The sequence below is a fragment of the Candidatus Alistipes pullistercoris genome (assembly GCF_027665465.1).
Classification (GTDB): domain Bacteria; phylum Bacteroidota; class Bacteroidia; order Bacteroidales; family Rikenellaceae; genus Alistipes_A; species Alistipes_A hominis.
In genome coordinates, this window is the sequence record NZ_JAQDED010000004.1 from 242,539 (window position 1) to 291,512 (window position 48,974).

At 55.2% G+C, this 48,974-nt stretch carries 32 protein-coding genes, 2 pseudogenes and 1 riboswitch; of the genes and pseudogenes, 8 read left to right on the forward strand and 26 right to left on the reverse strand.

Features of this window, described 5'->3' with window-relative positions; all coding sequences use genetic code 11:
* Nucleotides 1–262 precede the first annotated feature (262 nt).
* Nucleotides 263–607, forward strand: coding sequence for an MGMT family protein (locus PGR91_RS08005; protein ID WP_228385786.1), 345 nt, complete (start codon nt 263–265; stop codon nt 605–607).
* A 144-nt stretch (nt 608–751) separates the two neighbouring features.
* Here the strand turns inward: PGR91_RS08005 and PGR91_RS08010 are convergent, their stop codons facing one another.
* From PGR91_RS08010 to PGR91_RS08070, 12 genes and pseudogenes are all read right to left on the reverse strand, one after another.
* Nucleotides 752–3,451 (reverse strand): alpha-L-rhamnosidase, encoded by a 2,700-nt coding sequence (locus PGR91_RS08010; protein WP_101572790.1) that lies wholly within the window; start codon nt 3,449–3,451, stop codon nt 752–754.
* A gap of 36 nt (nt 3,452–3,487) precedes the next feature.
* Complete coding sequence (locus PGR91_RS08015; protein ID WP_118656198.1) at nt 3,488–4,459, reverse strand: sugar phosphate isomerase/epimerase family protein; 972 nt, start codon at nt 4,457–4,459, stop codon at nt 3,488–3,490.
* A gap of 215 nt (nt 4,460–4,674) precedes the next feature.
* Nucleotides 4,675–5,973: a sensor histidine kinase gene (locus PGR91_RS08020; RefSeq protein ID WP_055204973.1), complete on the reverse strand. Its 1,299-nt coding sequence runs from the start codon at nt 5,971–5,973 to the stop codon at nt 4,675–4,677.
* Nucleotides 5,974–5,983: 10 nt separating this feature from the next.
* Nucleotides 5,984–7,342 (reverse strand): sigma-54-dependent transcriptional regulator, encoded by a 1,359-nt coding sequence (locus PGR91_RS08025; RefSeq protein ID WP_118656200.1) that lies wholly within the window; start codon nt 7,340–7,342, stop codon nt 5,984–5,986.
* Between the two features lie 85 nt (nt 7,343–7,427).
* Nucleotides 7,428–8,909, reverse strand: coding sequence for a TolC family protein (locus PGR91_RS08030; protein WP_055204977.1), 1,482 nt, complete (start codon nt 8,907–8,909; stop codon nt 7,428–7,430).
* A 124-nt stretch (nt 8,910–9,033) separates the two neighbouring features.
* Entirely contained in the window at nt 9,034–10,293 is a 1,260-nt protein-coding gene (locus tag PGR91_RS08035; protein WP_182424233.1) for an FtsX-like permease family protein, read from the reverse strand.
* The gene (locus PGR91_RS08040; RefSeq protein WP_101572784.1) at nt 10,290–11,561 is read right to left on the reverse strand and encodes an ABC transporter permease; all 1,272 of its coding nucleotides are present in this window, start codon (nt 11,559–11,561) and stop codon (nt 10,290–10,292) included. Before PGR91_RS08040 ends, PGR91_RS08035 begins: the two co-directional genes overlap by 4 nt.
* 17 nt (nt 11,562–11,578) lie before the next feature.
* Entirely contained in the window at nt 11,579–12,247 is a 669-nt protein-coding gene (locus PGR91_RS08045; RefSeq protein ID WP_081032600.1) for an ABC transporter ATP-binding protein, read from the reverse strand.
* A 21-nt stretch (nt 12,248–12,268) separates the two neighbouring features.
* Nucleotides 12,269–13,483 carry an efflux RND transporter periplasmic adaptor subunit gene (locus tag PGR91_RS08050; RefSeq protein ID WP_259336721.1) on the reverse strand — a complete coding sequence of 405 codons (1,215 nt, stop codon included), beginning with the start codon at nt 13,481–13,483 and terminating at the stop codon, nt 12,269–12,271.
* Nucleotides 13,484–13,839: 356 nt separating this feature from the next.
* Nucleotides 13,840–14,916, reverse strand: coding sequence for an MBL fold metallo-hydrolase (locus PGR91_RS08055; RefSeq protein WP_118656206.1), 1,077 nt, complete (start codon nt 14,914–14,916; stop codon nt 13,840–13,842).
* 34 nt (nt 14,917–14,950) lie between these two features.
* The gene (locus tag PGR91_RS08060; protein WP_118656208.1) at nt 14,951–15,652 is read right to left on the reverse strand and encodes a hypothetical protein; all 702 of its coding nucleotides are present in this window, start codon (nt 15,650–15,652) and stop codon (nt 14,951–14,953) included.
* A 49-nt stretch (nt 15,653–15,701) separates the two neighbouring features.
* Nucleotides 15,702–18,730 (reverse strand): annotated as a pseudogene (locus PGR91_RS08070) (response regulator).
* A 1,485-nt stretch (nt 18,731–20,215) separates the two neighbouring features.
* On the opposite strand from PGR91_RS08070, the gene PGR91_RS08075 reads away from it, so the two are divergent.
* The 7 genes from PGR91_RS08075 to PGR91_RS08105 all read left to right on the forward strand — a co-directional run bounded on the left by PGR91_RS08075 (nt 20,216) and on the right by PGR91_RS08105 (nt 32,261).
* Nucleotides 20,216–21,616, forward strand: a complete 1,401-nt coding sequence (locus PGR91_RS08075) for an MGH1-like glycoside hydrolase domain-containing protein (protein ID WP_118656210.1) — start codon at nt 20,216–20,218, stop codon at nt 21,614–21,616.
* Nucleotides 21,617–21,968: 352 nt separating this feature from the next.
* Nucleotides 21,969–22,715: an NUDIX hydrolase gene (locus tag PGR91_RS08080; RefSeq protein ID WP_101572774.1), complete on the forward strand. Its 747-nt coding sequence runs from the start codon at nt 21,969–21,971 to the stop codon at nt 22,713–22,715.
* 56 nt (nt 22,716–22,771) lie between these two features.
* Entirely contained in the window at nt 22,772–25,243 is a 2,472-nt protein-coding gene (locus PGR91_RS08085; RefSeq protein ID WP_055205156.1) for a glycosyl hydrolase family 95 catalytic domain-containing protein, read from the forward strand.
* A gap of 13 nt (nt 25,244–25,256) precedes the next feature.
* Entirely contained in the window at nt 25,257–26,762 is a 1,506-nt protein-coding gene (locus PGR91_RS08090; protein WP_055205157.1) for a xylulokinase, read from the forward strand.
* 38 nt (nt 26,763–26,800) lie between these two features.
* Nucleotides 26,801–28,114, forward strand: coding sequence for a xylose isomerase (gene xylA / locus PGR91_RS08095; RefSeq protein WP_216645973.1), 1,314 nt, complete (start codon nt 26,801–26,803; stop codon nt 28,112–28,114).
* Between the two features lie 73 nt (nt 28,115–28,187).
* Complete coding sequence (gene xylE / locus PGR91_RS08100; RefSeq protein WP_055205005.1) at nt 28,188–29,594, forward strand: D-xylose transporter XylE; 1,407 nt, start codon at nt 28,188–28,190, stop codon at nt 29,592–29,594.
* Nucleotides 29,595–29,699: 105 nt separating this feature from the next.
* Complete coding sequence (locus PGR91_RS08105; RefSeq protein ID WP_118656212.1) at nt 29,700–32,261, forward strand: beta-glucosidase; 2,562 nt, start codon at nt 29,700–29,702, stop codon at nt 32,259–32,261.
* Between the two features lie 113 nt (nt 32,262–32,374).
* Here PGR91_RS08105 and PGR91_RS08110 read toward each other — a convergent pair whose 3' ends face one another.
* From PGR91_RS08110 to PGR91_RS08175, 14 genes and pseudogenes are all read right to left on the reverse strand, one after another.
* The gene (locus PGR91_RS08110; protein WP_118656214.1) at nt 32,375–35,644 is read right to left on the reverse strand and encodes a glycosyl hydrolase; all 3,270 of its coding nucleotides are present in this window, start codon (nt 35,642–35,644) and stop codon (nt 32,375–32,377) included.
* A 178-nt stretch (nt 35,645–35,822) separates the two neighbouring features.
* A pseudogene (locus PGR91_RS08115) lies at nt 35,823–36,206 on the reverse strand (YncE family protein); the annotation flags it as partial.
* A gap of 112 nt (nt 36,207–36,318) precedes the next feature.
* Nucleotides 36,319–37,065, reverse strand: a complete 747-nt coding sequence (locus PGR91_RS08120) for a carbonic anhydrase family protein (RefSeq protein WP_118656216.1) — start codon at nt 37,063–37,065, stop codon at nt 36,319–36,321.
* A gap of 14 nt (nt 37,066–37,079) precedes the next feature.
* On the reverse strand, nt 37,080–38,612 hold the full coding sequence (locus tag PGR91_RS08125; protein ID WP_118656218.1) for an acyl-CoA carboxylase subunit beta: 1,533 nt from the start codon (nt 38,610–38,612) through the stop codon (nt 37,080–37,082).
* Nucleotides 38,605–39,132, reverse strand: coding sequence for an acetyl-CoA carboxylase biotin carboxyl carrier protein subunit (locus tag PGR91_RS08130; RefSeq protein ID WP_118656220.1), 528 nt, complete (start codon nt 39,130–39,132; stop codon nt 38,605–38,607). Before PGR91_RS08130 ends, PGR91_RS08125 begins: the two co-directional genes overlap by 8 nt.
* Before the next feature lie 10 nt (nt 39,133–39,142).
* Nucleotides 39,143–40,681: an acetyl-CoA carboxylase biotin carboxylase subunit gene (gene accC, locus PGR91_RS08135; protein WP_118656222.1), complete on the reverse strand. Its 1,539-nt coding sequence runs from the start codon at nt 40,679–40,681 to the stop codon at nt 39,143–39,145.
* Nucleotides 40,678–40,911: a cysteine-rich CWC family protein gene (locus PGR91_RS08140; RefSeq protein ID WP_153498267.1), complete on the reverse strand. Its 234-nt coding sequence runs from the start codon at nt 40,909–40,911 to the stop codon at nt 40,678–40,680. The genes accC and PGR91_RS08140 overlap by 4 nt, the downstream gene beginning before the upstream one ends.
* Nucleotides 40,912–41,010: 99 nt before the next feature.
* Nucleotides 41,011–41,219, reverse strand: a riboswitch (cobalamin riboswitch).
* Between the two features lie 581 nt (nt 41,220–41,800).
* Nucleotides 41,801–43,555, reverse strand: a complete 1,755-nt coding sequence (locus PGR91_RS08145; RefSeq protein WP_118656224.1) for an O-antigen ligase family protein — start codon at nt 43,553–43,555, stop codon at nt 41,801–41,803.
* A gap of 89 nt (nt 43,556–43,644) precedes the next feature.
* Nucleotides 43,645–44,409 (reverse strand): hypothetical protein, encoded by a 765-nt coding sequence (locus PGR91_RS08150; RefSeq protein ID WP_147387385.1) that lies wholly within the window; start codon nt 44,407–44,409, stop codon nt 43,645–43,647.
* Nucleotides 44,406–45,269 carry a hypothetical protein gene (locus PGR91_RS08155; protein ID WP_118459193.1) on the reverse strand — a complete coding sequence of 288 codons (864 nt, stop codon included), beginning with the start codon at nt 45,267–45,269 and terminating at the stop codon, nt 44,406–44,408. The genes PGR91_RS08150 and PGR91_RS08155 overlap by 4 nt, the downstream gene beginning before the upstream one ends.
* A gap of 208 nt (nt 45,270–45,477) precedes the next feature.
* A complete protein-coding gene (locus tag PGR91_RS08160) occupies nt 45,478–46,269 on the reverse strand; it encodes a hypothetical protein (RefSeq protein ID WP_118459015.1) in 792 nt (263 codons plus the stop codon).
* Complete coding sequence (locus PGR91_RS08165; protein ID WP_118656230.1) at nt 46,263–47,111, reverse strand: hypothetical protein; 849 nt, start codon at nt 47,109–47,111, stop codon at nt 46,263–46,265. Before PGR91_RS08165 ends, PGR91_RS08160 begins: the two co-directional genes overlap by 7 nt.
* A 209-nt stretch (nt 47,112–47,320) precedes the next feature.
* Nucleotides 47,321–48,151: a hypothetical protein gene (locus PGR91_RS08170; RefSeq protein WP_147387052.1), complete on the reverse strand. Its 831-nt coding sequence runs from the start codon at nt 48,149–48,151 to the stop codon at nt 47,321–47,323.
* Nucleotides 48,152–48,183: 32 nt separating this feature from the next.
* On the reverse strand, nt 48,184–48,974 hold a 791-nt coding region (locus PGR91_RS08175; RefSeq protein WP_270399320.1), incomplete at its 5' end, for a hypothetical protein.

Genomic DNA, 48,974 nt, shown 5'->3' on the forward strand with positions numbered 1-48,974 from the left:
GACCGGTCTTCCGTCCCGACCTTCGTTCGCGTATGCCGTTCGCTGCGGGATGTGCGAATCGGGGTATATCGGAGCATTCCATCGGAAAAATGTTTGTATATTACCGTTCGGATGTGTATTTTTATGACGATTGATCTGATTTTGGAAAGTCATCGAGCGGTGTGCGTATCCGCCGCCCGGCGGTTTTCGGGAAATGTCGGTTCGGAGCGGTTCGCCGGAATTTTGAGGCGGCGAATCGCCGTCGATTGAACGATACGGAAAAATGATGCAGCAATCCGATTTCAGCGAGTTGAGGCAGGCGGTCTGTCAGATCGTCGCTGCGGTTCCCCGGGGACGGGCCACTTCCTACGGGGCCGTTGCGCGCGCTTTGGGCCGTCCCGGCTGGGCGCGGCTGGTCGGGCGTATCCTGGGAAGTTGCGGCGAAGCCCGCATTCCGGCCCACCGGGTCGTCGACAGCCAGGGACGGCTTTCGGGCAGTCATGCTTTCGGCAGCCCGTCCCGGATGCGGGAACTGCTCGAATCGGAGGGCGTGCAGGTCGCCGGCGACCGGATCGTCGGTTGGAGGAAGGTTTTCTGGGACCCCTGTAAAGAGATCGAAATGCCTTAAATGTCCGGTAACAGGTGCAATCTGCTTTGCCGGTCGCCCGGTGCGTAAAAAGTCCGGATCCCCGTTTTACCTTCAAGGTATACGGGAATCCGGAATCTTTCGGTCCGGCCGTTCGCCGTTTTCCGGCGCGATCTCCGGCCCGGCCTATTTTTTCAGCGTTGACCGGAAACGATAGTCCCCCGATCCCACTTCGAAGACGCCGCAGCCGTCCTGTTCTCCGAGGAACCGTACCGATGGCGCTTTCGCCGCGTTTTTACCGCTCTCGGTGATGCTTCCTACGCGCGAAGAGGGCACGTACACCGTAGCGACCGAATTGGCCGGAATCGTTACGTTCAGCGACAACACCCCGTTCTTTTTGCTCCAACCGCTGCGGATCGTCCCTTTTACCGAGTTGAACTCTCCTTCGGCGAATTCCAAGTCGTCGACTACATAGGGGTGAATGGTGAACCGGTCGAAACCGGGATGTTCGGCGTCGGGCACGATTCCCAGCAGGTATTTGTAGAACCACGAGTCGATCGAACCCATCATCGGGTGGTTGTGCGAGTTCATCTCGTCGCCGGTGGCGTATTCCCATCGCTCCCACAGCGTCGTCGCGCCGTTCTGGAGCATGTATCCCCAACTGGGATAGGTCGTCTGGGTCGCGATTCGGTAGGCGGTTTCGGCGTGGCCGTAGCGCGTTAGCATCTCCATCAGGTATTTCGTGCACAGGTTTCCCGTCGTGAGGTGGTAGTCGTGTTTTTCGACGTCGTCGGCCAGATTTTTCACGACCCGCGGGATACGCGTTTCGTCGACGATACCCAGAAACAGCGCGAACGAATTGGCAGCTTGGTTATTGGCCGCATATCCGCCGGTCTGTTCGTTCCAGTATGTCCGGTTGAACGCTTCGGCCGTCCGTTCGGCGAGCTGCGCGTAGCGGGCTTTGTCGCTGTCGCGGCCGGTCAGTTCCGCCATTTTCGAAAGCATCGAGGCGCAGTAGTACAGGTAACCGGTCGACATCAACTGGCCCGGAGTGTCCCGCGATACGGCCGATCCGGGCGCTGCGGCGAACTGGGTCGGCGGCGACCAGTCGCCGTAATAGCTATAATCGACGATCCCGTCTTGGGTACGCGATGCGAGGTAATCGACCCATCCTTTCAGGCCGTCATAATGGTCGCGGATGATGTTCCGGTTGCCGTAATATTCGTACGATTTCCACGCGAGCAGCAGGTAGCTGGCCGATACCGGGTCGGCCGGCCGCGCTCCGAAGCGGTACGGGGCTACGCAGGTGATCGTCCCGTCTTCGTGTTGCGTATCGGCGATGTCGTCGATGAATTTGGCGTAGAAACGCGAGAAGTCGAAGTTGTACACCGCCTGTTCGATGCGGACGGTCAGGTCGTTCAGCCAGCCCATCCGTTCGTCGCGCTGCGGACAGTCGGTCGGCACGCCGTGCAGGTTGCTCGCTTCGGTGGCCACGACCATCCGGTGTATTCGGTTCAGCAGTTCGTTGCTGCAATGGAATTTCCCGACCGGAGCCACTGCATTGCGCACGATTTTTACCCGGATGTCCCCGACTTTCGGAGCGTGCGGCAGGCCTTCGACCTGGACGTAACGAAATCCGTGGTAGGTGAATTTAGGTTCCCAGGTTTCGACGCCTTCGCCCTTGAGGATGTAGGTGTCGGTCGCCTTCGCATTCCGCAGGTTCTCCTGGTTTACGAGTCCGTCGTCGTACAGCGTTTCGGCGAATTTCAACGTGATTTCGCGGCCCCGCTCCCCTTCGACGGTCAACGAAGCCCATCCGGCGAGGTTTTGTTCGGTATCGAAAACGTAGACTCCCGGCTTCGGTTCTGTGATGATCTTCGGGGTCAGCGTATCCACTACCCGGATGGGTTCCATTTTTTGCGACACCATTTTCCCGCCGGGCGAGTCGGCGATATGGGCCAGCCCCCAGTCCTTGTTCATCAGGCCGGCCGGCACGAAGGGCTTGTAGATGTCGGGCGCTTCGAGGCGCGCGTCGTACAACTCGCCGTCGAAGACCGTCGAATAGACGGTCGGGCCGGTCGTTACGGCCCTCAGGTGGTTTGCCGTCAGCGTCGTTGCGCTGCCGTCCGTGTAGGCGATTTCCATCTGCATCCGCAGCTTCGGCATCCCGTACCAGCCCGGGGCGACGGCTACCAGCAGCACGTTCTCCTGCGACAGGTAGTCTTTTACGTCGTAGGAGGCGTAGTAGACCCGCTTGTCATAACTGCTCTGGGCCGGGTCCAGCACATGGTCGCCGACCTTGCGGTTGTTGATGTACATTTCGTAGTAACCCAACCCGGAGATATACAGCCGGGCTTTTTCGACCTCTTTCTGCTGGCAGAACGTTCCTTTGAAATAGATGATCCGGCCGGGTTTTCCGGGTACGTACGCGATCCAGTCCGATACCCAATCCTTTTCGTCGAGCAGTCCCATTTCGAACGATCCCGCCGCCGACCAGTCGCTTTGTCCTCCGTCGGTTGTCCAGACGCGTACTTTCCAGTAGTAGCGTTCCTTGCTCGAGAGTGCGGGGCCTTCGTAGCGGATGCCCGCCGATCGGGACGATTCGATTCGGCCGCTGTTCCAAACGCCGTTGTCCTGTGCCAGTTCTTCTTGCGACCGGGCGACGACGATCTGGTAAGCGGATTGTAATACGCCCCGCCGTTGCGATTCGGTGCGCCAGCTGAACTGCGGCGACCGGACGTCCAGTCCGATCGGGTCGGTCGCGTATTCGCAGCGCAGGCCTTCGATCCGCAGGTCGGCGGCCGGAGCTTGCCTGCCTGCCGCCTGCATCATTCCGAGGCATCCGGCCAGCAGCAGGCCGATGCCGTAAAGCAATTGTTTCTTCATTCGGTTATTCTTCAATCGTTTCGGATATTTTACCGTTTAGCCGAACAGCGCTTTGCGCATGAACCGAGAGGTCGCTACCGCGTCGTTCAGCTTTACCAGCCGGTCTATTTCGTCGAAATGATCGTCGACGATCGCTTCGAAACGCCTTACCCATTCGATGCTCTCGGCGATCGCGTCGACGGCGTTTTCGCGGTACGGGTACTGGTCCATCGACAGCCACCCGGCGTAGCCGGTTTTTTTCAGCCAGTAGATCAGGTCTACGTAAACGGTGCTGTGGACGCTGCCCACGATCATATCGTCGTCCCATGCGCCGTGGTTGTCGTTGAAATGCATGTGGAACAGCAGGTCGCCGGCCCGTTTGGCCAGTACGATCGCTTCGGCTACGTTTTCGCCGGCTACGAATCCGTGTCCGGTGTCGATCGTGACGCCGACGTTCGGACATTCGGTCTCTTTGGCCGCCAGGATCGTGTCGCTCATGCGGGCGTGAAACGAAAAATTGCGCGGCTCTTTGGGCTTGTATTCCAGCGCGAACTTCAGCGTCGGGAACTCTTTGGCCAGCCGGGCGGTTCCTTCTTTCAGCCACTCCCGTTTCTGGTCGTAGTCGGTGGTCAGCAGGTAATCGTAGCCGTCCTGCGCCATCCACATGTTCAGGATGCCGCAGTTCATTTCGAGGGCCACTTCGCTCATCTGGCGCAGGTAGTCCTGCGTTTTTTGCCGGACGGCCGGATCGGAACTGGTCAGCGTGCCTTTCCCGTATGCCTTGTCGCCGAAAACGTCCGGGATGATCGATACGCACTGTACGCCGTAATCGGCGAAGCGTTTTTTCATCTCTTTGACGTTGTCCGGGCCGATGTCCCATGTGCCGACCAGCTCGATTCCTTCCACATGCGGGATCTTAACCGCCTGCGACAGCATTTCGAGGGTCGAAGGATTGTCTTTGTAACTTTTGCAGAAACGGTCGCAGGTATTGCCCAGGTTGCCTAAAATTACCGAATACTTGTTTTTCATAGGTTTTAAATTTAGTAGTTTTTATAGGATCCGATGTACTTCGGTTGTAAGATCCGACCCGGAAAAAGGTCGCTCCGGGTCTTGTAAAATTATAAAATAGATGGAATAAAACCAAATCCCGTCCGGCGCGATTGACCGCGCCGCAAGATTTGCGACTGTCGGAGCCACCCGCTTCGTTCGCAGGGGGGGCTCCGGAGAGATGTGCGTCCGGGCGGTCAGACCGAGATTTCGAATCGGGTGCACCCGTTTTGCGAGGTGAGGCTGAATGCCATGCGGTGGTTGTTCAGCACCTCGCGCACGAACATCAGGCCGATTCCCTGACCGGACGGTTTCGTTGTAAAAAAGGGCGTGAACAGTTGCTTCCGAATCTCTTCCGGGATTCCGGGGCCGTTGTCTTCGACCGTTACGGACGGAGGATCCGCAGTGGTGACGATTCGGATTCTGCCGTCGTGTCCGATCGCTTCGTAAGCGTTTTTTACGATATTGACCAGTACCTGTTCCAACTGGATGCCGTCCGCCCGGATGATCGTGTCCGGATCGGCGAGCGACAGCGACAGGGAGATGTTTCTTTTCCGGCATTCGATCCGGGTCAGGGCGTCGACCGACCGCACCAGTTCGTTCAGCGAAAGGTCGGCTCGCACGGGTTCGGGGATTCGTACGACGTCCGCCAGTTTGCTGGTGAATCGGGCCAGGTTCCCGCAGCGCTCGAACGAGGCCGAAACCGCCGGAAGCACGTCCTGCCAGTCGCTGTCTTGGGTTTGCCGCAGAATGTCGGAGACGACGTTCAGCGTGGCCCCGATCGCTCCGATCGAGTTGTTGACTTCGTGCGACATCATCCGTATGATCCGTTCGTAGGAGGCCTTTTCGATCCGCATCAGCTCGCGGGTCAATTCCTCGATCAGGATGAAAGGGTGGTCGAATCCCCTGTCTGCGAACGACGAACGGACGCAGCGGTAAATGGCTTGTCCGGGGATGCGCACGATCAGGTCGTCCCCCGATTCCAACCCGGCCAGGTCGGCGGCCAGTTTGAAATCGGATTCTCCGATCTTTTTCCCTTTGACCGTCTCGATATCGTTGATTTTCAGTAGTCTAAGTCCCGCCGGATTGATCTCGGAAATGCGTTCGTCGAAGTCCAGGATGACGACGCCCTGCGGAGAGGCCCGGATCAACAGGTCGAGGAAGCGGTTGGTCTCGCGCACCTGCAACCGTTCGTTTTTCAGTTCGGTCATCATGCGGTTGAAAATTTCGATCAGCCGGTTGGCTTCGTCGTTGCCTACCAGGCGCAGCCGGTTCGAAAAATCCTGTTCGTTGAGCAGTTCCATTCCGTTCAGCAGGATATGGTAAGGCTTTATCAATCGCCGGTAAAGGGAGACGAACAGGATCAGGGACAACGCGGCAATCCCCTCCATCGTCCAAAACAGGGCAGGGTGCGTGTCGGAAAACAGGATTCCGGTCGTAATCAGCGATCCGAAGACCAGTGCGGCCAACAGCCAGAAAAGTCGTTTCGATTTCATGGCGACGGACTTATTCCGGCAGACGGATGCCGTATTTTTCCAGCCGGCGGTAAAGCGCCTGCCGGCTTAGTCCCAGCGCCGTCGCGATTTTGGTGTGGTTGTTCCCGAATTGTTCGGCGGCTTTGCGGATCATGTTTTTTTCGATTTCCTCCAGCGAATGCACCGAATCGAACGCGGCCGTTGCGGACGATATTTCGGAGTATTGGGCCTTGAAATCCCGATCGGTCAGGACGTTTTTGTCCGATACCAGGATCGTCCGGTCTACCAGGTTTTTCAGTTCGCGGATGTTGCCGGGGTAGGGAAGTTTTTGCAGGTAGTCGATCGCTTCGGCCGAAACTTCCACCGCACGGATGCCGTTCAGTTCCCGCTGAAGACCGACGAAGTGATCGACCAACAGCGGAATATCGTCCGGACGCTCCCGCAGGGCCGGCATACGGATCGTGATCAGGTTGATCCGGTAGAACAGGTCTTCGCGGAACGAGCCGTCGCGCACCATCCCCTGCAGGTTGCGGTTCGTGGCGCTGATGATCCGGGTATCCACCTGTTTTTGTCGGCTGTCGCCGAGCGGCTCGAAAGTCTGATCCTGCAATACCCGCAGCAGTTTTACCTGGCTGACCATGTCCAGCTCGCCGATCTCGTCGAGAAAAATGCTCCCTTTGTCGGCCGTTTCGAAGCGACCGGTACGGTCGTAAAAAGCATCGGTGAAAGCGCCTTTTTTATGGCCGAACATTTCGCTTTCGAACAAGGACTGGGAGATTCCGCCCAGGTTGACTTTGACGAAAGGCGACTTGCTGCGCTTGCTGTTCTGGTGGATCGCTTCGGCGATCAGCTCCTTGCCCGTGCCGCTTTCGCCGGTAATCAGTACGGGCGCCGTGGTGCGTGCGATGCGCGAAGCCGTGTCGAGCACTTGCGTCAGCAGCGGCGACCGGCCGATGATGCGTTCGCGTCGGAATACCGTCTTCGCAGTGCTTTCCGCCGGGCGGGCCTGTTCTTTACTCTCTTCGTTGACCTGGATCGCCGTTCGGATCGTATTCAGCAGTGCGAGGTTGTTCCAGGGTTTGGTTACGAAGTCGAAAGCCCCGGCCCGGATGCCCCGGACGGCCAGGCCGATCGATCCCCAGGCGGTAATCAGGATGACCGGGACGTCCGGACAGAAAACTCTTGTTTTCCGCAGCAGTTCGAGTCCTTCTTCCCCCGTCGTGGTTTTCGAGTAGTTCATGTCCATCAGGATCAGTTCGGGGCATTGCCCGCGCACGAAGCCGAGCGCTTCGTGCGGATTTTCCGCCGAAGCGACTTCGTAGCCGGCGCGTTTCAGCACCAGGGACAGTGAAGAACGGATGGTCGCGTCGTCGTCGCAAATCAGGATCATACGGTTGTTTCTCGATTAAAAATTCAGGTAAATATAATAATATTCGACGGAGTATCCGACCGAGGAACGCAATTTCCGGGTACCGTTACCCGGGGTCGTATTCCGCCGTCAGCGGCCGGCCGCCGATAAAATCGTACAGCGTGAGGCTGCGTATCTGGTAGTAATAACTCCAGAGCCAGTGCATTTGCTCGATGTAATTCAGCAGCGCCGCGTCTTTCGACGAACGCGCGTCGTTCAGGTTGAGGATGTCGATTTTTCCCTGCACGAAAGCCTCTACGGAGGTGTCGTACCGTTTTTGCGCGAGGTCGGCCCGCTCCCGAGCCAGTTGCAGTTGGCGGGGCTGGTTATTGAAGTACTGTACGCGCAGGAAAACGTTCTGGCTGAAATCCATTTTCTCTTTCTCGATCCGGGATTCGGTCACTTCTTTGTCGGCCCCGGCTACCAGGACTCTCCCTTTTCGCTTCCCCCAGTCCAGAATCGGGATGCTGACCCCCACCGAGATCACCTGGTCGTTGCGGCGGTTGTGCGAACTGTACGCCCGGTAGAAGGCGTCGGCCGTTCCCGACAAGCCGAACGAAGCGAACAGGTTGACGTTCCACCGGTCGGCTTTGGCCTGGCTGACGTTGCGCGACGCTTCGAGCATCCTTTTTTGGATGTTTTGCGTGAACGGGTTGTTTTGCAGGGCCAGTTCGACCACTTCGCGGTAGCGCAGGGTCGGGATACGTTCGGCGATGAACGACGGAACGACGGCCTGCAATACGACGCTTTCGTCGATTCCGAGGAACGAACGCAACTGGAACATCCGGGCTTCGAGCGATATCTGCGCGTCGGTCAGGGCGGACTGCGCGTTCAGCAGGGTCTGTTTCATCTGCATCAGGTCGATCTCCGACTGGCGGCCGATACGGTGCTGGGCTTCGGTGATTCCGTAGAGACGTTCCGCATTGTCCAGGTTCTGCACCGAAATGTCGAGGTTGGTCTGGCCGGCCAGCAGGTCGAAATAGTACTGGATCACCGTCAGCGTCACTTCTTCCCGGTCGCTGATGCGCTTTCGGGAAGCTTCCCGGTATTTCACCGGTTCGATCCGTTGCAGCCATTTGATACGGTTGAAGCCGAACAGGGGTTGTTCGAGCGTAATGGTTCCCGGGATCGACCGGTAGTGGGTGTAGTCCCCGTCCCCGTATTGGCGCAGCCGCTCGAAGCTGCTCCCTACGGTGATTTTTCCGCCTGTCCACGGGATGTTCTGCGTGACGGAAATCCCGGCGTCGATCCGGTTGTAATTGTTTTCGACGTAGTTCCAGCTTCCGTCTTCGTTTTGCCTCGTATTGAAGGATTTGGAGTAGTACGGAACGGTTCCGCTCAGGACGACTTCCGGCAGCAGTTCCGTCCGGTAAGTCCGGTAGGCCCAGTAAGCGGACAGGTATTCGCTTTCGGCAGCTTTGGCCTGAACCGAACGCTCTTTTCCCAACCGGATGGCTTCGGTCAGTTCGAGCCGTACCGTATCTTGCGCATGGACCCGGGCGAGGCAAAAGCCCAGAATCGGGACGATGATACTGTATATCCGTTTCATCTTTTTCCGAATAAATGTGTTTGTGTATTTTCCGGCCGGATTGTATGCGTTGCGCCCTTCGCGGATTTCCGGCTTGGGGAATGGATCGTCCGCCGAGAAAACGCGGCGGACGATCCCGGTTGCGTTATTCTTCCCGCAGAACGTCTGCCGGCGGGACTTCGGACGCCTGTCGGGCGGGATACCATACGGCGAACACCGAGACGATCGCGAGGAATACGGACGTCGCCGCGAAATTGATCGCGTCCTGCTCGGCTCCGATACCCCATGCCGCACGGTTGGCGATCGGAATTCCGATCGCTTCGACCAGGTCTGTTTTCGACAGGTTCAGGCATACGGCCGTGCCGATTACGCAGGCCATGCTCAGCAACAGCAGGGTTTCGGAGACGATCATACGCCTCACCTTTCGTTTGGACGAACCCATCGCCACACGCAGGCCGATCTCGCTGCGGCGGGCCTGTACCCGGAACCAAAAGCTGCCCAGCAGTCCGAGGAATACGTTGACTACCAGAAATCCGATGATGGCGTATACGCCTTTCATGTGGTAAAACGTACTTTCGTCGCTCGCTTTTTTCTCGTTTTCGATCGGGGTGACCGACAGCAGGAAGTAGGGACCTATGGTGAATTGCTCGCGCATGTCGCGGGTAAACCTTTCCGCGAAATCCGTTTCGGCTTCGGGTCGTATCCGTACCATGATGTCCTGTGTGGGGTCGGCGCGTTCCGGGGTCAGCGGATGGAATACGAGCGACATCGGATTGCTTCCGTAACGGATGATTCTTACCGGTTTCGTGATTCCGGTCACATGCAGGGCGAACGACGAGTCGCCCCACGACGGAAGCACGGTATGTATTTCGGAGATCGGTTCGTGGAACTCCGTGTAAGATCCGAACAGCCTGCCTTTTGCATCGAACGGCGAGATGACCGCCGCTTTCGGATCGGTTCCGTCGAACAGCTTTCCCTGTTGCAGGTCGATCCTGAAAACGTTGAAAAAGTCGGATGTTACATGCACTTCCTGCGTATTGCATATTTTTCGTCCGCCGACCGTATCGGAATTGACTACGAATCCATCCTGCGCGTAACTGCCTCCGTAGGGAAGACTCCAGCTTCCGAATGCGACGGTTTCTACGCCGGGATAGCGTTCGATGCGTTCCTTTAAGGTCCGCAGCGTGGCGTACCGGTCGGTTTCGGGCAGGTCGGCCCGTTTGCTCAACTGAATGCGGTAGGTGTGCCGGACGTTGATCCCGTTTTCTGCATAGTAACTGCGGTACAGCGAGAAGCCGTAATCGCAGCAGAACCAGAGTATACAGAAGACGACCGTGTATTCGAGCAGCAGCCATGCGTTGCCCCGGCGTTCGTTCCAAATGATTTTGAAAATATGTCGTGTCATTTTCTGTTGTTTTGATGGAGTGAATCGACGATGTTCATCCGCGATGCCCGGTAAGCCGGCGCGCCGGCCGAAATCAAATTCAGTACGAGGCATACGACGAAAATGGCCAGAAACGTGGTGCCGGAGACGAGGGCGTTCAGCGGAAGGCTGCCGTCGGCCGGGATGCCGAGCAGCCATTTGCGCATTCCGAAAACGATCCCGTAAGAGAGTCCAAGCCCGATGATCCCGCCGATCAGCGTGGTGATTAGGTTTTCGTACAGCACCTGGATCAGGATGACGTGCCGTTTGGCTCCGAACGCTTTGCGGATACCGATTTCAGCCATCCTTTTGCGGATGCGCGAGAGGCTGAATCCCGAAAGGTTCAGGGCGGGAACCAGCAGCATGACGGCGAACAGGAAAACGGTTCTGCGGCGCGTTTTCCGGGCGTAGTCGCTTATCTGTTCCGAAGTAGTTCCCCGGGCGCTGACTGTCGCCAGTGCCCGGTGGTCTCTGGGGCCGGCAAAGTCCACGAATTTCGGCGATTTCTCGAAGTCGAGTTTCCGTTTGGCCTCGTTTACTTCTTCCCGTATTTTCGGGAAGTCGGCAGTGTTCCGCGCCAGCAGCATGACGTCGTAGTAACTTCGTTCGTAGCCGGGACTCGCAGTGTAGGGAATCCATACTTCGCTATAAGCCTCCTGGAACAGCGGAGATACGTTCCGTACGATGCCGGTTACCCGGTAGGAGTTGAAATCGATTTCGATGTTTTTCCCGATCGGATCCTCCCCTTTGAATAGCATTTTGGCCATGGTTTCCGACAGCACGGCTGTCCGGATTCCCGATTCGAAATCCTCCCGGGCATACGGTTTTCCTGCGGTGAACGTATGGGTATAGAGTTTCCAGTAATCGGCGTCAGTTCCCCGGACGGACTGGTACAGGGCATCTTTTGCCCCTTCTCTTTTTACGACGGCGACGTTATTGACTGTTGCGACGACCAGTTCCGGAGTTTTCATCGCGGGGACGATGTAGTTTTTCAGGGCGTCGTAGGGAAGGCCGCCGTAGCTCTGATAACTCTTGTTTCCTCCGCTGGTATCGCGTACCGCAAAGGAGACGAGGTACAGCGTGCGGTCTCGAAAGGCTTCCGGGGCGACCGAGGCGTTTTTGATTTGAAATGTTACGATCATCGTCATAATCATCATGATCGCGAGCGCCGTTCCCAGTATCGAGATGACGCTGATGAAGGGGTTCTGTTTCAGCATCCCGACGGCTTGTCTGAAGTAGGTCTTGTACATAGTTCGCTCGTTTGGGGTTATTCAATGCGCCGTCCGTCGAAGAAGCGGACGATCCGCTGCGTCTTTCGGGCCATGTGCTCGTCGTGGGTCACCATGACGATGGTCGTCCCTTCCCGGTTGAGTTCGAACAGCAGGCGCATGATCTCTTCGCCCGTTTTGCTGTCGAGGTTGCCGGTCGGTTCGTCGGCCAGGATGATTTTCGGATTGCCGATTAGCGCCCGCGCGATCGCCACCCGTTGGCACTGTCCGCCCGAAAGCTGCGAAGGGAAGTGTTTCGTCCGGTGCGAGAGCCCCACTTTTTCGAGTACGGCCCTGGCCGTTTCCCGGCGCGATTTTTCGGTCGATTTGCGGTAGAGCAGAGGCAGTTCGACGTTGTCCAGCACGTTCAGCGAGTTGATCAGGTGAAAACTCTGGAAGACGAATCCCAGCGTTTTATTTCGGAACTCCGCCATTTCGGCGTCTTTCATCCGGCCCGTGGCGGCGCCGTCCACCGTGACGGCGCCTTCGGTCGGCACGTCGAGCAACCCGATGAGGTTGAGCATCGTACTCTTGCCGCAGCCCGAAGGCCCCATGACCGAGAGAAATTCGCCCGCTTTCACTTCGAGATTGACGTTTTCGAGCGCTACGGTTTCGACCTCTTTGGTCTGGTAGATTTTCGTGACCCCCTGCAAGTTGATAATTCCCATTTCGTGTTCGTTTTAGGTGAGTTAGTTTTTGCGTATTTTGAGCGTTTGTTTATCTTTATAGCGTTCCATGTCGGAGAGGATGACCCGGTCGCCTTCGTTCAGGCCGTCCGTGATTTCTACATATTCGTAACTGCTTTCGCCCAGCGATACTTCCCGTTTTTCGGCGCGTCCTTCCCGTACGATCCAAAGGTCGTAAAGTCCCGGCCCGTATTTGAAGAACGTACCGTTCGGGATGCGCAGCACGTTTTGCCGCAATCCGTATAGGACGTGGATGTCGACGCTGAGACCGCTCCGCAGGCCCGGGTGGTCGGCTTCGTCCGGAACGACCGTGAAATAGACGATGCCGTTGGTAACCGAAGGCGTGACCGTAACGACGGTTCCCCGGAGTTCGGTATCCCCGGTTTTGATGACAGCTTTCGCCCCGACGGACAGTTTTTCACGGTGTTGGTCTCCTATTTCGCAGTCGACCTTGAGGCGGGTCAGGTCGGAAACGACCGCGACCTGGGTTCCCTGGGGTACCTGCGATCCGATCTGCCGGTTAATGAAGGTCAGGGTCGCTTTTCGCGGCGACAGTATCCGGGCGTCTTTCAGCAGACGTGCTTTCTCTTCGAGCGTTTTGTCCAGGATGCCCAGTTCCAGTTCTTGCACGCGGAGTTCGGCTCGGGCGTTCTTGTGTTCGTTTTCGATCTTTTGTTCCAGTAGTTGTAGTTCGAGCTTCGTCTCTTCGTAGTTGAGTTCGGCGCGGCGGATCTTGTCCGGCGTGCCGGCGCCGATGCTGTCGAGGTACCGTTCGTCCTGTAGATCCGTATACAACTGTTTTGCCTGCATACTTTTTACCCGGCGCTGCATTTCCAGTTCGGAGATCGTGCCGTTCAGCCGGACGCGGGCCTGTTCCAGTTTGCTTTTCATCATCTCGCGTTCGTCCAGTTTCTGCCGGTATTCCGTTTCTACCGAGGCGAGTTCCAGTTTGAGGAGAGGGTCTCCTTTGTCTACCGAATCCCCCGGATTTTTATATACTTCCAGAATCCGGGTATTGATCGGGGTGACGATGATCTCCTCTTGCAGCGGCATCAGTTTGCCCGATGCGCTGACGCTGATCTCGATCGGGCCCCGGTCGACTTTTCGGATGAAAAGTTCGTTCTCATGCAGGTCGTTTCCCAGTACTCGGGACAGAATGAGCAGCGCGGCCGTCGCCGCGGTTCCCGTGACGGCGAGCCGCAGCAGTCGTTTCAGCATTTTTTGTTTTTTTACTTCGGCAGGTATTTCCCGATCCATATTCTGTCTTTTGTACGGGGTGTGACAGCAATAGGAATGCCTGGAATGTTGTGTTTTGTTAGTCAGTTTGTTGTCTTTTGTGCGGGTGTCCGGAAACGGACATAAGCGTCCGTTTTACATGATTTTTAGGACAAAAAGGCGCCGGGTAGGATGTTCCGGGGATGAGGTTGAGCCGATCTGTTTCGGAATCCCGGGGGAATCTTCCGTTCCGCATTGCGGCATACCTTGTAGATGGAGCAGGAAGGGTAAAGCGGGCCCCGGTCTTTTCGAAAAGACCGGGGCCCGCTTCGAAACCGGATGCCCGGTTCGCTCCGTCCTTACCACCATTTGCCGCTCGTGGCGACCGTATCGCGAAGACTCGTTTTTTCACCGATCCGGGGCGTGAGAAGTCGGTACGGCCGGCCGGCCGATGCTTTGCGGATGTTGTCCAGCGGCTCGTGCCACGGGTGTTTGCACAACGCATACTTCGAGTTGTGCACCGTAAGTACGGTTCGGGGTTTCAGATCGTCGATCGCCCGGACCAGTTCGTCGGGCATCAGGTGGATGTAACGCCAATCCCGGTCGTATTGCCCGTTCTCCATGACGGCCAGGTCGATGCCGGGGAATTTTTCGCCTATCTCCGCGAAATGGGTGTCGTAGCCGCCGTCTCCCGACAGGTAAATCCGCTGCGGGCCGTCTATCATGAACGAGGCCCACAGCGTCCGATCCCTTTTTAGTATCCGGTTCGAATAGTGCCGGGCGGGCAGGCAGTGTATCGCGAGCCGGTCGTCCGCATACAGCGTGTCGTACCAGTCCATTTCGGCAATGCGCTCCGGCGGGAATCCCCAGTATTCGAAATGTTCGCCTACGCCCAGGGGGCAGACGACCTTTCCGACGCGGTTTTTCAGCCGTTTTACCGTGTTGTAGTCCAGGTGATCCCAGTGTTCGTGGGTGACGATCAGGAAGTCGACGTCGGGAATGTTGTCGGGCGTATAGACGTCCGTGCCTTTGAACGGCCGGAACATGAGCGACATCGGGGGACGGTTCGTCAGTACCGGATCGACGAGGAACCGCTTGCCGCCGCTCTGGATAAAATAGGACGAATGCCCGAACCATACGACCGTTTCTTCGTTCCGGTCGAGCCCGTGCAGGTCGGTTTTTACGGTCGGTAGGTCGTTTTCGGGTTTCAGATCGCGCCGTTTACCGAACAAGAAATGCCATATCCCGCTCAGGCCGCCTTTTTCCGCCGTCGTAATGGGCGTCGGGTGGATGTTATGGAATTTGCCGTCGCGGTAGTTCGGCGAACGCCCGATGCGTTCCAGTCGTTCGCCTCGCGGCGCCCGGCCGAAGGAGGGGTGGTTCAGTACGGCGGCGGTCGTTCCGGTCAGTACCGCGAGTATAATCAAGAAGATCATCGGTTTTTTCGTCGAATGGGAAATATTCGTTTAATTAGTACGGATCATATACGACGCCTAAATTGCCGTCCAGGTCGTAACAGTAGAATTTTCCGTTCCGGATTACGTAGAATTCATCCGGGGAATCCGCCGCATGATATGTTTTGGCGCCGTTCCTCGTCCGAACTTCCAACTCCTGCAAGCTGTGGGAACCGTCCGCGAAAGCATTGTCGAGATAATGTCTGCCGCCTTGTTCGTAAACGGTATAAACGCTGGAAAACTGATCCCTGAAACGGCCCAGTACCGTTTTGTCGTCCGAGTCGGACGGCTGCTTGCGTCTGTCGGCCGTTTCGGTCTTTTGCTCCGGCTCGTTCAGGGAATCGACCGAAGAATCGGCCGGAGGCGCATCGGTTTCCTGTCCGTTTCGAGTCTCTTCCCCGGATTTCAGCCTGGTGACGACCGAGTCCCCGTTCATCGAAGTCGCCGCGTAAGAAGGGGCCGATCCGTATTCTTTGTATTCGATGAACAGAGCGGTGTATTTTACGTCGGTGTTTTTCCGGATATTCGACGCGATCAGGCTCAGCCGGGCGGCGTCGTACTGCTGCCCGTCGGTCAGTACCTCGTAAAAGATAAGATTTTCGTATGTTCTCGTGCTCGCCCTGTCTGTTTTATAGGCGGGGGGTTCCATCCTCGTGATGTCGCAGGATTGCAGCAGAAGTCCGGACAGGATGCTGAGACAGCATGTAATGTTTTTCATAGGCGAAACGGTGTTTTGTTTTTTTGCGGGCGGCCGGTCCCGCGTCGGTTTAGGGTTTATGACAGTATTTTCGCAGTACGGCCATGAGTTTCGTCTTGTCGATGGGTTTCAGGAGGTATTCGTTGCATCCGGCTTCGAGCGCTGCCAACTGATCCGTGTCGAAAGCGTGGGCCGTCAGGGCGACGATCGGGATCTCCGGATCGAATTTCCTGATTTCCGCGGTAGCCGTCAGCCCGTCCATCACGGGCATTCTCATATCCATCAGCACCAGGTCGGCCCGCCCGCTCCCGGCGATTTCCACGGCTTCCCGGCCGTTCTTCGCATGGATCAGGTCGAAGCGCTTCTCCAGCAGGGCCGAAACCAGCCGGTAATTGCTCGGAATATCCTCTGCGACCAGGATCGTTTTACGTTCGGGGATTCCGGCGTTTCGGTCAGGGAGTCCAATTGCTTCTCAAAAGGCTGGACTTCGGCATTGCAAGGCAACACGGCCCAGAAAAGCGATCCTTCGCCGTAGCGCGATTCGTACCCTACGTAGCCTCCCATCGATTCGGCGATCGCCTTGCAGATCGAAAGGCCCAGACCCGTTCCCTGGGCGAATTCGTCCAGCTTTTCGAAACGGTGGAATACTTTGTGCTTTTTATCTTCCGGGATTCCGATGCCGCTGTCTTTCACGTAGAGCCGGATGCCTTCGTCTTTCGATTCGTACCCCATCTCGATAAATCCTTTCCGGGTGTATTTGATCGCGTTGGTCACGTAGTTGGTCATGATTTGGGCGATACGGTTCTTGTCCAGCCTGACTTTACAGCCGGAGTAGGGGTTGCTTGCTATCAGCCGTACGCCGGGATTGGTCATGCGCTGTTTCATCGAGGTCACCATGTCGTCGAAATATTCCGACAGGTCGAAGTCCTCGTATTGCAGTTCGACCGATCCCGATTCGATTTTCGACAAATCCAGAATATCGTTGATCAGTTTCAGCAGCAGTTCGTTGTTGATATGGATGATTTTGATGTATTCCTCCTTCTCCTGCTGTTCGGTCGTTTCCATCAACAAGCCGGAGAATCCGACGATGGCGTTCAGCGGCGTACGGATCTCGTGGCTCATGTTGGCCAGAAAAGCCGATTTCAGTTTGTCGGACTGCTCAGCGAGCGCTTTGGCCTGTTTCAGTTCTTTGATCATCCGTTCGCGTTCGGTCACGTCGTCTATGCGGACTACGACTCCGTCGATCGTCCGGTCGCTTCTGAATACGGGAGTTGCGAATACTTCGACCGTATGTCCGTTGTCGAACGTGAATTTGGCCTGTTCCATCTGACGCGAGCGCATCGAAAGCTGCATGACGCAGTTTTCGCAGGGCGACGTGCGGCCGCGGGTGCTTTGGTAGCAGATCGTGCCTTTCCGGTAGGCTTTGTGCGACAGACTGGCCGAACACATCGAGATATTTTCCCATTGGACGATGTAATCCGTAGAGATGTACGCCAGGCCGGAGTTGGCGTTGTTGAGCACCATTTCGTTTTGTCGGATCAGGTGGTTCAATTCCTCGCGGTTCTTCAAAAGGGTCAGTTCGGTCTGCTTGTGTTCCTCGATGTTGATCGTCATGCCGAACATATAGGTATATGGGATATCGTCGCGCAGGGTCGTTTCGAGCATGCCGCGCGTTTGCCACCATTCGTAAACGCCGCTGTTGCGGAGATCGGCCCGGTACTCCACGTTCCATTCGTCGGTCTCGTTACGGATCAGCCTCTGGATGGACTCCATAAAGAGTTTTCGTTCGTCCGGATGAATGAAACGTATGAATTTTTCGAGTGAATCGGAGTGTAAAATATCGCGTCCGAACTTGTCGGAACCTTCGCCGAAACTGATCTTGTCCTTCTCCGGTTCGTAGAACCAGGTGTACGCATTCATCGCCTCCATCGTGATGTTGAGCACTTTGGCGCGGCGTTCGATGTCGTTCTGCAGGCTTTGATCCCAGCGGACGTTCAGCAGCAGGCGCCTGCCGTCGTCGTAAACGACGCTTTTGCGGACGAGCGTGTCGTAGACGCGTCCGTCTTTCAGTTCGATATGCTCCAATCCGAAATAGGGCTTGCCGGTGGCGAAGACCTCCTTGTCGGTCTTTTCGATACGGGCCACCTTGTCGGGATCCATCACGTCGTAAGTGGTCGTATCCTCGCTGGTGCCGAACAGGCGCTTGCTCTCGTCGTTGCAGAAAACGTAACGGAAATTGTCGTCGACGTCCTTGATGTGGATCGAGACGGGGATGCTGTTGAGGATGGTTTCCTGCAGTTGTTTCTTTTTTTGGAGTTCCGTATTGTTTTTGCGCGTGCCGATGAACTTCGTCGCCTTCCCTTCTCCGTCCTTCTGATAAGAGGAGCCGTTGATGGTGCAATATTGCCATTCGTCGGGGTATCCGGGAAGTTTGATCCGGACGTCGAACTTGAAAGAACAGGCTTCCCCCGCGCACATCTTTTGCAGGGTCTCCAGGGCGGGGGCTTCGTCTCCGGGATAGATGCAACTCAGGTAGTCGTCGATAGTGAGCGGTCGGGCATGATCGTAGCCGTTGAGCGGTTCGTTGTCGCTGAAAAAGAGTCTTTGCCGTACGTCGAACTCCCAGAGCATGATGTCGGCATCCTGCATTGCCAGCTCCATCTTGCGTTTGTTTTGGCGGAGTTCGTCGTCGGTATGTTCCTGTTCAGTCACGTCGCGGACGATGAAAACGTAATTTTCGATTCGTCCGGAAGCGTCGATCACGGGATGTCCGTCGCATTCGATCTGCAGGACGCCCTCCTGCGAAGTAGCGTAGAAGCCGGCGTCTTTCACCGCGTCGAAATGGTAAGCGAAGGTCGCATGGGTATTTATTCCTTTCGTCACGCCTTCTTTTATTTCGATGGGCAGGTTCGGATTGTCCTGGATGTTGATCCGCGAGAGGTCGAAATTTTCTTTGTCGAGCCCGAAGATCCGGTAATCGGTATCGTTCAGGAACAGAAGCCGCCCGTCCGTTCCGTAAACCTCGACGCCTACGGGCAGCGAGTCCAGAATGGTTTTGGTTTGCCGGTACAGGTTTTCATACTCGTTCCGCAGCGACACGCGTTCGGTGACGTTTTCGATTTTCAGTACGACGCCTTCCACCGTTCCGTTGCCGGCGACAACCGGACTGGCCGTCATGTCGATCCATATCCGCGATTGAATCCTCTTTTCGATGCGCTGCACGGTTTTTTCCCGGAATGCCGCTTCGACGAATTTCCGGGTGTGCGAATTTTGCATCCGGTGTTCGTTTTTGTAGCACGGCTCGCCGACCTCGAAAAAGCGGGTGCCGTCGTCGAATTCGGGCGGCAGCACATGGGCGGTGTTTTCCCAGGCCACCCGGTAATCGGGCGTGATGTAGACGAAGCCGCAGGCGGCGTTGTTCATGATCAGCGCATTCTGTTTGAGCAGCTCCTCGCGGCCGTTTTTATCGGCCAGTTCCCGCGTAACGTCTTTCTGCGAGCCGACGATAACCGAAACTTTTCCGTCGGGCGCGTATTCCTGCGCCATGGCGTGTACGTTGATCCAGATTTGTTTGCCGTGGATGTCGGTGATCGGCAAAGTCGCTTCGGCCCGGTCGGTTTCCCCGCCGGTTATTTTCCCGAACAGTTCGGATACCCGGTGGCGGTACTGCGGGTCGATCCGGGCGAGGAACTCGTCGTAAGTCAGGCGGTCTCCGATCACCTCGTTATCGTGTTTGGTCGAAATAATCCCTTTTTCCACGTCGAAACTCCAGGAAGCGAGCCCTCCGACCGTCATGGCCAGCGAAAGTTCGTTCCGGATCATGCGTTCGGTTTCCAGTTGTTTTTTGACGGCCGGGGTCGTGTTGCGCACATAAGAGATGACATGGTTTTCGCCGAGCGGGGCGACTCCCGATTCGATGTATTCGCCGTCCACTTCGTATTCGAATCGCCCGGGTTCTCCGGTCGCCAGCACCCGGTCGAAAATTTCGTTGAACTTCACGAACTGGTCGTGCAGCAGGGAGGATTCGTCGTTGATGTAATCCATGATATTGCTGCCTATGTACGACTCTATGCGGTATTTCTCGATGGATACGGAAGACGGATGGTAAACTTCGATGAGATTCTTGTTTCGGTCGTACAGAAAAGTCGTCAGCGGCAACGTTCCGAGAATGGACCGGTATAATTCCGCGGCTTGTTCGGCCGGGAGGGATTCGTTTAAGGGTTTGGAGATCTTCATGGCGCAGGGAGCTGAAAAAACGGTTTTGTCGGCACGGCTGCGGATCTGTATCTTCTGCGGGGAAACAGATCCCTTCGCCCGGCTGCGAAATCGACGAGTCTATTCATTGGGCATGTTATCATGCCGTTACGTTTGTTTTTGTTATAATCCGAGCGTAAAGATAGTTTTTTAAAATAATTTTTGTAAAATTGTTGCGATTTATCGGACGGACGATTCGATTTTTGTTTCCCAAACGGATGATCCGGCCGGTGTTTTCCGGAAATTGCAACGATTGCGAGGCTTCCGGAATGATTCGTTTTTTCCGGCGAAACCGTTTTGCCGTCTTGTTATAATAAAATTTCAGAAGAAATGAGAACGTTCCGATTCGTTTGTTTGTTATTCGTTTGCTGTACCGTATCTTTAGGGGGACGGAGTCAGTCCGGTCAAGAACTGGTAAAAAAGGTGGTTCGGGAGTATAAGATCGACGACGCGCGGAAATTTGCGGCGCGGATCGACGAGGTGAACCGCGACATAGCCGACAAAGGCATCGTGCTGTACGAACCCGACAACCGGAAGTTGCTGACCGGATATGCGTACCACGAGATGTACGACTGGGATCTCTATTTCGAGAATCTCTATATGAGCTATTTCGGAATTTCGGATTACTGTTTTACGAACCTGAAAAGTTTTCTGAACCAACAGTGCGTCAACGGGTTCATCGCCCGCACGCTGATCGAGAAGCGCGAACGTCAGCATTTCAAACCGTTTCTGGCGCAGATCGCCGAACTGGGTTCGCGGCAGACCGGAGATTATACGTGGCTCGAAGAGAAAGGCGACCGGGGGAGGGTGCAGATCGGACCCGCATTCAAAGGGATTTCGTATTTCGATCAGTTGATGCTGAGCATCGACTACTGGACGCGGTACTGCGATTTCGACCGGAACGGACTGCCGGTCTGGAACAGTTCCGATCACAGCGGCATGGACAACCAGATCAGTCGGGCGGGCAAGTTGGACGATTTCCGTTACGAGGGAGTCGATCTTGCCTGTTATGTTTACCGCGAACTGAAGGCGATGCAACTGATCGCCGAACGGCTGGGTAAGACGGAGAAGGCCGGGGAACTCGGCGTGCGCGCCGCTTTGCTGGCCGATAAGATCAATACGATTTTTTGGGACGAGCGGGACGGATTTTATTACGACCGCGACGAACATACGGGGGAACTGGTGAAGGTGAAATCCGCGGCCGGATTCCTGCCGTTGTGGGCGGGCATCGTCTCCCCGCGCCGCGCCGAACGGCTGGTCAAGGAGCACCTGACCAATCCCGAAGAGTTCTGGATCGAGTTTCCGATAGCCTGTTACGCCAAGACCGAACCCGACTACGTGCAGGGGGATATCCGCGATTGGGGCTGCAATTGGCGGGGTTCGACGTGGATTCCGACCAACTATATGATTATGCACGGACTGATCGACTACGGGTACGCGGACATCGCCCGCGAACTGGCTCGCAAGACCGTCGAGCTGGTCTATCGGCGCAACGAGGTGACGCGGGAATTCTACAACGGCGAGAGCGGCGAAGGACTCGGCCTGAAACGTTTCTGGGGGTGGTCGGCGCTGGCTTACCTGATGCCTTTCGAGTGTGAAATGGGGTACGATCCGAGCAAGTTGGACGGCTCTTCGCTCCGGCCGTTGGGAAAAGAGCTTTTCGGTCTGGAATTCCCGGCTTCGGACAATCCGCGCCCGATCAGTACGCAACTGTCGCCGGGCGGCTATTAACGGAAATCGTTTCGATGCCGGAAGCGCCGGGGTGCCAAAGCCGCGTTCCGGAGGTTTGCCGGGATTCTGACGTGGAGCCGGCGCAGCGACCGAACCGCAATCGCGGTTCGGTCGCTGCGTTTTTCGGCGTATCCGGCGGGATAAATAACGGGGTCGGCATCCCCTAAACGTATTGCAATGTGCAGACGCCTTCGCTATTATTTGTTGATAATTAGATTCTTGTTGTGTGTGAACGGTTCTGTTACCGTATTGTGTACGATAAGTTTGGATTTGTAATTGCGGGTTGCTATTTTTGTATAGATAGCGTATAGATTACACTTTGACCTCCTCGCCGGTCATTAAAAACGAAGCCATGTCTCCGCAAACGAATCATTCCCTGTCGGTGGATTGCGTTATTTTCGGTTTCGACGGTCATTCGCTCAAAGTGCTGCTCGTCGAACGAGAGTTCGTCGACGGCCGAGGCGAAAAGATCGTCGATTACAAGTTGCCGGGCAACCTGATCTTCGAGAACGAAGATCTGCGTACTTCGGCTTACCGTACGCTGGCCGAATACACGTCCACGCGCGATATCTACCTGCGCCAGCTTCATGTGTTTTCCCGGCCGGATCGGGTTTCGGGAGACGAACTGCGTTGGTTGAACGAATACTATCGCGTGAATACAACCCGCGTGGTCACGGTGGCCTACTATTCGCTGGTCAAGCTGGACAGCCGGCTGATCGCCTGCGCGGCGGACAAAGGCGCGCGGTGGTTCGACGTCGAATCGGTCAACCGGCTGGCTATGGATCATAAGACGATCCTCGCGCAGGCCTTGGAGATGCTCAACCGGCAGTTGATGACCGAGCCGATCGCGTTCGAACTGCTGTCGAGCCGGTTTACGCTGCGTCAGTTGCAGATGCTGTACGAGGCTATCTTGGGGATCGAGATCGACAACCGGAATTTTCGTAAGAAAGTGTTGTCGTCCGGCTACATCCGCGAAACCGGCGAGAAAGAGAAAAACGTATCTCACAAGCCGGCTGCGTATTACACGTTCGATAAGCAGAAGTACCAGAAAGACGTCCGGCAGAAATTCCGGCTCAATTTTATCAACTGGCAGCTTTAGCTTCGGAACGACGTTTTGCATAACCCGTTTTGATACTTAAATAAATGTCGACCGCGATGAAATACGTTTGTTTGTTTTTACTGGGCGCAACCTGCTTTTGCGGAAAGCTGGCGGCCGGCCCGAATCCCGGGACGCTGTCCCTTTGGTACGACCGGCCCGCTGCCCGCTGGGAAGAGGCGCTTCCGCTGGGCAACGGCCGTCTGGGCGTTATGGTATACGGGGGCTGCGGACGCGAGGAGCTGCAGCTCAACGAAGAGACGATCTGGGCCGGAGGTCCGCACAACAACGTCAATCCGGCCGCCCGGGAAGCGTTGCCCGAAGTGCGACGGCTGATTTTCGAAGGACGCTACAAAGAGGCTTTCGACCTGTGCGACGAGAATTTCTCTTTGCACGCCTCGCACGGTATGCCGTATCAGACGGCCGGTTCGCTGTTGCTGGACTTTCCGGGGCATCGGAACGTTTCGGATTTTTACCGGGATCTGGATCTGGCTACGGCCACGGCTACGGTCGGCTACGCCGTCGATGGGATACGTTATAAGCGGGAGATGTTTACTTCCTTTTCCGATCAGGTGGCGGTCGTGCGGCTGACGGCTTCCGAACGGCGCCGGATTTCGTTCCGGATTTCGTTCGCTACCCCGATGCAGAACTACCGGGTAACCACGCAGGGGAACGACCGGCTGCTGATCGACGGCAGAACCGACGGCCATGAAACGATCCCCGGCCAGGTGGAGTACCGTACGGTCGCGGAGATTTCTCCGGAGGGCGGAACGACGGTCGCCGACAGCGCCGGAATTACGGTGACCGGAGCCGATGCGGTTACGATCCTGGTTTCGATCGCAACCAATTTCAACGATTACAAAGATATTTCCGGCGATCCGGTCTCCCGGGCCGAGGCTTATTTGACTCAGGCCAAAAAGAAGTCTTACAAGCGGTTGCGGGCGGATCACATCGCCGCTTACCGTCCGTGGATCGAACGGGTTTCGCTCGATTTGGGCGTCAACGCCCAGGCCGCCAAGACGACCGACGCGCGGGTTCGCGAGTTCGCCACGCATTTCGATCCCCAATTGGTGTCGCTGTACTTCCAGTTCGGCCGCTACCTGTTGATCTGTTCGTCGCAGCCCGGAGGACAGGCGGCCACGTTGCAGGGCATCTGGAACCACCAGACGTTTCCTGCCTGGGACAGCAAATACACGATCAACATCAATACCGAAATGAATTACTGGCCCGCCGAAGCGACCAACCTGTCCGAGCTGCACGGCCCGCTGATCGACCTGATCCGCGACCTGAGCGTTACGGGGCGTCAGGCGGCTTCCGGAATGTACGGCGCCCGGGGTTGGACGGCCCATCACAATACGGATATCTGGCGCATCAGCGGAATGGTCGATACCCCGCTCAGCGGGATGTGGCCTACGTCGAACGCCTGGTTCTGCCAGCATTTGTGGGATCGTTACCTGTTCAGCGGCGATACGGTCTACCTGGCGGAGGTATATCCCGTTATGAAAGGGGCCTGCGAGTTTTTCCTCGATTTTCTGACCGAGGAGCCCGAGCACGGCTGGCTGGTCTGCGTGCCGTCGATTTCTCCCGAGAACACTCCGGCGAAGGCGGGAATCCACCATGCCGTCGTCAGCGGCGCGACGATGGACAACCAGATGGTCTTCGACCTGTTCTCCAATACGATCGCAGCGGCGGAAACCCTCGGCTGCGATGCGGATCTTGTCGGCGAGCTTCGGGAAAAGCGTTCCCGGCTCGCTCCCATGCAGGTGGGTAGTTGGGGACAGTTGCAGGAGTGGCAGCAGGACTGGGACAATCCCGAAGATCGTCACCGGCATGTTTCCCACCTGTGGGGGCTCTATCCCGGACGCCAGATCTCGGCCTATACGACTCCCGATCTTTTCGATGCGGCCCGCACTTCGTTGATTCACCGGGGCGACGCTTCGACCGGATGGTCGATGGGCTGGAAGGTTTGCCTGTGGGCCCGTTTTCTGGACGGAAATCATGCCTACAAGCTGATTACCGACCAGATCTCGCCGGAGGGCGAATCTTTCGAATCGGGCGGAACCTATCCCAATCTGTTCGATGCGCATCCCCCGTTCCAGATCGACGGAAATTTCGGCTGTACGGCCGGCATCGCCGAGATGCTGCTGCAAAGCCACGACGGGGTGATCGACCTGTTGCCGGCGCTTCCCGACGTATGGCGGAGCGGACGGGTGTGCGGCCTGCGGGCCCGGGGCGGTTTCGAGATCGTGCGGATGGAGTGGGACGGCGGCCGGCTGACGCGGGCCGTGATCCGCTCCACGATCGGGGGGAACTGCCGCGTGCGCTCGTCTTCGGCGCTGCGCTCCTGCAAAGGGGGCGGTTTCCGCACTGCCGAAGGCGAAAATCCGAATCCGCTGTTCGCCCTTCAGCGGATCAATCCGCCGGTGATCGCTCCCGGCGCGTCGTTGCATCCGGTGGTGTTGCCGACGAAATATACATACGATATAGAAACCGAGGCGGGGCGTGTCTACACCCTGTCGTTTGCGGAATAATAGTACGAACGGGATGAAAACATTAGGTATTGACGTCGGCAGCTCTTCGGTCAAGGTTTCGCTGCTCGACGTGGCGACCGGCGAGTGCGCCGGGGCCGTGACGCTGCCTTCGGCTGAAATGCCGATCGACGCTCCGCAGCCGGGATGGGCCGAGCAGGATCCCCGGATGTGGTGGAATTACGTGCGGGAAGGGGTGCGGACGCTCGTCGCGCGGGCCGGAGGGGCCGGCGCCGTGAAAGCGATCGGAATCACGTACCAGATGCACGGACTCGTGTGCCTCGACGAGGCGGGCGAGCCGTTGCGAAAATCCATTATTTGGTGCGACAGCCGGGCTGTGGAGATCGGGGATCGAGCGTTCGACGCGCTCGGACACGATCGCTGTCTGGAACGCCTGTTGAATTCGCCCGGAAATTTTACGGCCTCCAAACTGGCCTGGGTGCGGGAGAACGAGCCGGAAGTTTTTGCCGGAGTGCATCGTTTCATGCTGCCCGGCGATTACGTGCTGTACCGGTTGACGGGAGAAATGTCTACGACCCGCAGCGGACTGTCCGAGCAGATTTTGTGGGACTTCACTGAGAATAAGCCGGCCGGTTTCGTCGCCGGTTATTACGGGATCGACCCGAGGACGATTCCTCAGGCGCATCCGTCCATCGGCATACAGGCTCGGGTGGACGCGGCCGCCGCGGCCGATCTCGGCCTGGAAGCGGGTACGCCGGTCTCTTACCGTGCGGGCGATCAACCGAACAACGCTTTTTCGCTGAACGTGCTAGATCCGGGGGAGGTGGCAGCTACGGGAGGCACTTCCGGCGTGGTTTACGGTGTGACCGACGTTCCCCGGCCGGACCGGTTTTCGCGGGTCAATACGTTTCTGCATGTGAATCACGAGCCGCGGCGGCCGCGCTACGGCGTTCTGCTTTGTATCAACGGTACGGGTATCCTGAACGCCTGGGTCAAGAAAACGACGGTCCCGGATATGAGTTATCCGGAAGTGAACCGGCGGTGCGCGGAGATTCCGGTCGGTAGCGAAGGCGTGTTGATGCTGCCTTTCGGCAACGGGGCGGAGCGTATGCTCGGAAACCGTTATACGGGGGCCGAAGCGATCGGGCTGGATCTCAACCGGCACGATCGTTTCCACCTGCTCCGCGCCGCGCAGGAGGGGATAGCTTTTGCGTTCCGCTACGGGATGGACGTCATGCGGGAGACCGGGTTGCGGCTCCGGGTGATCCGGGCCGGGTATGCGAATCTGTTCCTCAGTCCCGTGTTCCGGCAGACGTTGGCTACCCTGTGCGGCGCCGACATCGAATTGTACAATACCGACGGGGCTTTGGGCGCCGCCCGGGGCGCGGCTCTCGGCGCCGGACTGTACGCTTCCCGGGAAGAGACGTTCGCGTCGCTCCGCAAGATCGACGAAGTGCGTCCCGATCCTGCGGACAGGGATGTGTTGGAACGGGGATACGCGCGCTGGAAAGCCGAACTGGAAAACCGGCTCGGCCGCGCGTCGCACGGAACTTCAGTTTGAAATTTATCTTTAAAAACAATACTAAATCGAATCAAACGATGATGGAATCCATGTTTTCAAAATTCGGCAAGATCGGGTACGAAGGGCCCGATTCGAAAAATCCGCTGGCGTTTCGCTGGTACGACGAGAACCGGGTCGTGGCGGGCAAGACCATGAAAGAATACCTTCGTTTCGCGATCGCTTACTGGCATTCGTTCTGCGCCGACGGCAGCGATCAGTTCGGAGGCGGCACCCATCGTTTCCCGTGGGACGGTATCGCCGATCCGGTGGAGCAGGCGAAGGTCAAGATGGATTCGGCTTTCGATTTCTTCGTGAAAATCGGCGCTCCGTACTATTGCTTTCACGATGTCGATCTCGTCCGCGAAGGCGGCTCCGTAGCCGAATACGAGAAGAATTTGCAGGCTGTCGTGGAGTATGCCGGGCAGAAGCAGCGGGAGACCGGCGTAAAGTTGCTGTGGGGGACGGCCAATGTGTTCGGTAACGGTCGGTACATGAACGGCGCGGCGACCAATCCCGACTTCGCGGCGGTTTCGCGCGCGGCCGTGCAGATCAAAAACGCGATCGACGCGACCATCGCTCTCGGAGGCGAAAATTACGTGTTCTGGGGAGGCCGCGAAGGGTATATGTCTCTGCTCAATACGGATATGAAACGGGAGAAGGAGCACCTGGCGACGATGCTGACCCTGGCCCGCGACTACGCTCGTAAAAACGGGTTTCAGGGGACGTTCCTCGTCGAGCCCAAGCCGATGGAACCGACCAAACACCAGTACGATTACGATACCGAAACCGTGATCGGCTTCCTGCGTCACTACGGCCTGGACAAGGACTTCAAGGTGAATATCGAAGTCAACCACGCCACGCTGGCCGGTCACACCTTCGAGCACGAACTGCAATGTGCGGCCGATGCGGGGATGTTGGGCAGTATCGACGCCAACCGGGGCGACGCGCAGAACGGTTGGGACACCGACCAGTTTCCGATCAACCTGCAGGAGACCGTCGAGGCGATGCTCGTGATCCTACGCAACGGCGGATTCGGTTCGGGAGGCGTGAATTTCGACGCTAAGACCCGCCGCAATTCGACCGACGCGGAAGACCTTTTCATCGCCCACATCGCCGGGATGGACACCTTCGCCCGGGCTTTGTTGATCGCCGATACGATCCTGCGCGATTCGCCGCTCGAACAGTGGCGCAAGCAGCGCTACGCTTCGTTCGACAGCGGCAAAGGCGCCGAATTCGAACAGGGAAAGCTGACCCTCGAGGCGTTGCGCGATCTGGCCGCTGCGGCCGGAGAACCCGCGACCGTCAGCGGGAAACAGGAAAAATACGAGCAACTGCTTTCGATGTATATCTAATGCCGTGAGGCGGGAGCGCAGCGAATTTTCCGTTGCGCTCCCGCCTTTCGTCTAAAATGAACCTGAAAAGAAAATGAATAAAAGCAACGGTTATCTGATATTTCTGACGCTGGTGGCTACCTTGGGCGGATTGTTGTTCGGGTACGATACGGCGGTGATTTCGGGGACGGTGAAATACCTCGATCTCAATTTCGTCGTACCGCTCGGCTTGGACGAAACGGCGGCCAGCTCTCTGCTCGGTTTCGCCGTGTCGAGCGCCCTGATCGGCTGTGTGATCGGCGGATTGATCGGCGGGGTGATGGCTACCCGGCTGGGGCGTAAGCGGAGCCTGATGGCGGCCGCCGTCCTTTTTATCGTTTCGGCCGTCGGGTCGGCCTATCCCGAAATGGGATTCGGCGACGGCGATCCGCACGAGTTTCTGCCCCATTTCATCGTCTACCGGATCATCGGCGGTATCGGGGTGGGGCTGGCTTCGATGCTGTCGCCGATGTACATTGCCGAAATGGCGCCGGCCGGCCGGCGGGGCAGCCTGGTTTCGTGGAACCAGTTCGCCATTATTTTCGGAATGCTGGTAGTCTACTTCGTCAATTACGGCATTGCGCTGAGCGGGGACGAGCAGTGGCTTACGACGACCGGTTGGCGGTTGATGTTCCTGTCCGAGGTGATTCCGGCTTCCTGCCTGCTGCTGCTGATTTTCTGCGTTCCCGAGAGTCCGCGGTGGTTGGTGATGAAAGGACAGGATCGAAGAGCCGCGGCGATCCTGCGCCGCGTGGATCCCGCGACGGATACGGATGCCGAGGTGCGGGACATTCGCAGGTCGCTCGCGGGTTCCGTCCGCTCGAAGCTGTTCAGTTACGGCGCCGCCGTGATCGTGATCGGCGTCCTGCTCTCCGTATTCCAGCAGTTCGTGGGGATCAACGTGGTGCTGTACTACGCTCCGGAGATTTTCCGCAGTATGGGCATGGGTACCAACGCGGCCCTGGCCCAGACGATTATCGTAGGCGTGATTAACCTGTCTTTTACGGTGTTGGCCATATTTACGGTCGATCGTTTCGGTCGCAAACCGTTGATGATTATCGGCAGTCTGGGTATGGCCGTCAGTATGGTCACGCTCGGACTCACCTTCTATACGCAGCATATGGGATGGCTTTCGCTGGCCGCCATGCTGTGTTATACGGCTTCGTTCGCCATGTCGTGGGGGCCGGTCTGCTGGGTGCTGCTGTCCGAGATTTTTCCCAACCGGATCCGCGGTCAGGCCATGGCGTTGGCCGTTGCCGCGCAGTGGGTCGCCAATTACGTGGTGTCCTGGACTTTCCCGATGATGGACAAATCGAGCTACCTGATCGAGCATTTCCACCACGGGTTCGCTTACTGGATTTATGCGCTGATGGGGTTGGCCTCTGCGTTTTTTATGGTTAAATTTGTCCCCGAAACGAAAGGAAAGTCGCTGGAGGAGATGGAGAAGTTGTTTAAAAAATAGTCGTTCTGCCGGCGGAACGTCTTGTCCGCAGCAATGCCGTTTCATCGCGGCGGAGGGGACAGCCGGCGAAACGGAGATTAAGTCGTTTAAAATAAAATACGGAAAATGAAGAAATTGTTATGCGGGATCGGCTTGCTGCTGTGCTGCGGGGGGACGTTGTCCGCCCAGCCGGAAGTGATCGCCGATCCGAACATTCCGATCGAGGAGCGGATTCAGAATGCGATCGAGCGGATGACGCCCGAAGAGAAGGTGCGGTTGTGTTTCGGCGGAGACAAGTTCGGCGAGGTGGTGCTGCCGGGCGTTCCGCGGCTGGGGATTCTGCCCATGTACGCGGCCGACGGTCCCCGGGGCATACGCGCCGGTGCGGTGACGGTATTTCCGTCCGGGTTGGGGTTGGCCGCTACGTGGAATCCCGCGCTGGTCGAAGAGACCGGACGCGTGATCGGCAGCGAGAGCCGGGCCAACGGCATATCCATGGTATTCGGCCCTGCGTTCAACATCAACCGCGATCCGCTGGGCGGGCGCTTTTTCGAATACCTGACCGAAGATCCTTTCCTCAGCGGGAAGCTCGCCGCCGCACAGGTGCGCGGGATACAGAGCGAAGGCGTTTCGGCCTGCATCAAGCACTTCGCGGCGAACGGCCGCGACCTGAATCGCAATTGGTACATGAGCAACGTAGACGAGCGGACGCTGCGCGAAATTTACCTGCGCGGTTTCGAAATAGCGGTCGAAGAGGGCGACCCGTGGGGGTGCATGACGGCGGCCAACGGACTGAACGGCGACCTGTGCAGCGACAGCAGGTGGCTGCTCAACGATGTGCTGAAGGGCGAATGGGGTTTCAAGGGACTGGTGCTTACCGATTTCTGCCACTCCCGTTCTACCGAGAAAGCGGCTCTGGCCGGACTGGATATCGATATGCCGTGGGGCGATTTCGAGACGATCAAATTCGGAAAACCGTTGATGGACGCCGTAGCCCGCGGCGATGTGCCGCAGTCGGTGCTCGACGAGATGGTGCGCCGCATCCTTTGGGTGAAGTGGAAAACCGGTATGCTCGATCACAAGGATATGAAGGCGGGCGCTGCGCTCAATACGCCGGAGAATCAGCAGGTGGCCCGCCGGGCTGCCGCAGAGAGTATGGTGCTGCTGAAAAACGACGGCGGTTTGCTGCCGCTCGATATCGACAAGACGAAGAAGGTCGTGCTGATCGGTCCCAATTGCGCCCAGCGTTTCTGCGTGCTGGGACTCGGCGGAAGTTCGGGCGCTCAGGCCGTGTACGAGACTACGCCGCTCAAGGGTCTGGAAGCCAAACTGGCCGGCAAGGCCGACTTGGCCTACCTGCCGCTGACCGGGGATTCGGAATTCCAGCCGATCCCGAACGAATGCTGGGTCGGCAAGGACGGACGCAACGGCGTTACGGCCGTTTACCGCAAACAGGGCAGCGGCGACGTGCAGCAGGAACGTATCGAGCCGGTCGTCGATTTCACCTGGTTCAACGCATCGCCCGTCCCGGGAAAAATCGAGCCCGGATACGTGCATGCTACCGTCGAAGGTAAGCTCAAAGCTCCCGTTACCGGAAACTATACCCTGCGCTTGATTACCGACGACCATGCCGAACTGTGGGTCAGCGATATGGGGGCCCAGGCGGTACGCAACGCCGAGGCGGGCGTCCCGCAGCGCAATACGGCGATGTTCTTCTTCGAGGCGGGCAAGACCTACGACGTCCGGATCGACTATTCGCAGTCGCCCGACGGTCGAAAAAACGCTACGGAGATGAATTATTGGGCCAAAGACAATCCTTCGCTGCGCTTGGAATGGGCCATGCCGAGCGATGCCGATATCATTGCCGGGCAGATCGCCCCGTATAGAGAGCAGTTGGCCGATGCCGATGCGATCGTTTTCGTAGGGGGCACCGACCACAACCTCGATTGCGAAGGGCGCGACCGGACGTCGATGCAGTTCCCGCAGGGGCAGACCGAACTGATCCGTCAGGTTTCGGCGATCAACGGCAAGACGATCGTCGTGCTGATGCACGGGGCTCCGATCGACCTGCCGTGGATCGACCGCGTGCCGGCGGTGCTGGATATGTTTTTCCCCGGTATGGAAGGGGGAACCGCGATGGCCGATATCCTTTTCGGCGACGCCGATCCTTCTGGTCGGCTTACGTTCAGTTGGCCGGAGCGTCTGGAGGATTCCCCTGTCTACAAACTGGCGACGCAGGATGTGGACAACGTCAATTACGAAGATAGCCTGATGGTCGGCTACCGCTATTTCGATACGAAGCGGGTGACGCCCCGGTACGAATTCGGTTACGGATTGAGCTATACGACTTTCGACTACTCGAAGATGAAAGTGAAAAAAGACGGGGATAACTGCATCGTGACGTTGAACGTGAAAAATACCGGTTCGCGCGACGGGGCCGAAGTGGTTCAGATCTATGTGGGCCAGAAAAACTGCCGCTATACGCGTCCTGTTCACGAACTGAAAGCCTTCGACAAAGTCTTCCTCAAGCCCGGCGAAAGCCGCGAGGTGACTTTTACGCTCGACAAGGACGCTTTCTCGTACTGGAATCCCGACCGCCGCGCCTGGGTGCGCGATTCGGACGAGTTTACGATCGAAGCCGGTCACTCCTCGCGGGATATCCGCCGGAGCGCGAAGGTGCGTTTCTGATCTTTCCGAAACGGTTATGACGAAGGCCGGCGTCCATCGGGACGCCGGCCTTCGTTCTGGAAGCGACAGACCATCGGAATCTGCGATGGTTTGTCGCGTTTACGCATCCGGATCTATTGCATGGTGCGGATCGACACGGGGCCCAGCAAGCCGCTCTCTTTGAGCGGAGCGTTTTTATCCGGCCATTTCAGCACCCAGGTTTTGCGGTCGCTCTCCGGCCGGGCGGCGTCGTATACCAGCCGGTTGAACCAGGTGTTGGTCACCTTTACCGTGATCGAATTTTTACCATCCCGGACGCGGTCCGTTATATCCAGGCTGTAAGGCGGCGTCCAGAGCGTGCGGACGAACTCTCCGTTGACATAGACTTCGGCGATGCGCTCCACGTCTCCCAGGTCGAGGATGTAATGCCGGTCTTTTTTCACCGGCCCGATTTCGAACGCGGAGTTGTATTCGGCCGTTCCGGAGAAGGCTTTGCCCTCGGGGGAAATATCCAGGTCTTTCCACGGTTTCAGATCGACCAGTTCGACCGAAGCCGGCGCTCCCCAGCCTTCCGGGAATTTGAGTTCCCACGGGGCGGTCAGGGTTTGGGTCGATACGACTTCTGGCACTTCGATCCGGGGAGCCTTCGAACCGTCCTTTCGGAAGACGACGAAGCAGGAGCCCGCCGCGGGCAGGTCGATGCCGACGCGCGTCCGGTCGTCTTTCGGCTCGGCGGGTACGTCGCGGACGGTTCCGCTTACCGGATCCCACAGTTGTACCCTTCCGCTACACCGGAAGTCCACCGTCCCCCGGAAACCTTTTCCCTTGGGCGCGCAGACGTAATACCAGTCGGCCCGGTCGGTCGTCCGGTGCAGCCACAGGACTTCCGGCGCATTTACGTCCGGTTCGATCGCCAGTCGTTTCAGCGCGTCGTCCAGCGATATGCCGGCGACGATCCGGCCTTTTCCCACGTTGCGGATGCCGGGAGCGGAGTTGCCCCAGATTTTCGCTGCGGCCGTATCCAGCCGTTTTCGGGCTTTCTTTCCGCCGATCAACGTGGCCGGACCCTGCGGGGCGTTTCCGATGACGGTCGCGCCGTCGTTTATGAGCGCATACAGCTTTTCGGCGGTCTCGGGCAGCATCCGGGTGGTTTCGGGCAGCCACAGGACGCGGTATCCGATTCCCTCGGGCGTAACGATCCGGCCGTTATCGACCTTCAGGCGGTTCAGCAGGATGTCGGTGTTGCAGTAGTCGTATTTGAATCCCGCCGGGAAGGGGATCTCCTGGTCGGGCTTGTGGTCGATCTCGTCTCCGAGGTACCACAGGATGTCGGAGACGGGTTTTCCCCGTTCGAGCAGGTAGCCGCAGCGCGCCAGGTAAGTCGTAAATTCGGGCATGTATTTCCACCAGGTCTGTCCCCGTAGGAAAGGCGTTCCGATCCCCGCTCCGGAGAAAGAGGTGCCGGGAGGCGGGAAGCCGACCTGCGGATTGTGGGTGTAAGTGTGGAAAATCAGGTGGGTGACCCCTTCCGTCGTATTGACGTTCGCAACTTCTTTGAGCATCTGGAAATGCTCGTCCCACGTATGGGCGAACGAAGTGAAGGATTCCGCCGCGACGCGAGGTTTGCCGTACAGGCGGGCTGCCGACGCCGTCGGTTTGATCGGCTTGAAGTTCAGCGAGCCTACGTACCCTTCGGAAAACGGTTGCCAGAACTCGCACATCGGGACGTCCGCATATTTGTAATATTCGAGGATGTCCGCCGGGAAAATATCGCCGGCGGCGGTTTCGTACGAGATCGACAGGCCTTGTTCCCGGGCCCGTCGCGCCATGTTGCCGAAGAAGTTTTCGGCGAAGAGGTTGCCGACGACCCTCCGCCAGTCGTTCAGAAAGCGCGCGGTCTCTTCCGGGGTGTCGATCACGTAACCGAACAGGGCCGGGATCCATTTTCGCAGGCCGTAGCCCGTGCGTTCGACGAATTCTTTTTCCATTTCCGGCGTCCATGTCTGGGTTTTGCATTCCCAACTGTCGAACAACACGCCGTTGAGCAGTCCGCCGGCCAGGGGGCCGCCGGATTTGGCGAGCCGGCCGATATATCCGTCGAACTGCGCGTCGGAACCGGCCGTCGATAGTTTGTCGCACTCCCATCCGGTGCCTTCCGCCGGGGCGGGGCCGTTCTTCATGCCGGTATTTACGTGACCGATCCGCAGGACGGTCCATTTTCCTTCGGGCGCTTTCCAATCGAGGGAGCCGTCTTCGTTCAGTTTGTCGGACAGGTCGATGATCCGGGACATTTTCACGTACGTGTCGGGAGATTGTTCGGCCGATTGTCCGTTCCGCTCGATGCTGCGGAGCGTCCAGCCGGCTTCCGATTCCCAGTTGTTCTTACGGGCCGCCGAAAACAGCCGGAGGGATTGCAGGGTCATGTCGTGTTCGTTCCTGATAACGATCCGGTATTTCCGGACTCCTTCCGTTTCCGTGCAGGCCAGCGAGACGGGACGGTCGTCCTGCCAGCTGCCCTGCGGTAGGTAAGTGTGCAGAATATCCTCGGCGCTGCCGGACGGCAGGATCGCCTGTACGGTCAGTTCGACTCCCGGTTCGTAACACCAGGCATGGGTCAGGCTGTTGACCGACGGGAATTCGACCGTCCGAACGACCGTTTCTTCGGGGAATGTGATTTCCACCCAGTTGGGATCGTTTTCCCCCGCCGGCGAAAGTTGCATCGGAGCGTCGGCTTCTCCTTTTATGAATTTTTTCCAGTCGCCTGCTCGGTTGCTCCGGACGTCCTCCGGTTCCAGCGGTTTCCCGGTGTCGTCCGTCGGGGTCGGGAAAGCGATGACCGCCACATCGCGGTAATCCCGCCACTCCTCTTCGCTCGGCTGCGGGACGGGCAGCGTTACGTTGCTGGCCCCGGACGTGGCGTCCGTCCGGCTCCATGCCAGATGGCGCATCGCCTGTTCCGGTTTGATCCACGGGCCGCCCGCCATCGCCCAGCCGGGACATCCTTGCATCGTAAAGCGCAGTCCCAGCCGCTTGCACTCCTCTGCGGTATGCCGGACGGCATCGTCCCACAACGGACTGAGGCAGGCGATCTGCGATTCCGTGCCGGGCCAAACGCCGCCGAACTGTCCGTGGAACAGTTGTATTCCAGAAAAGCCGGCCGCCGCGATCGCTTCCAGGTCGGCGGTAATTCCTTTCGGGGATACGTTGCCCCCGATGTAATGGAACCATGTTTCCGGATAAAAAACTTTCGGGGGGGACGCGAAAGCCTCTTCGTCGCTTTCGCCGAACGGCTTGTTCAGCTCGTCCGCCGGAGGTACGATAGGTACTTGCGCTGTCAGGGAAGCAAAAGGAAACAGTAAAAAAGCGGCATACAGCAACCGCCGTTTGGGGCTTAGTCTGTTCATGTTCGGATCGGTTAGTCGGTTGGTTTGTAAAGTCAGACGACTAAGATCGTTAAAAAAAAGGAAAAATACTATTCGGTCTGCAAAAATCTTTTCCTGTTCCGCCCGTTCGATCGCTGGCGGGTTTTCCGATCGGGCGGGTGTGCCCGCGATTGCTTCACCGGTCGCAATCGTTGCGCGATTATTCGAGCGGCCGTAATTTTTGGTAGGTGAATGCGATGTGCGCGGGGATATCGTCGGTCGTGACGGACCATTTCTTTTTTCCGTCCGGATCGAAACAATTCGGCGTGCCGGGCGTCACGTAATCTTTCGCATCGGTTACGAATATCTCCCGCGTGTCGAGATTGACGGCTACGCCGTAAGGGATCTGAATCGTTTTGTCCGTTCCGTCCCGGATGAAATTGCGCGAAACGACCCGCTTGGTTTTCGTATCGACGATGGCGTAGGTGATCGTGTTTTTGTTGGTGATCCAGCTCCATTCGGTGCTGTAAACGTAGAGCGAATCGCCGCACAGGGTCATGTTGCTGTTCGGCAGCAGGTCGAGGACGTCGGTAACGCGGTCCGTTTTTTACGGATACGGAAAGGGAACGGATAATCCCGGACGGGGTTGCCTGTACGGCATGTGTTGACGACAGGCTCCTGCGATAAACGTTCGATAAACACGCGGGCGCAACATCTCATAAAAAAGTAACGGCTCCCGTTTTCATGTGGTAGATGGCGCCGACGATTCCGATTTCTCCTTTGTCTTCCATTTTTTTCAGAATATCGCTTCCCGAGCGGATTCCTCGAACCGCATGTTGTATATTGCGAATACACACTTCTTTTACATACTCCGGATTGGATGCATTTTTTTCTCCCCGGAATGTTTCGTTGGCGCGGGCTACGGCGGGTTGCAGGTTCGACAACATGGCGGTGACATGACCGAGCTGGACATGGTCGATGACCGATTTTATGGCGCCACAGTGTTCGTGACCCAATACGACGATCAATTTCGCGCCCGATACCTTGCAGGCGAATTCGAGGCAGCCCAACACATCCGCATTGACATAATTGCCGGCAATCCGCACCACGAACAGCTCTCCGATACCGCGATGGAATACGTCTTCCACCGGAATCCGGGAATCGATACAGGAAAGGATAACCGCTTTGGGATATTGCCACAAGGCGGCTTCCCGTATCCTTTTCGTATTGTTCCGTACCGTTAGGGCTCCACCGGCAAAATCCCTGTTGCTCTGCTTTAAAATTTCGACGACTGTACCGGGCGTCAGCTTCGCCTGTTCTTCCGAAGCCAGGGCCTCGTTGTCGCGGTCCGCGGGGGACGAAACATGTCCGTGCGCGGGTTCACTCCGGTCTTCGAACGGACAGGAGTCTCCGTTACGTGTTTCCGAAAGTATTCTGTCGGGGTGGTCTGTTTTCCCGTTCATTCGGCTTTTGGCAACTACAATGGCATGTTGCCGTGCTTTTTATGCGGATTGGTTCTCAGTTTGCTCTGGGTCATTTCCAGGGCCTGGATCAGTTTGAAACGGGTCTGGCGGGGAAGGATGATTTCGTCTATATATCCTTTCTCGGCAGCCTGATACGGATTGGCGAAATTCGCGGCATATTCTTCGAGCTCTTTCGCTTTCCGGTCGTCGTCCGCGTTGCGGTAGAGAATGTTGATCGCTCCCTGCGCACCCATGACGGCAATTTCGGCCATCGGGTAGGCGAGGTTCACGTCCGAACCGGTCTGTTTGCTCGACATGACGATGTAGGCTCCGCCATAAGCTTTGCGAAGAATGAGCGTGATTTTCGGCACGGTGGCTTCGATGTAGGCGTAAACGATTTTCGCTCCGTGGCGGATGATGCCGTTGTGTTCCTGCGTACAGCCGGGAAGGAACCCGGGGACGTCTTCCAGCGTGATGATCGGGATATTGAAACAGTCGCAAAAACGGATGAACCGGGCCGCCTTGTCCGATGCGTCGATATCGAGCACCCCGGCCAGAAATGCCGGCTGGTTGGCTACGATTCCCGCCGTACGCCCGCCCATGCGGACGAAGCCGATCACCACGTTCTTGGCGAAATGCGGCATGATTTCGTAGAAATAGTTGTCGTCGGCCACCGATTCGATCAGTTCTTTCACGTCGTAAGGTACGTTGGGGTCGGAAGGGATCAGATCCGTCAGGCGTTCGTCTTCCCGACGGACATCGTCCACGGTCGGTCGTGCCGGCGCGTCTTCGAGGTTATTGGACGGCAGGAAACTCAGTAACTCGCGGATGCCCATCAGCACTTCTTCTTCTGAGTTACCCAGGAAGTGCGCTACGCCGCTTTTGCTGTTGTGTGTGTAAGCGCCCCCGAGTTCTTCCTTGGAAACTTCTTCATGGGTGACGGCTTTCACTACGTCGGGGCCCGTGACGAACATGTGGCTTTTTTCGTTCACCATGAAAATAAAGTCGGTCAGCGCCGGCGAGTAACATGCGCCTCCGGCGCAAGGGCCCAGGATCGCTGAGATCTGAGGGATGACGCCCGATGCAATCGTATTCTGGAAAAAAATGTTGGCATAACCGGTCAGGCTGTCGACGCCCTCCTGAATGCGCGCGCCCCCGGAATCGTTCAGCGCGATGATCGGTGCCCCGTTCTTGAGGGCCATCGTCTGCACTTTTACGATCTTGCCGGCGTTGGTGAGGCTCAGCGATCCACCGAAGACCGTGAAGTCGTAGGCGTAGACGTACACCGGACGCCCGTCGACCTTGCCGTATCCGGAGACGATCCCGTCGCCCGGAATTTTCTCCTGCTGCATGTGGTAGTTCGTGCAGCGGTGCGTGACGAATTTATCGAATTCCACGAAGGTGCCCTTGTCGAGCAGCGTCTCAATGCGTTCGCGGGCGGTCATTCGGCCGGCCTGATGTTGTTTTTCGATTTTTCGGGTTCCGCCGCCGAGTTCAGCGGCTTTGTCTTTCGCGAGGAAATCTTTTAGGATTTTATCGTTATTCATTGTTTTGGTCGTTGGTTAAAATATCGAGTTTTATCAGCGGTTGGCCCGTAGCGACCGGATCACCTTCGCAGACCAGCACTTCGCGGACGGTGCAATCGCCGACTACCTTCAGGTTGCTTTGCATTTTCATCGCTTCGAATACGATCAGGGTATCTCCGTCGGTTACCCGGTCGCCCGCGGCGACGTTTATTTTTACGATCTTGCCTGGCATTGCCGCCGTGATCGTATCGTCCTGGCGCCCGTTGTCTTTGCGGCGCGAACGGAGATATTTCTCCTGGGCGTCGACGATCCCGACATCGTACGAATTGAATCCCCGGTTCACTTTGTATCGCTTGCCGTTGTCGGAACGGACGATCTCCATGTTGTACGACTGTCCATTGAAGATGACGGAACAAACCCCGTTGTCGGCAATCACGATATCAACGTCGTACATCTGCCCGTCTACAGCGATGCGTACCTGATTCCCTTCTTTTTCGACGAGTTGCACTTCGGCGACCCGTTCTCCGATATGTATTTCCATACGTTTCGTTTTAAATTCCCATTACGCCTTTGCGTTTGCCGAATTCGCGCCAACGGTTCAGCGTGCCGGTGTCCGCCGCCGCGGGTGAACTTCCTCCGCCTTCCTGTTGCATGACCAAATAGTCGATCTGTGCGGCGATCAGCACCAGGTCTTCGACCAGTCTGTCATCCGCTCCGGCCGGGAAAGGTTCCCGTAAGTAGCGGTGTATGATCTTTTCGTTTTTTTCGAGAAACGCCGTGTCGTAGCCGCCCCGGACGAAGTCGGGCGTATGCATGATGGCGTTCAGGTAAGAGATGTTGGTTTTGATGCCTGTAACTTTGTATTCGTCCAGTGCCGCGCGCATACGCTGGACGGCGTATTCGCGCGTAGTCGCCCGGACGATCAGTTTGGAGATCATCGGATCGTAGTAGACAGGAATTTCGTAACCCTCGTAAATGTAACTGTCGATGCGGATTCCGAGCCCGTTGGGTTCGGTAACCTGTTTGACGAGTCCCGGCGAAGGCATGAAGCCGTTGTCCGCATCCTCGGCGCAAATCCTGCACTCGATGGAGTGCCCCCGCTGGACGATGTCCGTTTGTCGCAGGTGCAGCGGGCGGCCCGAGGCGATGTAGATTTGTTCTTTGACCAGGTTGAGGCCCAGCACTTCTTCAGTTACGGGATGTTCGACCTGGAGTCGGGTGTTCATTTCGAGGAAATAGAAGTTGCGGTTTTTGTCCACGAGAAATTCGATCGTTCCCGCCCCGACGTAACCGACTGCCCGGGCCGCCGCCGCCGCGGTCTTTCCCATTTCCTGTCGCAGTTCGTCGGTCAGGAACGGCGACGGACTCTCTTCCACGATTTTCTGGTGGCGGCGCTGTACCGAACACTCCCGGTCGTACAGATGGACGATATTCCCGTGCGCGTCCCCCAGTATCTGGAATTCGATGTGGTGCGGTTCCTCGATGTATTTTTCGATGTAGACTGTTTCGTCCCCGAACGACGACAGAGCTTCCGATTTAGCGGCGGCGTACGCCTCGCCGATTTCGCTTTCCGACCGGATCAGGCGCATACCCTTGCCGCCGCCGCCGGAAGCCGCTTTCAGAATGACCGGCAAGCCGATTTCTCGGCAGATCCGTTCCGCTTCAGTGGCCGATTCGAGTTGGCGCTGGATGCCGGGCACCACGGGCACGCCGGCTTCCGTCATCGACCGGCGGGCCGAGATCTTGTCGCCCATCCGTTCGATCGTCTCCGCACGCGGGCCGATGAACGTGATTCCCGCCACTTCGCATTTTCGTGCGAATCCGGCGTTTTCCGATAGGAAACCGTATCCCGGATGGACGGCGTCCGCACCGCATTTCAGAGCTGTTTCGATGATTTTATCGACGTCGAGGTAACTTTCTTTCGACGGAGCCGGGCCGATGGGATACGCTTCGTCGGCCAGCATGACGTGTTTCGACATGCGGTCGGCTTCGGAGAAAAGAGCTACCGAACGGATTCCCATTTCGCGACAGGAACGGATGATTCTGACGGCGATTTCTCCTCGGTTGGCTATAACGATTTTTTCGATCATTCGCTATATGATTTAGGTTTTACAATAGGAGCATACCGGGGATTGATCCCTGTCGAGTAGAAGGTCTCCCTGAGTATGCGAAGGCAGTCGTTGCATAGGCAATCGTCGTAATTATCCGCTATGAACCGACGCTGGGCGTCATCCAGAGCCACGCCCGCGCAGAGGCAATCCATAACAGCATCGAGGGAACATGCAAAACGTGTTCCGCAACGAGGACAAACTTTTTCCATCGTTATCACACACCGCAAACGGTCTGCATTCAGCAGAACGATCCGGATTAAAAAAAATGATTAAACTTTCCACGTTTTAACATCCAACCCTCGGGACGGTAAAACATCACCTGAACCGGCAGGTCTTCTGACTGACTCCCGTCCTGATGCCTTCCCGACGTTATCGTTTGCCGCCAGTGGCCATTCAGATCGTTTCAGGACGTTGTTCGGAGTTTCACAGCAGCGGGACTGTCCGGGATTCGCACCCGGTTCCCTTTTATCGCCTTTCTCTGAGTGCAAAAAGGCGAACCGATTCGCCGTCAAAGTTAAAACATTTATTTCATTACTTCCAACTGTTTCGTTGTAATTTCGTTCTTTTTATTTTGTAAATATTTTGTATTTAGTTGTTTGTGTGTTGCAGTCAACTACGGATGTCGCTGGGTAAAGACGATGAAAGAACGATTTTCCGGTTTGGGCGAGAGAGCCGTCCTGATTATAACTTACATTTCCTGAGAGAGAGCCTTTCGGCATTTTTCATCGATTCCGGCCGGCACGAATCCGCGCGTGAAACGTAAAATGCTTTTTCCCTGCGGATCGTATCCGGTTTGCCGGGCGGTCGTTTTCCGGAATTACTACCAGATCTGTTTCTCGTCCCGGTCGACCGTAAATATTCGATTTCCTTGTCCGGGCTGAGATACAGTAAGAGAAAGAGGGCCTTGTTCGGTATGTCGTGGAAAGTCAGTTTGATATCCCGGGCCTTTTGCCTGCCCAGCGAAATCCATCCATTCTTGTCTTTCCTGTAGAACAGCTCGTCGGTATCTCCGATTCTGATGTTGTTGTCATTCCGGCCTACTCCGGAGCCATTCGAGACTGCGCGCGCGGGGCTACAAGAAGGAAACAGCAATTAGCATTAGTCGCCGACTCGTTCCCGCATTTTTATTTTTATTGCGGAGACGAGTCCCGACGGTATTTTCACGGGTTTGTCTGCGATCTCCGCCGCCAGAGCCTGCGCCCTGTCCGGCCGGTTCGTGCTGTCGTATACGTTCACCAGTTCGTACAGCGGCATGAATCGTCCGGGGCACATTCGCGACGCCAGCAGGTAACAGGCTTCCGCCCGGCGGAAATCGCGCCGCTTTTTGTGGGCATCGGCTTTCAACATCTGCACGTCGTAGTCGTTCAGCATTTTTTCGCAGGCCGTCGCCGCTTCGAGGCTTTTGTCCGCTTCGCCCGCATCATTCAATTCCGCTGCGTAATTGTAGAGGAAATAAGCGTTTTTATCCAAAAACGGGTACAGTCGCTCGTATTCCGGCAGCGGCGGGCGATCGGACGATGCGGTTTTCTGCACGCGGTGCCATCGGTTTTCGTAATACATTTCTTTCGCTGCAAATCCCAGCAGCGCGGCGGACGACAGCGCGGCGAGGATTCCGGAAGCCCGCCGCGCGCGGAACCGTTCGCAACTTCGGCGCGACTGGGCCGTCAGGCCGCCTGCCGCGAGTGCGACGATCGACCCGGTGAACGGATACGAGAGCAGGTATGAAAAACAGCAAAGCGCCGCCGCGGCCGACAGTGCCGTCGCGAGCGTGTGCGATTCGTCGTTCGGGTTTTTCCGATAAGCCCGGATCAGGCTTGCGATCCACAGCGCCGTCAGCAGCAGGGCGACGGCTCCGAATTCTGCGGTCAACAGCAGAAACTCGTTGAACGGGTGTTTTACGTTGTCGGCCAGCGGAGCGAATCCGCTTTCGGGATTCCGTTCGAAATAACGCGCCTGCCGGAGCATGTACCCGGCTTCGAAACACCGGTATCCGTGTCCGGTCAGCGGTTTTTCGCGGATCATCTCCCAGGTGCATCGGCCGATGAGCAGCCGTCCGTCGGCCGACTCTTTTTTTATGAAATACAATCCAGCCGCGACGGAAACGGCCGTTGCTGCCAGTACGATTTTCTTCCAGGCCGTCGTGCGTCTAAGGAAGTCGCTGCGCCGCCTTACGGCGTACAGAAGACCGGTCGCTGCGACGGCCAGTATTCCGGTGCGGGAACCGGACAAGACGATCGCCCCGACGACGATTGCACAGACGACGCCGACCGCATACCGCATCCGGCGTCGGCCGGATAAGGCGAAATACAGGATGAAAGGGACGCTCAGCGCCAGCATCGAGGCGTAACCCGCCGGGTTATCGAAATTTCCGACTACCCGGAACGTTTTTCCGGCCGGCAGCAGCCCTGCGTACTGCGCGATGCCGTACAGGGCCAGGAGCAGTGCGGATGCCGCAACCGCTGCCGACAGCGGTTCGAACGACCGGTTCCGGACTACGCGGCCGGCCAGACAGTAGATCGGCAGGAACGCGGTGCACCGCATCAGGAAAGCTTCCGCGAATTGCCCGGCGGCGGCCCTGGACAGGCAGTACAGCACGAGCGCCGCCAGCAGGCAGTCCGGCAGCCCGATCCGGAACGTTTTCCCGGTTTCCGGGCGCCCCGCTCCGGTAAGAAAGAACGATAGGCCGCAGACGGATACGGCGGTATAAAGCCAGTACCATTTCGATTTCCACCCGGCATCCGTAAACAGATCGACGTAGCAAAATCCCATCCCGATCACGATGATAAAGGACAGGGTGAAGACTCCGTATTTTCGCGTCTTCGCCGGGTATTCTGAAATGCCGTGGCCGTTCATCCGGATTGCCGGTTAGATATTAATTTAAGTGTAAAACAAGCGGAGCGATTCGGCGACCGCTCCGCTCGTCCGGGTTTTTGACAAGCGCATTAATTCTCTAACGATCCGATATACTTCGATTCGTCGAATCGGCCCGCTTCCGCGTCTTCGATGATTCGTTTGCACAGATCGGACAGTTCGCGTGCTTTTTCTTCGGTTTTGAAAGGGATCGATAGCGTCCATATTTCCTGATCGACGATACAGCGGAACACCGTCGTCTCGCCGTCTCCCATCAACAAGTCCGGTTCCAATTCTTTCGCTTTGAAATCGTCGATGAATGAAACAAACTTTGCGTGTAACTTTTCAGCAAGTCGATTGCTTATGGGGATAGAAGAAGATTTGACCTTGTAAAGCTTTAATCGTTCCTCCTCTTGCAACGGCCACATCGCGTTATTATGGTCCGTTGTCAGGTTTACAATATTTTGGGGTAAAGACGATATCAGTGTAAGCGGAATGCCTACCGTAGGATATTTTTTTTCAGCTTCTTCTGCCGCCTCTTTCCAATTTGCTATGCGTTTTATCTCGAGCAAAAATGTATCCGACGAATCCCGTACGGTACGAAAACCATAAGCACCCTCAAAAGAAGGACAAACGTAAAATTCGACGTTGCCGTTGGTGTTTCCGAAAAGAAGTTTTTCGACCACGCCTTTACTTCGAACATTGTCCCGCCCTTCTATTTTCTCTTTTCCGGTAGAATCTTTTTTGATCGTTGAAACAATGTATTTGTTTTCCACTCTTTTTAGAAATTCCGTATTTTGAGCGATGCCATACGATGTTATAAGACATGAAAGAAACGCAAAATAAACTTTTTTCATTTGGTAAACATTTTAATCGTGCCGTCATGATAAATACCCTGTTGTAAGCCTGGATAGTCTTTTGAGTAATTCAAATCTCCACTGGAAGGGGTGTGCCCACTTAGTTGTGTGTGTGCTATATAACGAATCCGATTTTTCTCAATCAAATTACCATTAGCGTCTAATGCTTGGGGATAGTAATATTTGGGGTTATCTTCTACAGTATACGGTATAGATATATGAAAGGAAGAAGACGTATTAGCGTCATCCTGATAGGTAGCGATGCGACCATCTTGATATACAATAATAACTATTTCTCTATAATCACTACTTGACATCTGTGCCGAAAGATAATCCGTAAGATCCTCCATATTGGCGAATTCCTCGCTCGTTCCTCCTTTGGTCAAAGGACGGTTTATGTTTATACCCATTTCCAGTAATTTTCTGTTTACATTGGTTGATGATTTAATGCAAGCACGAAAATAATCATACTGAATAGCTGGGGACATTGATGCGAATTGCGGGTGTTTTACAAACAATGCATTCTTTTTCGTTTCAAAATTCATCGCTTTCTTTTCGATACTGACCGAAATAGGAATGCGTATTATTCTATCTCCGTTTAGGTCTTCTTCAAATTTGAGTTTTGAGAAATCGATTTTGCCGAGTTCTGTTGCAAATGTGTTTGATGCTTCCCGATATTCGGCGCCAGCAATGATGTACTCTTCCAATTCTGGTGAATTCAATAAGGCGGGATCCAAATCGTCTTTTTCAGAATAATCGTAATCTTGTTTTTGACACCCTGGAAATGAAACGATGCCGACAGTGCAAAGAGTAGCGAACAAACCGGACAATGCCGTCTTTACGAGTAAATGTTTTTTCATAACGATAAGTTTTAGGAAATAGTTAATTGATACAAAATTGCAATCGTTATGATCGAATAATTTCAAATATAAAAAAACTTTTAACTAAAATAATGCCGTCTTGTTTTTTATGGCTTGAAATTGAAATCTTAGCTATTTCATTAAATGAAAAAACGGGGGCTCCGTCTTTTGCAATATGCCTGCGATCCTGGCAGCTTCTTAGATTGTCTTAGTTGCAGTCCTCCTGCCCGTAGTCTTCCAGCCGTCCGATATACTTCGATTCGTCGAATCGGCCCGCTTCCGCGTCTTCGACGATTCGTTTGCACAGGTCGGACAGTTCTCCGATTTCCCCCTGAGGGTTACGGTAGGCTAGTGTCCACAATTCGTCTCCGACGATACATCGGAAAATGATTTTATCGGGATCGAAAATCATGCCCGGAACTTTCTTTTCCATGTCCAAAACCTGTATGGCCGATGTGATCCTTGCATGTAATGTTTCTGCAAAAGCGGCGGAAACCGGAACGGTAAGCGTTTTGACCTTGTAGAGTTTGAGGCTCTCTTTTTCCCGTTCGATTAGTTTTATACGTGTTGCCTCCGCCATTCTGTGCTTTTCTTCTTCGGACATGCCCAGTGCTTTTTCGATGCTCATCGATCCGAGAGGGAATTTTTCGTCGATCTGGGATTCTGCTTCTTTGTAATTTGCAATGTATTTTATTTCAATTTTATACGAAGCATTCTGCCCGGTTTTCACGATGCGTAAACCATAAGCTCCTGCGAAAGGCGGGATCATTAGGTATTCCACTTGGGCGTTGAGGTCGCCGAAAAATAATTTTTCGAGGTATTGCTTGCCGGCGAGATTATACTCTTTTTTTGTTTTGTCGTCCGTCCGGATGAAGTTTTGTTCGATCGTTTTGGTGAAAACGACAGCTTCTACGGGCTTGGTTTGTTTAAGCTGTTGGGCAAACAATCCGGACAAGCCCAGGCAGGGAAAGACAATGGCTGTCAAAAATTTTTTCAACATGGAATTTTATTTACAGTAAAAAAGTCGCCAAATGTACCGTTATAATAAGTAGCCTGCTTCAGACCTTGTAAATCGTTGTTGGGATTTTTAAAATCATCTTTACTAGGCGTACTGCTGTTTTGGTGGGTATGTGCGACGAAATCAATTTCTTTGTTGTCGTAATAGTATGCGGAATAATCATCTGTATAACCCAGGCTAGGAATAACGGATTGAGTGGGTGTGAAAGAATCGTCATGAACTATGGTTGCCGAACCATCTTTAAATACGATTATTATTGCCTCATTGTAATCGGGATTTTCCATCCAATCTGCAAGATAAGACATATATCCGTCTGAATCATTAAAACTTTCTGTCCAACTTCCTTTTGTCGTTGGTTGACTGATATTGATTCCCAATTCAAGAAGTTTTCGATTTACGTATGTTGAATTTTTGAAACAGTTTTGAAAATATTCATATTTTTCTTTTTTTGTTAGAGATGCAAATTGAGGGTATTTTGCCAGTAACGATTGTTTTTTATTGTTCAATAATTGGCTTTTATTCTTGAAATTAAGAATGAATGGTAGTTGCATTACTTTGATGCCGTTGGATTTTTCAATAAATTTCATTTCCGAAAAATTGACTTTACTAATTGTTGCTTGCAAAGTATTCATCGTGTGTTGATATTCCACACCGGCAATAACAAATTCAGCTAATTCCGTCGAATTCAATAAGACAGGATCCAAATAATCTTCCTCTTCGATATAATCTTGTTTCTGACAACTTTGAGATAAAACCATGCAGGCTGCACAAAAGATGACAAATGATCTGGACAACATTGTCTTTACGAGTAAATGTTTTTTCATAACGATAAGTTTTAGGAAATAGTTAATGAAATACGAAATCGCAATCGTTATGATCGAATAATTTCAAATATAAAAAAACTTTAACGTAAAACAATGCCGTCTTGTTTTTTATGGCTTGAAATTGAAATCTTAGCTATTTCATTAAATGAAAAAACGGGGGCTCCGTCTTTTGCAATATGCCTGCGATCCTGGCAGCTCCTTATATTGTCTTAGTTGCAGTCCTCTTGCCCGTATTCCAACGATCCGATATACTTCGACTCGTCGAATCGGCCCGCTTCCGCGTCTTCGACGATTTGTTTGCACAGATCGGACAGTTCGCGTGCTTTTTCTTCGGTTTTGAAAGGGATCGATAGCGTCCATATTTCCTGATCGACGATACAGCGGAACACCGTCGTCTCGCCGTCTCCCATCAACAAGTTCGGTTCCAATTCTTTCGCTTTGAAATCGTCGATGAATGAAACAAACTTTGCGTATAGTTTTTCCGCAAATAAATCTGAAATCGGAATAATGAAAGTATGTACCTGGTAGCGTTTCAAAGACTCTTTTTCCCGTTTTTCATTACGGATTCTGCTTTTCAGTATTGATAATTCCCTTTCTTCTTCCGACATTTTTTCTCTTTCGGCAATCTTGGCGTTCAGTTCTTGGATTGTATACCCTTTTACGGGGAATGCTTTCTGCATTTGCTTTTCAACCTCTTTCCAGTTTATAATACGTTTCACCTCGAGTGAGGATGACGTTTCGGACGAATCTTTTATGACGCGAATGCCGTATGCGCCTTCGAAAGAAGGTTCGACGACAAATTCGACTTTAGCATTGGTGTTTCCGAAAAGAACCTTTTCGAGTGGGCTTTTACTTTCAATATTATCCACACCTTCTACAGAGGTAGCGTGTAGTACAGAGGCATCGTGCTGCCGGGTCGTGTCGATTTTGAACAGGGTTCTTCTGATGCTGTATTTGTTCTCAATTATTTTTCTGAAATGTTGAGCGGAAGCAAACAATACAATAAAACATAGCGATACGGTGAAAGCGGTTTTTTTCATGATCCCCATTTTATAAATCAATAAACAGAAAACTAATCATAAACTAATCCATATTTGTCAAATTGGCGAAAAGCTCCGTCATGATAAATGCGCATGTCCAATCCATCCCATTTACCAGCTTGCTCCATATCTAAATCGGTAGGATCGAAGCCACTTTTTTGCGTATGTGCCATATAAGCAATTTCATCACTATCGTTTTGACTGGTCTCGGGGTAATAATATTTACTGTTGCCTGTAATTGTATTTGTAACTTTTTTTAATTTCACTTGATAATAAGTAGAGGTATTTGCATCGTCTTGATAGGTAACAATACGACCGTCTTTATATACAATAATTACGATTTCTCTATAAGTGCTACTTGACATTTCCTCTGTAAGATAATTCGTAAGATCCTCCATGTTGCCAAATGCCTCGCTTGTTCCTCCTTTGGTCATCGGTTGATTGATATTTATGCCAAGTTCCAGTAACTTTTTATTAACATTCAATGAGTTTTTGATACAGTTTCGAACATAATCTTTTTTTGTATTTTTAGTTAATGCGGTGAATTGCGGATATCTTCGGAACAAGGTATCTTCTTTTTCTTTTAAGTTCCGGATTTTATCTTCTATGTCGACTGAAATGGGAAGATAAGCTATTTTCTCCCCGTTTGCACCTTTTACAAATTTCAAATTTAGAAGATCCACTTTCTTGATTTCTATCTGGAAGAGATCCATAGTATATCTATATTCGGCGCTGGCAATGATGTATTCTTCCAGTTCCGGCGCATTCAATAAGGCGGGATCCAAATCGTCTTTTTCAGAATAATCGTAATCTTGTTTTTGAC

Coding starts and splice junctions, on each gene's coding strand:
- PGR91_RS08005 (WP_228385786.1), top strand. CDS start 263: ATGATGCAGCAATCCGATTTCAGCGAGTTGAGGCAGGCGGTCTGTCAG.
- PGR91_RS08010 (WP_101572790.1), bottom strand. CDS start 3,451: ATGAAGAAACAATTGCTTTACGGCATCGGCCTGCTGCTGGCCGGATGC.
- PGR91_RS08015 (WP_118656198.1), bottom strand. CDS start 4,459: ATGAAAAACAAGTATTCGGTAATTTTAGGCAACCTGGGCAATACCTGC.
- PGR91_RS08020 (WP_055204973.1), bottom strand. CDS start 5,973: ATGAAATCGAAACGACTTTTCTGGCTGTTGGCCGCACTGGTCTTCGGA.
- PGR91_RS08025 (WP_118656200.1), bottom strand. CDS start 7,342: ATGATCCTGATTTGCGACGACGACGCGACCATCCGTTCTTCACTGTCC.
- PGR91_RS08030 (WP_055204977.1), bottom strand. CDS start 8,909: ATGAAACGGATATACAGTATCATCGTCCCGATTCTGGGCTTTTGCCTC.
- PGR91_RS08035 (WP_182424233.1), bottom strand. CDS start 10,293: ATGACACGACATATTTTCAAAATCATTTGGAACGAACGCCGGGGCAAC.
- PGR91_RS08040 (WP_101572784.1), bottom strand. CDS start 11,561: ATGTACAAGACCTACTTCAGACAAGCCGTCGGGATGCTGAAACAGAAC.
- PGR91_RS08045 (WP_081032600.1), bottom strand. CDS start 12,247: ATGGGAATTATCAACTTGCAGGGGGTCACGAAAATCTACCAGACCAAA.
- PGR91_RS08050 (WP_259336721.1), bottom strand. CDS start 13,483: ATGCTGAAACGACTGCTGCGGCTCGCCGTCACGGGAACCGCGGCGACG.
- PGR91_RS08055 (WP_118656206.1), bottom strand. CDS start 14,916: ATGATCTTCTTGATTATACTCGCGGTACTGACCGGAACGACCGCCGCC.
- PGR91_RS08060 (WP_118656208.1), bottom strand. CDS start 15,652: ATGAAAAACATTACATGCTGTCTCAGCATCCTGTCCGGACTTCTGCTG.
- PGR91_RS08075 (WP_118656210.1), top strand. CDS start 20,216: ATGAGAACGTTCCGATTCGTTTGTTTGTTATTCGTTTGCTGTACCGTA.
- PGR91_RS08080 (WP_101572774.1), top strand. CDS start 21,969: ATGTCTCCGCAAACGAATCATTCCCTGTCGGTGGATTGCGTTATTTTC.
- PGR91_RS08085 (WP_055205156.1), top strand. CDS start 22,772: ATGAAATACGTTTGTTTGTTTTTACTGGGCGCAACCTGCTTTTGCGGA.
- PGR91_RS08090 (WP_055205157.1), top strand. CDS start 25,257: ATGAAAACATTAGGTATTGACGTCGGCAGCTCTTCGGTCAAGGTTTCG.
- xylA (WP_216645973.1), top strand. CDS start 26,801: ATGATGGAATCCATGTTTTCAAAATTCGGCAAGATCGGGTACGAAGGG.
- xylE (WP_055205005.1), top strand. CDS start 28,188: ATGAATAAAAGCAACGGTTATCTGATATTTCTGACGCTGGTGGCTACC.
- PGR91_RS08105 (WP_118656212.1), top strand. CDS start 29,700: ATGAAGAAATTGTTATGCGGGATCGGCTTGCTGCTGTGCTGCGGGGGG.
- PGR91_RS08110 (WP_118656214.1), bottom strand. CDS start 35,644: ATGAACAGACTAAGCCCCAAACGGCGGTTGCTGTATGCCGCTTTTTTA.
- PGR91_RS08120 (WP_118656216.1), bottom strand. CDS start 37,065: ATGAACGGGAAAACAGACCACCCCGACAGAATACTTTCGGAAACACGT.
- PGR91_RS08125 (WP_118656218.1), bottom strand. CDS start 38,612: ATGAATAACGATAAAATCCTAAAAGATTTCCTCGCGAAAGACAAAGCC.
- PGR91_RS08130 (WP_118656220.1), bottom strand. CDS start 39,132: ATGGAAATACATATCGGAGAACGGGTCGCCGAAGTGCAACTCGTCGAA.
- accC (WP_118656222.1), bottom strand. CDS start 40,681: ATGATCGAAAAAATCGTTATAGCCAACCGAGGAGAAATCGCCGTCAGA.
- PGR91_RS08140 (WP_153498267.1), bottom strand. CDS start 40,911: ATGGAAAAAGTTTGTCCTCGTTGCGGAACACGTTTTGCATGTTCCCTC.
- PGR91_RS08145 (WP_118656224.1), bottom strand. CDS start 43,555: ATGAACGGCCACGGCATTTCAGAATACCCGGCGAAGACGCGAAAATAC.
- PGR91_RS08150 (WP_147387385.1), bottom strand. CDS start 44,409: ATGAAAAAAGTTTATTTTGCGTTTCTTTCATGTCTTATAACATCGTAT.
- PGR91_RS08155 (WP_118459193.1), bottom strand. CDS start 45,269: ATGAAAAAACATTTACTCGTAAAGACGGCATTGTCCGGTTTGTTCGCT.
- PGR91_RS08160 (WP_118459015.1), bottom strand. CDS start 46,269: ATGTTGAAAAAATTTTTGACAGCCATTGTCTTTCCCTGCCTGGGCTTG.
- PGR91_RS08165 (WP_118656230.1), bottom strand. CDS start 47,111: ATGAAAAAACATTTACTCGTAAAGACAATGTTGTCCAGATCATTTGTC.
- PGR91_RS08170 (WP_147387052.1), bottom strand. CDS start 48,151: ATGAAAAAAACCGCTTTCACCGTATCGCTATGTTTTATTGTATTGTTT.